At 41.2% G+C, this 56,040-nt stretch carries 62 protein-coding genes, 1 tRNA gene and 2 other annotated features (1 of these 65 only partly in view); of the genes, 11 read left to right on the forward strand and 52 right to left on the reverse strand.

Annotated features, from left to right (window positions below):
* Both mnmH and AC0VX7_RS14680 read right to left on the reverse strand, forming a co-directional pair.
* On the reverse strand, positions 1-461 hold the start of the coding sequence (mnmH, locus tag AC0VX7_RS14675; protein WP_475424843.1) for a tRNA 2-selenouridine(34) synthase MnmH. 598 nt of this gene lie to the left of the window's left edge; 461 of the gene's 1,059 nt are visible here — the first part of the coding sequence; the start codon lies at positions 459-461; its stop codon lies beyond the left edge, outside the window.
* Positions 462-603: 142 nt separating this feature from the next.
* Positions 604-1,182: a hypothetical protein gene (locus tag AC0VX7_RS14680; RefSeq protein ID WP_475424844.1), complete on the reverse strand. Its 579-nt coding sequence runs from the start codon at positions 1,180-1,182 to the stop codon at positions 604-606.
* 371 nt (positions 1,183-1,553) lie between these two features.
* Between AC0VX7_RS14680 and AC0VX7_RS14685 the strand changes: the two genes are divergently transcribed.
* On the forward strand, positions 1,554-2,153 hold the full coding sequence (locus tag AC0VX7_RS14685; RefSeq protein ID WP_475424845.1) for an SAM-dependent methyltransferase: 600 nt from the start codon (positions 1,554-1,556) through the stop codon (positions 2,151-2,153).
* Between the two features lie 93 nt (positions 2,154-2,246).
* Here the strand turns inward: AC0VX7_RS14685 and trpA are convergent, their stop codons facing one another.
* The 8 genes from trpA to AC0VX7_RS14725 all read right to left on the reverse strand — a co-directional run bounded on the left by trpA (position 2,247) and on the right by AC0VX7_RS14725 (position 9,941).
* Positions 2,247-3,020 (reverse strand): tryptophan synthase subunit alpha, encoded by a 774-nt coding sequence (gene trpA / locus AC0VX7_RS14690; protein WP_475428160.1) that lies wholly within the window; start codon positions 3,018-3,020, stop codon positions 2,247-2,249.
* Positions 3,020-4,225, reverse strand: coding sequence for a tryptophan synthase subunit beta (gene trpB / locus AC0VX7_RS14695; RefSeq protein ID WP_475424846.1), 1,206 nt, complete (start codon positions 4,223-4,225; stop codon positions 3,020-3,022). The genes trpA and trpB overlap by 1 nt, the downstream gene beginning before the upstream one ends.
* Positions 4,226-4,843, reverse strand: a complete 618-nt coding sequence (locus AC0VX7_RS14700) for a phosphoribosylanthranilate isomerase (protein WP_475424847.1) — start codon at positions 4,841-4,843, stop codon at positions 4,226-4,228.
* Positions 4,833-5,627, reverse strand: coding sequence for an indole-3-glycerol phosphate synthase TrpC (gene trpC / locus AC0VX7_RS14705; RefSeq protein ID WP_475424848.1), 795 nt, complete (start codon positions 5,625-5,627; stop codon positions 4,833-4,835). Before trpC ends, AC0VX7_RS14700 begins: the two co-directional genes overlap by 11 nt.
* A gap of 1 nt (position 5,628) precedes the next feature.
* Positions 5,629-6,654, reverse strand: coding sequence for an anthranilate phosphoribosyltransferase (gene trpD, locus AC0VX7_RS14710; RefSeq protein ID WP_475424849.1), 1,026 nt, complete (start codon positions 6,652-6,654; stop codon positions 5,629-5,631).
* The gene (locus tag AC0VX7_RS14715; RefSeq protein WP_475424850.1) at positions 6,638-7,240 is read right to left on the reverse strand and encodes an anthranilate synthase component II; all 603 of its coding nucleotides are present in this window, start codon (positions 7,238-7,240) and stop codon (positions 6,638-6,640) included. The genes trpD and AC0VX7_RS14715 overlap by 17 nt, the downstream gene beginning before the upstream one ends.
* Positions 7,221-8,618, reverse strand: coding sequence for an anthranilate synthase component I (trpE, locus tag AC0VX7_RS14720; protein WP_475424851.1), 1,398 nt, complete (start codon positions 8,616-8,618; stop codon positions 7,221-7,223). Before trpE ends, AC0VX7_RS14715 begins: the two co-directional genes overlap by 20 nt.
* Before the next feature lie 58 nt (positions 8,619-8,676).
* Positions 8,677-8,932 (reverse strand) — a binding site (T-box leader).
* A gap of 59 nt (positions 8,933-8,991) precedes the next feature.
* Positions 8,992-9,238 (reverse strand) — a binding site (T-box leader).
* 61 nt (positions 9,239-9,299) lie between these two features.
* Positions 9,300-9,941 carry an MOSC domain-containing protein gene (locus AC0VX7_RS14725; protein ID WP_475424852.1) on the reverse strand — a complete coding sequence of 214 codons (642 nt, stop codon included), beginning with the start codon at positions 9,939-9,941 and terminating at the stop codon, positions 9,300-9,302.
* A 163-nt stretch (positions 9,942-10,104) separates the two neighbouring features.
* On the opposite strand from AC0VX7_RS14725, the gene AC0VX7_RS14730 reads away from it, so the two are divergent.
* On the forward strand, positions 10,105-11,379 hold the full coding sequence (locus tag AC0VX7_RS14730) for an MFS transporter (RefSeq protein ID WP_215036253.1): 1,275 nt from the start codon (positions 10,105-10,107) through the stop codon (positions 11,377-11,379).
* Positions 11,380-11,411: 32 nt separating this feature from the next.
* On the opposite strand, the gene AC0VX7_RS14735 is transcribed toward AC0VX7_RS14730, so the two are convergent.
* The 7 genes from AC0VX7_RS14735 to AC0VX7_RS14765 form a co-directional block, all read right to left on the reverse strand.
* Complete coding sequence (locus AC0VX7_RS14735) at positions 11,412-12,182, reverse strand: alpha/beta fold hydrolase (RefSeq protein WP_475424853.1); 771 nt, start codon at positions 12,180-12,182, stop codon at positions 11,412-11,414.
* 246 nt (positions 12,183-12,428) lie between these two features.
* On the reverse strand, positions 12,429-12,518 hold the full coding sequence (locus AC0VX7_RS14740; RefSeq protein ID WP_369385620.1) for a putative holin-like toxin: 90 nt from the start codon (positions 12,516-12,518) through the stop codon (positions 12,429-12,431).
* A gap of 160 nt (positions 12,519-12,678) precedes the next feature.
* Complete coding sequence (locus AC0VX7_RS14745; protein WP_475424854.1) at positions 12,679-13,479, reverse strand: DUF2935 domain-containing protein; 801 nt, start codon at positions 13,477-13,479, stop codon at positions 12,679-12,681.
* 113 nt (positions 13,480-13,592) lie between these two features.
* Positions 13,593-15,449, reverse strand: coding sequence for a PTS fructose transporter subunit IIABC (locus AC0VX7_RS14750; protein ID WP_475424855.1), 1,857 nt, complete (start codon positions 15,447-15,449; stop codon positions 13,593-13,595).
* Positions 15,450-15,464: 15 nt separating this feature from the next.
* Complete coding sequence (pfkB, locus tag AC0VX7_RS14755; RefSeq protein ID WP_475424856.1) at positions 15,465-16,376, reverse strand: 1-phosphofructokinase; 912 nt, start codon at positions 16,374-16,376, stop codon at positions 15,465-15,467.
* Positions 16,373-17,125 carry a DeoR/GlpR family DNA-binding transcription regulator gene (locus tag AC0VX7_RS14760; protein WP_475424857.1) on the reverse strand — a complete coding sequence of 251 codons (753 nt, stop codon included), beginning with the start codon at positions 17,123-17,125 and terminating at the stop codon, positions 16,373-16,375. Before AC0VX7_RS14760 ends, pfkB begins: the two co-directional genes overlap by 4 nt.
* 337 nt (positions 17,126-17,462) lie before the next feature.
* Positions 17,463-18,095, reverse strand: coding sequence for a LysE family transporter (locus tag AC0VX7_RS14765; protein WP_041967497.1), 633 nt, complete (start codon positions 18,093-18,095; stop codon positions 17,463-17,465).
* A gap of 162 nt (positions 18,096-18,257) precedes the next feature.
* Here AC0VX7_RS14765 and AC0VX7_RS14770 point away from each other — a divergent pair.
* Positions 18,258-18,341: transfer RNA gene (locus tag AC0VX7_RS14770), tRNA-Leu, on the forward strand.
* A gap of 208 nt (positions 18,342-18,549) precedes the next feature.
* Here AC0VX7_RS14770 and AC0VX7_RS14775 read toward each other — a convergent pair.
* On the reverse strand, positions 18,550-18,756 hold the full coding sequence (locus AC0VX7_RS14775; protein WP_041967496.1) for a cold-shock protein: 207 nt from the start codon (positions 18,754-18,756) through the stop codon (positions 18,550-18,552).
* Between the two features lie 426 nt (positions 18,757-19,182).
* Between AC0VX7_RS14775 and AC0VX7_RS14780 the strand changes: the two genes are divergently transcribed.
* Both AC0VX7_RS14780 and AC0VX7_RS14785 read left to right on the forward strand, forming a co-directional pair.
* Entirely contained in the window at positions 19,183-19,803 is a 621-nt protein-coding gene (locus AC0VX7_RS14780; RefSeq protein ID WP_215036248.1) for a LysE family transporter, read from the forward strand.
* 879 nt (positions 19,804-20,682) lie between these two features.
* A complete protein-coding gene (locus AC0VX7_RS14785; RefSeq protein WP_475424858.1) occupies positions 20,683-20,994 on the forward strand; it encodes a DUF6509 family protein in 312 nt (103 codons plus the stop codon).
* A gap of 35 nt (positions 20,995-21,029) precedes the next feature.
* On the opposite strand, the gene AC0VX7_RS14790 is transcribed toward AC0VX7_RS14785, so the two are convergent.
* From AC0VX7_RS14790 to AC0VX7_RS14800, 3 genes are read right to left on the reverse strand one after another with little or no spacing between them, the layout of a single operon-like run.
* Positions 21,030-21,425 carry a cytosolic protein gene (locus AC0VX7_RS14790; protein WP_475424859.1) on the reverse strand — a complete coding sequence of 132 codons (396 nt, stop codon included), beginning with the start codon at positions 21,423-21,425 and terminating at the stop codon, positions 21,030-21,032.
* Positions 21,426-21,465: 40 nt separating this feature from the next.
* On the reverse strand, positions 21,466-21,975 hold the full coding sequence (locus AC0VX7_RS14795) for a metallophosphoesterase family protein (protein WP_475424860.1): 510 nt from the start codon (positions 21,973-21,975) through the stop codon (positions 21,466-21,468).
* 46 nt (positions 21,976-22,021) lie between these two features.
* Complete coding sequence (locus tag AC0VX7_RS14800; protein WP_475424861.1) at positions 22,022-22,555, reverse strand: hypothetical protein; 534 nt, start codon at positions 22,553-22,555, stop codon at positions 22,022-22,024.
* 161 nt (positions 22,556-22,716) lie between these two features.
* On the opposite strand from AC0VX7_RS14800, the gene AC0VX7_RS14805 reads away from it, so the two are divergent.
* Positions 22,717-23,769, forward strand: coding sequence for a sulfite oxidase (locus AC0VX7_RS14805; protein ID WP_475424862.1), 1,053 nt, complete (start codon positions 22,717-22,719; stop codon positions 23,767-23,769).
* Between the two features lie 50 nt (positions 23,770-23,819).
* Here the strand turns inward: AC0VX7_RS14805 and AC0VX7_RS14810 are convergent, their stop codons facing one another.
* Entirely contained in the window at positions 23,820-24,707 is an 888-nt protein-coding gene (locus tag AC0VX7_RS14810) for an NAD-dependent epimerase/dehydratase family protein (RefSeq protein WP_475424863.1), read from the reverse strand.
* A 125-nt stretch (positions 24,708-24,832) separates the two neighbouring features.
* Positions 24,833-25,690, reverse strand: coding sequence for a non-homologous end joining protein Ku (gene ku, locus AC0VX7_RS14815; protein WP_475424864.1), 858 nt, complete (start codon positions 25,688-25,690; stop codon positions 24,833-24,835).
* 137 nt (positions 25,691-25,827) lie between these two features.
* Here ku and AC0VX7_RS14820 point away from each other — a divergent pair, with 137 nt between their 5' ends.
* A complete protein-coding gene (locus AC0VX7_RS14820) occupies positions 25,828-27,660 on the forward strand; it encodes a DNA ligase D (protein WP_475428161.1) in 1,833 nt (610 codons plus the stop codon).
* Between the two features lie 25 nt (positions 27,661-27,685).
* Here AC0VX7_RS14820 and dapF read toward each other — a convergent pair whose 3' ends face one another.
* From dapF to AC0VX7_RS14860, 8 genes are all read right to left on the reverse strand, one after another.
* Positions 27,686-28,666, reverse strand: coding sequence for a diaminopimelate epimerase (gene dapF, locus AC0VX7_RS14825; RefSeq protein WP_475424865.1), 981 nt, complete (start codon positions 28,664-28,666; stop codon positions 27,686-27,688).
* 269 nt (positions 28,667-28,935) lie between these two features.
* Positions 28,936-29,265 carry a four-helix bundle copper-binding protein gene (locus AC0VX7_RS14830; protein ID WP_475424866.1) on the reverse strand — a complete coding sequence of 110 codons (330 nt, stop codon included), beginning with the start codon at positions 29,263-29,265 and terminating at the stop codon, positions 28,936-28,938.
* A gap of 86 nt (positions 29,266-29,351) precedes the next feature.
* Positions 29,352-30,143, reverse strand: coding sequence for a hypothetical protein (locus AC0VX7_RS14835; RefSeq protein WP_475424867.1), 792 nt, complete (start codon positions 30,141-30,143; stop codon positions 29,352-29,354).
* Positions 30,144-30,270: 127 nt separating this feature from the next.
* Positions 30,271-31,662 carry a S8 family peptidase gene (locus AC0VX7_RS14840; protein ID WP_475424868.1) on the reverse strand — a complete coding sequence of 464 codons (1,392 nt, stop codon included), beginning with the start codon at positions 31,660-31,662 and terminating at the stop codon, positions 30,271-30,273.
* Positions 31,663-31,927: 265 nt separating this feature from the next.
* Entirely contained in the window at positions 31,928-32,707 is a 780-nt protein-coding gene (locus AC0VX7_RS14845; RefSeq protein ID WP_475424869.1) for an ABC transporter permease, read from the reverse strand.
* Positions 32,704-33,612, reverse strand: a complete 909-nt coding sequence (locus AC0VX7_RS14850) for an ABC transporter ATP-binding protein (RefSeq protein ID WP_475424870.1) — start codon at positions 33,610-33,612, stop codon at positions 32,704-32,706. Before AC0VX7_RS14850 ends, AC0VX7_RS14845 begins: the two co-directional genes overlap by 4 nt.
* Positions 33,612-33,812: a PLD nuclease N-terminal domain-containing protein gene (locus AC0VX7_RS14855; protein ID WP_215033538.1), complete on the reverse strand. Its 201-nt coding sequence runs from the start codon at positions 33,810-33,812 to the stop codon at positions 33,612-33,614. The genes AC0VX7_RS14850 and AC0VX7_RS14855 overlap by 1 nt, the downstream gene beginning before the upstream one ends.
* A gap of 203 nt (positions 33,813-34,015) precedes the next feature.
* Positions 34,016-34,336, reverse strand: a complete 321-nt coding sequence (locus AC0VX7_RS14860; RefSeq protein ID WP_084135592.1) for a DUF4870 domain-containing protein — start codon at positions 34,334-34,336, stop codon at positions 34,016-34,018.
* A gap of 162 nt (positions 34,337-34,498) precedes the next feature.
* Between AC0VX7_RS14860 and AC0VX7_RS14865 the strand changes: the two genes are divergently transcribed.
* Complete coding sequence (locus AC0VX7_RS14865) at positions 34,499-35,623, forward strand: amidohydrolase (RefSeq protein WP_475424871.1); 1,125 nt, start codon at positions 34,499-34,501, stop codon at positions 35,621-35,623.
* Positions 35,624-35,895: 272 nt separating this feature from the next.
* On the forward strand, positions 35,896-36,456 hold the full coding sequence (locus AC0VX7_RS14870) for a GNAT family N-acetyltransferase (RefSeq protein WP_475424872.1): 561 nt from the start codon (positions 35,896-35,898) through the stop codon (positions 36,454-36,456).
* A gap of 42 nt (positions 36,457-36,498) precedes the next feature.
* Here the strand turns inward: AC0VX7_RS14870 and AC0VX7_RS14875 are convergent, their stop codons facing one another.
* Positions 36,499-36,663, reverse strand: coding sequence for a hypothetical protein (locus AC0VX7_RS14875; protein WP_215033585.1), 165 nt, complete (start codon positions 36,661-36,663; stop codon positions 36,499-36,501).
* Positions 36,664-37,013: 350 nt separating this feature from the next.
* Positions 37,014-37,793: an SDR family oxidoreductase gene (locus AC0VX7_RS14880; protein ID WP_475424873.1), complete on the reverse strand. Its 780-nt coding sequence runs from the start codon at positions 37,791-37,793 to the stop codon at positions 37,014-37,016.
* A gap of 171 nt (positions 37,794-37,964) precedes the next feature.
* Between AC0VX7_RS14880 and AC0VX7_RS14885 the strand changes: the two genes are divergently transcribed.
* A complete protein-coding gene (locus AC0VX7_RS14885) occupies positions 37,965-38,438 on the forward strand; it encodes an Hsp20/alpha crystallin family protein (RefSeq protein WP_475424874.1) in 474 nt (157 codons plus the stop codon).
* 258 nt (positions 38,439-38,696) lie between these two features.
* On the opposite strand, the gene AC0VX7_RS14890 is transcribed toward AC0VX7_RS14885, so the two are convergent.
* The 11 genes from AC0VX7_RS14890 to AC0VX7_RS14940 all read right to left on the reverse strand — a co-directional run bounded on the left by AC0VX7_RS14890 (position 38,697) and on the right by AC0VX7_RS14940 (position 46,423).
* Positions 38,697-39,425, reverse strand: a complete 729-nt coding sequence (locus AC0VX7_RS14890; RefSeq protein ID WP_475424875.1) for a CAP domain-containing protein — start codon at positions 39,423-39,425, stop codon at positions 38,697-38,699.
* A 418-nt stretch (positions 39,426-39,843) separates the two neighbouring features.
* Positions 39,844-40,314, reverse strand: coding sequence for a FixH family protein (locus tag AC0VX7_RS14895; protein WP_475424876.1), 471 nt, complete (start codon positions 40,312-40,314; stop codon positions 39,844-39,846).
* A 76-nt stretch (positions 40,315-40,390) separates the two neighbouring features.
* Entirely contained in the window at positions 40,391-41,794 is a 1,404-nt protein-coding gene (locus tag AC0VX7_RS14900; protein WP_475424877.1) for a sensor histidine kinase, read from the reverse strand.
* Complete coding sequence (locus tag AC0VX7_RS14905; RefSeq protein WP_475424878.1) at positions 41,791-42,471, reverse strand: response regulator transcription factor; 681 nt, start codon at positions 42,469-42,471, stop codon at positions 41,791-41,793. The genes AC0VX7_RS14900 and AC0VX7_RS14905 overlap by 4 nt, the downstream gene beginning before the upstream one ends.
* Positions 42,472-42,475: 4 nt before the next feature.
* Positions 42,476-43,441 carry a WD40 repeat domain-containing protein gene (locus AC0VX7_RS14910; protein WP_475424879.1) on the reverse strand — a complete coding sequence of 322 codons (966 nt, stop codon included), beginning with the start codon at positions 43,439-43,441 and terminating at the stop codon, positions 42,476-42,478.
* Between the two features lie 353 nt (positions 43,442-43,794).
* Entirely contained in the window at positions 43,795-44,079 is a 285-nt protein-coding gene (locus tag AC0VX7_RS14915; RefSeq protein ID WP_475424880.1) for a hypothetical protein, read from the reverse strand.
* 199 nt (positions 44,080-44,278) lie between these two features.
* On the reverse strand, positions 44,279-44,572 hold the full coding sequence (locus AC0VX7_RS14920) for a rhodanese-like domain-containing protein (protein WP_475424881.1): 294 nt from the start codon (positions 44,570-44,572) through the stop codon (positions 44,279-44,281).
* 21 nt (positions 44,573-44,593) lie between these two features.
* Positions 44,594-44,959 carry a rhodanese-like domain-containing protein gene (locus tag AC0VX7_RS14925; RefSeq protein WP_023627705.1) on the reverse strand — a complete coding sequence of 122 codons (366 nt, stop codon included), beginning with the start codon at positions 44,957-44,959 and terminating at the stop codon, positions 44,594-44,596.
* A 124-nt stretch (positions 44,960-45,083) separates the two neighbouring features.
* On the reverse strand, positions 45,084-45,347 hold the full coding sequence (locus AC0VX7_RS14930) for a metal-sensitive transcriptional regulator (protein ID WP_041968319.1): 264 nt from the start codon (positions 45,345-45,347) through the stop codon (positions 45,084-45,086).
* Positions 45,348-45,358: 11 nt separating this feature from the next.
* Positions 45,359-45,685 (reverse strand): rhodanese-like domain-containing protein, encoded by a 327-nt coding sequence (locus AC0VX7_RS14935; RefSeq protein ID WP_215033578.1) that lies wholly within the window; start codon positions 45,683-45,685, stop codon positions 45,359-45,361.
* Positions 45,686-46,138: 453 nt separating this feature from the next.
* Positions 46,139-46,423, reverse strand: a complete 285-nt coding sequence (locus AC0VX7_RS14940) for a hypothetical protein (protein ID WP_475424882.1) — start codon at positions 46,421-46,423, stop codon at positions 46,139-46,141.
* A gap of 110 nt (positions 46,424-46,533) precedes the next feature.
* Here AC0VX7_RS14940 and AC0VX7_RS14945 point away from each other — a divergent pair, with 110 nt between their 5' ends.
* A complete protein-coding gene (locus tag AC0VX7_RS14945) occupies positions 46,534-46,773 on the forward strand; it encodes a DNA alkylation repair protein (protein WP_475424883.1) in 240 nt (79 codons plus the stop codon).
* Positions 46,774-47,016: 243 nt separating this feature from the next.
* On the opposite strand, the gene AC0VX7_RS14950 is transcribed toward AC0VX7_RS14945, so the two are convergent.
* The 8 genes from AC0VX7_RS14950 to deoD form a co-directional block, all read right to left on the reverse strand.
* Positions 47,017-47,853, reverse strand: coding sequence for a hypothetical protein (locus tag AC0VX7_RS14950; RefSeq protein WP_475424884.1), 837 nt, complete (start codon positions 47,851-47,853; stop codon positions 47,017-47,019).
* Between the two features lie 157 nt (positions 47,854-48,010).
* Positions 48,011-48,208: a DUF2188 domain-containing protein gene (locus tag AC0VX7_RS14955; protein ID WP_475424885.1), complete on the reverse strand. Its 198-nt coding sequence runs from the start codon at positions 48,206-48,208 to the stop codon at positions 48,011-48,013.
* 46 nt (positions 48,209-48,254) lie between these two features.
* Positions 48,255-49,169 carry a CobW family GTP-binding protein gene (locus AC0VX7_RS14960; protein ID WP_475424886.1) on the reverse strand — a complete coding sequence of 305 codons (915 nt, stop codon included), beginning with the start codon at positions 49,167-49,169 and terminating at the stop codon, positions 48,255-48,257.
* A 62-nt stretch (positions 49,170-49,231) separates the two neighbouring features.
* Positions 49,232-50,719 (reverse strand): lmo1851 family serine protease, encoded by a 1,488-nt coding sequence (locus tag AC0VX7_RS14965; protein ID WP_475428162.1) that lies wholly within the window; start codon positions 50,717-50,719, stop codon positions 49,232-49,234.
* Between the two features lie 210 nt (positions 50,720-50,929).
* Positions 50,930-51,136 (reverse strand): copper chaperone CopZ, encoded by a 207-nt coding sequence (copZ, locus tag AC0VX7_RS14970; RefSeq protein WP_214910653.1) that lies wholly within the window; start codon positions 51,134-51,136, stop codon positions 50,930-50,932.
* Positions 51,137-51,164: 28 nt separating this feature from the next.
* Positions 51,165-53,561, reverse strand: a complete 2,397-nt coding sequence (locus tag AC0VX7_RS14975) for a heavy metal translocating P-type ATPase (RefSeq protein WP_475428163.1) — start codon at positions 53,559-53,561, stop codon at positions 51,165-51,167.
* A 232-nt stretch (positions 53,562-53,793) separates the two neighbouring features.
* Positions 53,794-54,648 (reverse strand): M15 family metallopeptidase, encoded by an 855-nt coding sequence (locus AC0VX7_RS14980; protein WP_475424887.1) that lies wholly within the window; start codon positions 54,646-54,648, stop codon positions 53,794-53,796.
* A gap of 531 nt (positions 54,649-55,179) precedes the next feature.
* On the reverse strand, positions 55,180-55,884 hold the full coding sequence (gene deoD / locus AC0VX7_RS14985; protein WP_214910647.1) for a purine-nucleoside phosphorylase: 705 nt from the start codon (positions 55,882-55,884) through the stop codon (positions 55,180-55,182).
* Positions 55,885-56,040 lie beyond the last annotated feature (156 nt).

Consider the following 56,040-nt stretch of genomic DNA (forward strand, 5'->3'; position numbering starts at 1 on the left):
ATGTCGGTTTTACCAGTCCCTGTCATCCCATGCAGAACAATGGCCTTTTCTGGCAAAAGTTGAGGAATTCTTTCCAATACATATTCCCTGTATGCCCGATAACCACCCTCCAGTCGCAATGCGGGTATTCCTGCGTATTCTAGGAAGGATGCCACAGACCTGCTCCTCATCCCACCTCTCCAACAATGAATCACAGGCTCAGCACCTGACTTCTTGAGGTCCTTTATTTCACCAAGCAAGTAAGGAAGCTTTGGAGAAACAATCTCCATGGCCCGCCATTTGGCAGCTTCTTCACCAGATTGCTTATAAAGCGTCCCTATCTCTTGTCTTTCCTCATCTGTGAATAATGGTATATTGACCGACCCGGGTATTGCAGAATCACGATGTTCGATTGGCGCCCTTACATCGACTGGTATAAATTCTTTTGAGCTGATTAATTCTTGTACTGATATGTCCTTCATTTCTCGATTGACCTCCATGGTCGCATGTTTGAAACTACATTTATTTATTGTACCTAAAACAAGCAGAGTTTTCACCATTATAACCTTAAAACAAACAATCCTTTCGTATTTTGAATAGAAAAAAACCGCAGAAGGTCTGCGGCTAACACGAAAACTTTTTGCCAACGAGTACGCTGACTGCCTTGCAGAATTCTTTCCACTGGTTTGGAAAGGAGTCAAGGCCTCTGCTTTCATAGGTTTTTCCTTTTGTTTTTAGTTTTACTGACCAACTAGTACCATCCACTACAATACCTTCTGTTTGATAATCTTCTTCCCACTCCCATAACTTTAAAGGATACAGTTTCTTTTTAAAATCCTCCACACTGCCAAATATTCCCACTTTAAGCGGACCTGAAGCTTTAGAGTCCAGATGCCATTCAAAGTAGGTAAAGGTATTCCTTTTAAAATCGATTCTCACCCTCATTTCCGGGCCGGGATATCCATGCAATACAACCGTCATCATAACCGGTTCTTTATCAGGCCTTATCGAAACAAGATCATCCTTTACCAGGAATAATTCGTTATTGCTGCTAACAAGTGTTTTTATATAGGAAGGTTCAACCATATCCTGCCTCTCACTCACAATGCTATGATCTTGTTCACTCATTTCCTGGCAAATCACTGGAATCGTTGCATTTCCCTTTTTTTCTAAAATATCGAGAATCGCTTCGTACATTTTCATCTCGTTCAACTTCCTTTATTAGTAACTAAATAGATCGTCATTTTTAATTTCAACCACCGAAAACTTTAAGTAAAGTATATACAACAAATATTCGATTGTACTGTAACAAATCGCACGCTTTTTTAAAAAAATATTGTTTTTGCATGTGACAAATTCAGTCATTTTTTTCATCAGCCAATGTATTCATGTAGTATATTGTCTTTTCCTGCGCTTTCCCGAGAAATAATTTTCAGAATAGACTGTCTTTATCGCTTAATCATCCCTCATAAATTATAGGTTAAAAAAGGTTGCGAAGTTTAAAAATAAAGGAAAACTGGTATAAAAGAGAAAACCAGTTCAAATATGGGCTAATCAAATCAGGAGTGACTAAAATGATAGATTCAATGGCGAAGCAGTTCGAGAAGCCAAAAGGCATACTTGGAAAGCTTGCAGGAACAATCATGTATTTTGAGAACAGGAAAATTAATAGGTGGAGCATAAAAAAGCTTCAAGTACGTAAAAATGACCGGATTTTAGAGATTGGCTTCGGTCCCGGATACGGCATTAAAACTTTAATGTCAAATTACCGCGGATTAGAAGTAGATGGAATAGACCTTTCTAAAAAAATGAAGAACGAAGCGTCAAAAAGAAATAAAGAGTGGATTGAACAAGGCAGAGTACACCTGACGATCGGCGATGTTGCCAACTTTCAACCCGAACATAATTATAATAAAATCATTTCTGTAAATAATTATCCACTCTGGGACAAACCACTGACTTCCTTAAGTCACCTACTCCGCTTGCTGAAGCCTGGAGGAAGGATCGTCCTTACTGTCCAGCCGCGCGAAGAAGGATCGACGGCTCAGACAGCAAAACAATTGGGAGAAAGAATGAAAAATGATTTGCTTAATACCGGATTCAAAAACCCGGAGGTATCCTATCTTGAGGTAAGACCAGTTTTGACAGGATGTATCACCGCTGAAAAGAAATAGCCGCTGCTTGATATGCAGCGGCTATTTCTTTTCCATTTTTTGTAATTAATGTGATTTTAGCATTCTGCTACTGGTTTCTGCTTTCCATCAACACTAAGTCAAACTAACCCCTTCAGCTGTGCTCACGAGCCGTTTTATTGCGGCCAAATCTCCTTGTTCAAATAAATCAATTATTCTACTACCAACGATCACACCATCACAATGCCCGCACACTTCTCTGACTTGTTCAGCGCTTGAGACCCCGAACCCTGCCAGCACCGGAACTTGGCTGACACTTTTAATTGAACCTAGGAAAGCAGCAAGGTCCTCGCTGAAATCGTTTCTTGCACCCGTGATACCTGTTACGGTAACTGCATAAATGAATCCTTTTGCCCTCGAGCCGATTTCTTTTATTCTCTCAACTGGAGTTGTGAGCGTCACTAACCTGATTAAAGAGATTTCATGCTCCTCAAGCGCTGGAAGAATGAAATCTTCCTCCTCAAGCGGTAGGTCAGGGATAATGCAGCCCGATATACCAGCTTCCGCAGCATCCACGGCAAACTTTTCGAGCCCATATGCCACGAGGGGATTCAAATAGGTCATTAGAATAAGAGGGATTGAGATTTCAGTTTTGAAGGTTTGAACAGTCTCAAGCACCTTTCTCAACGTAGTCCCTCTGCTAAGCGCCCGGATACCAGCTTTCTGGATTGTAGGCCCATCCGCAACAGGATCAGAAAAGGGGATACCAATTTCTACTGCATCAGCACCACATTCTTGTAAAAATAGCAGCTTTTCTTTTAGGGTTTCGAGCCCTCCATCTCCAGCCATTATATATGGAACAAAAGCCTTTTTCCCTTTTTTAGTCAGAGCTTTTTGAATTCTATCCATCATTCCATTCCTCCTATCCTGTCCTTAATTGTCTGTACATCTTTATCACCACGGCCAGATAAACAGACAACCATACTCTCATCTTTGCTCATCCCAGCAGCTAGCTTGACTGCGTACGCAATGGCATGTGCACTTTCCAAAGCAGGAATGATTCCCTCTAATTTTGAAAGCAGTTGAAAGGCTTCAAGTGCTTCGTCATCTGTTACCGATTCATATGTGATTCGATTGATATCGTGCAGATAACTGTGTTCAGGGCCAATTCCAGGATAGTCCAGGCCAGCTGATATCGAGTGCGCTTCCTGAATTTGACCATCTTCATCCTGCAGAAGATACATCATCGCGCCATGAAGCACCCCTGGTTTACCTTTAGTTAGTGAAGCAGCATGCTTGTCAGTTGCCAGACCGAGGCCAGCAGCTTCAACACCATAAATTGACACGCTATTGTCCTCAATGAACGGATAGAATAAACCAATCGAATTGCTGCCTCCTCCAATGCAAGCCACAAGGGCATCAGGAAGCTTCCCTTCTTTTTCGAAAAATTGCTGTTTCGTTTCTTTACCGATGACACTTTGAAAGTCGCGAACCATTTTCGGGAAAGGATGCGGCCCCATTACAGATCCAAGAATATAATGAGTATCCCGGACATTTGTAACCCAGTACCGAAGAGCTTCATTAACCGCATCCTTCAATGTCCCGCTGCCTGCATCTACACTGATGACTTTCGCGCCAAGAAGTTCCATCCTGAAAACATTTAATTGCTGGCGTCTGATATCTTCTTTGCCCATGAAGATGACACATTCCAAATTGAGCAGGGCACAGACTGTTGCAGTCGCCACTCCATGCTGTCCAGCCCCTGTTTCAGCAACAATCTTTCGCTTGCCCATCCTTACTGCAAGCAAGGCCTGACCGACAGTATTGTTGATTTTATGTGCTCCTGTATGGTTGAGGTCCTCCCGCTTTAGGTATATTTTTGCTCCACCAGCATGCTCTGTGAGATTTCCAGCCAGATATAATGGCGTTTCCCTCCCAACATAATCCTTCATTAATTTTTGCAAGTCGGCATGGAACTCTTCGTCTCCCAAAGCTCTGTTATATTCCTTCTCCAATTCAAGAACAGCATGCATCAGCGTTTCGGGCACGAACCTTCCTCCATAATTCCCAAAGTGCCCCTTTTCGTTCGGTAAATTATAAGTTTTAATAGTCATTCAAACTTCCTCCCTTTCATTCTTTGCATTATTAATAAAAGCCTTTATTTTCGCAAAATCTTTTTCTCTGTTAGATTCGACACCGCTGCTGACATCAACCATCAATGGGTTGACTTTTGCGATCGCTTTGCTGATATTCTGTGGATCCAACCCACCCGCCAAAATGATATTTGTCTTTGACTTGCCGATTGCCTTTGCCAAATCCCACTCAAAACTTGAGCCGTTTCCTCCCCGATATTCTGCTGGCGGACTGTCAAGAAGGATATAGTCAGCTTTTATTGTGTCAATTTTTTCAAGGTCATCCGGTGACTTAACGGAAACAGCCTTAATTAGCGGCAGCCCAATTGAACGATAGTCATCAGGGACCTCATTACCATGAAGTTGAATATGTGTCAGGCCGACAATTTCGGCGATTCGCATTATTTCTGAAGCACCCTTGTTCACAAAAACCCCTACCTTCCAGACATGTTCCGGTAAAGCTTCAATGATTTCCTTTGCCTCTAAAGCTGTTATTTTTCTTTTGCTGTCTGCAAAAACGAAACCAAGAGCGTCAGCCCCACTTTGAACCGCATGCTGTGCTGCTTCAACTGTTCTTATTCCGCAAATCTTAACCTTCATGATGATCCCTCACTACCGGAACGAAGAATGTCTGGAAAGTTTCTATAAGATCAGCGGATGTCATGAATGTCTCTCCAACCAGGACTCCACTCGCACCAGCAGCTGCTGCACGGACGATGTCGTCCCTTGTTTTCATGCCGCTTTCACTGATCAGAAACGCTCCTGCTTTTTTTACAAGCGGTCCGAGCTTCTCAGTGTTCACGAGATTGACCTCGAATGATTTTAAATCTCGATTATTGATTCCGATCATTTGAGCTTTTAAATAGAGAGCTTTTTCCAGATCTGTTTCATCATGGATTTCAACGAGGCACTCTAGTCCTTTTTCATAGGCATACTCGTATAGCTCTGAAAGTTTTCGAAGGGGCAATGCTGATGCGATGAGCAAAATGACATCTGCTCCTGCTGAACGGGCCATGTCTATTTGAATTTGATCAACGATAAAATCCTTGCAAAGAATCGGAAGGTCCACTGCTTCTCTGACTTTTTTCAAATCAGTGAAAGATCCTTTAAAACCTTTTTCATCCGTTAACACCGATATAGCCGATGCACCTGCCTGGGCATAAAGTTTTGCCTGCTGAGCAGGTTCCAATGAAAGATTAATGTCTCCTTTAGAAGGTGAAGCTCTTTTAAATTCTGAAATGATGGCGACATTGTTTGCCTCTCTTAAGGCTTTTAGCAGAGAGCGGGGCTTCGATGTAATTTCAGGTATTTCCCTGGCTGACTTCCTCAGCTCTTCCACCTCAACTTTTTTTCTTTCAATGATCGAATCAAGTATTGTACCCATTTCATCCTACCGCCTTTTTGTTTCGATTGCTGATGCTGATTAAATTCTCCAGTTTGGCTATTGCCCTGCCTGAATCGATGCTTTCCTCTGCAAGGTCCACTCCCTGAAGAATCGATTCTGCCTTCCCGGCGGTATAAATTCCAATACCTGCGTTCAGCAGCACTGTATCCCGGTGTGCGCCTTTTTTCCCTTTAAGGACCTGGAGCAAAATGTCTGCATTATCACGTGCATCCCCACCCCTGATCCTACTGTTATCGTACACTGGCAAGTTCACTTCTTCCGGGTTAAGCTTGATTCGCTTGATTTCCCCTTCAGAAACGAGGACCATTTCGTTCTCACCTGCCAGAGAGGCCTCATCCATTCCACCCGCTCCATTCACGACAATCGCCCGCTTCCTATTCAGATTCGCAAGTACACGGGCAAACTTTTCGAGCAAATCCCTGCGATAGATTCCAAGCAGCTGGTAATCAAGCTGTACTGGATTTGTCAGTGGTCCGATTAGATTAAAGATAGTAGGGATTTTCAAGTCCCTTCTTACCTTCATGATTTGTTTCAATTTCGGGTGGACATGAGGAGCAAAAAGAAACGCAATCCCATTCTGTTCAAGGATTTCTTCTGTTGCTTCGGGAGAGAAGTCAAGACTGACACCGAGCGCCTCCAGTACATCCGCGCTCCCGGTCTTGCTCGATACGCTTCTGTTTCCATGCTTCGCTACTGTAATCCCGGCTCCGGCAATAACAAATGCGGAAGTAGTGCTTATGTTGAAGCTTTTTGATCCATCTCCTCCTGTTCCGCAATTATCCAAAACATTCGGTATATTTTTTGTAAAAGTAAGTGCATGCTTTCTGATGGCTTTTACCAACCCTGATACTTCATCAGGGGTTTCTCCTTTTGACTTGAGACCTGTCAAAAATGATGCGATTTCGGCATCTGTTGTATCCTGGGTGAACATTTCCTGGACAGCATCTTCCATTTCAATTTCCTGCAATGATTTCCCTTCAACCAACTTTTCAAGATAATATTTCATAAGCTTTTGTCTCCTTTCTGATTTCAGCGAGAAAATTCGATAGAATTTGCTTTCCGCTCTTCGTTCCAATTGATTCTGGATGAAACTGGAGGCCGTATAGAGGGTAATTTTTATGCTTGATCGCCATTATTTCCTGGTCATCAGCCGCTTCTGCCAGCACCTGAAAATCCTCATTAAGCGTGATTCGGTCGATCACCAAAGAGTGATATCTCATTACTTCAGGATGTACCTCGAGATCATTCATTAGCGAAGTGCCTGTATGCAGGAGTTTGGACTCCTTGCCATGCCTGATTTTTTTAGCCTTAATGATCGAACTGCCAAATGCATGGGCTATTGCCTGGTGGCCAAGACATATACCAAGAATTGGGATTGATGACGCCAACTGTTTAATAGTCTCGACACAGATTCCGGCTTGTTCCGGCCTGCCTGGGCCAGGAGAAAGGACAATTGCCTCAGGTTCCATTCGCGAGATTTCCTGAACCGAAATTTTATCGTTCCTGACTGTTTTTACTTCAGCACCCAGTTCGCTTAGATACTGGTAAAGGTTATAGGTAAATGAATCGTAATTATCGATCAGTAGGATCATGGGCTGCCTCCATCAATGCTTTTAATTTATGGTTTGTTTCATCAAACTCTTTTGCGGGGTCAGAGTCATATACAATGCCTGCACCTGCCTGGAGATATCCTTTGCCATCCTTGACAACCAATGTTCTGATCGCTAGGGCAAAATCCATGCTTCCACAAGCAGAGAAATAACCGACCGCTCCTGAATAAACACCTCTTTTTTCAGCTTCAAGCTCGTTGATAATTTGCATCGCCCGAATTTTTGGAGCTCCTGACACTGTTCCTGCGGGAAGGCATGCCGCCAGCCCATCCATTGGGTGGGCATCTGGCAACAGCCTCCCACTTACTTCAGATACGAGATGCATGACAAACTGATACCTTTCTACAGCCAGGAATTTATCAATTTTGACACTGCCGACTTCACATATCCTGCCTAAATCATTCCTTGAGAGATCGACGAGCATCTTATGTTCAGCCAGTTCCTTTTCGTCCTCTTTCAATTCCAATTCCAGTTCTAAATCCTCATCTGCGGATATTCCCCTCGGCCTGGTACCTGCAATCGGGTTGGCAATCATTGTACCATCCCGGTACTTCACGAGGCTTTCAGGGGACGTGCCGGCAACAACATAATCTTCAAAGTCAATGAAGTACATATAAGGGGAGGGATTATCCACTCGCAGCTTTCGATAGAACGAAAATGGATCTCCTTTTGCATCCGCTGCTAGCCTTCTTGACAGCACAACCTGAAAGATTTCTCCCTCTTCGATCAGGTTCTTTGCGGTCCTGACTGATTTTTCAAATTCCTCCCTGTTCTGCGATGCTTTAAAATCTGAAAGTGAAAATCGAATGACTGGCTGCTTTTTGACTGGCGAATCAAGTTCTTTTTTCCGTTTCTTAATTTTCTTAATAAGATCGTCATTGCTGTATCCTGGAAACGGAATGCCGATCAGGTTGATTTTTTGTTTAAGATGGTCAAATACGATGACTTCATTGAAGAACATCAAATGCGCTTCTGGCATTTCAAGAGGATCTTCTTTAAGCGGCCCAATTTCTTCAAAATCGCGAATGAAATCATAGCTTACAAAACCGACACCGCCTCCTATGAAAGGAATATCAAATTCAGGGAATACTTTAGGAAGCATTTCTTTCAGAGCCTCGGAAAATGGAGTCTGTACCTTCTCTTTAACGCCTTTCCTTGCCAGATAAGTCTCTCCCTTTTCACTTAAAAGCTCATAAACGGGATCGCAGCCAATAAAAGAGAATCGCCCTGAGTCGTTATGCTTATGGGAACTTTCCAACAGGAATTTTTTCTTTCCGGATACCATCTGGTACACAGATATCGGGGTTAATGTATCTCCTTCAATCTCTTCAATAAAGATATTTGGTGATTCAACCTTCATATATATCCTCCTTTAGAAAATAAAAAAGTCCCCTATACATGCACAAAGATTGTACTGTATAGAGGACGATTACGATTGGACCGCGGTGCCACCTCATATTGGAGCCTTGAGACTCCCTCTCTTCAGGTACAGGAAACCAAAAAACGTTTCGTTATACCCTATCCTTTTAACGGCGGAATCCCGGGCAAGCCCTACTATTATTTCAGGCTGCCTCTCGCAAGGCCATTCGGCAAGTATTTCTGTACCGGTTCACACCATTCCCGGCTCTCTGTAACAGAAAAATCCTGCTTACTCTTCTTGCTCATCGAGTTTACATAATAAAATTATTGGATTTTGAGGATAAACAAAAAGGGCCCCCATCCTTATTGATTACAATAAGGACGAGAGACCCGTGGTGCCACCTTAATTAGCTGTAAAACAGCTCACTTAACAGCATCGAGCATTGAATGCTTAATGCCTGCCTTTTATAACGATAAGGCCATTTCGCCAAAGCCTACTGCCGTAAGGGTTCGGTCTGGAAGCTCGGAAGTCCATTCGCTGGTACAGTTACACTGATTTCCACCAACCATCAGCTCTCTTAAGTATCTGATCCAGTTACTACTCTTCGTCATCGCTTATTATTTTATTATTCACTATATTAAAGCGGTGATTCGAAAATGTCAACCGAATAAATGAAATATTTTAATTCTTCTGCATTAAAAGTTTCTCAAGGTTTTTCTTCCAGTCTTCTGCCAGTTCCTCAATTCCTAACAGTTCTTCAATCGCTTGATAGTCCTTCCTCTGGTGAAAATATATTTCATTAGCCCTTAAAATCGAAAAGTTATTTTGTATCCTCTCCAAAAAAATAATATCAGAGTCTTCATAGACCATTCCCTCTTGAAGAACACGGAAAAAATAGCCCGTATAGCCAGTCTCGACAACCCTTTTCAGCAGCGTGTCAATTTGGTTATTCTTCGATATTTTTGAACACGGAATCCTTCCCTGTGTCACCTGGATCACAGCTTCTCCAAGCTTGTATGTATCACCTATATAGATATCGGCTTCCAACATTCCAGGGGCTGAAATATTCTCGCCAAAGGTTGGAGGTGCTAATTCCTTTCCGAATTCAACTGACCATTTTGAATAATGCTCTGCTGGATAAAAACAAACAGCTCTGTCAGGTCCTCCATGAAATTCTGTTGCTGCCACGCCATCTCCGTGAAAGGATTCTTTTGATAGTAACGACTGTGTCACTCTTTTTTTACCAATTGCTGATCGTTCTTGTTTGCCGTCCCAGGTCTTAAGCTCCGGCTTCCCGACATTCAGGTACAATATTTGTGCCATGATTCCACCAACCTTCAAGTCTTTTCCAATTATTTTATCCTTTTCACTCTAAAAACTCCATAAGGTTTTTTCACAGAAAAAATCTTTCCCATAAAAAGACATCTGTTATTTCTGTTGTTTAAGTCCACACTAAAAATAGTATGAAAAAAGGCAGGTTACGATCATGAATTATATTGAAAACTTGTTTCCTAAAGCCGGAGGAGTTTCGAATAAAAAAGAGAAGGATTCGAAAAAGGGTAGTGCCAATAATCAAAAATGGGCAATTGTCTCAATCGCATCCATTCCTCTCGTGATGACACTTGGAAATTCGATGCTGATTCCAGTTTTGCCAGTCATGGAAAAGAAGATGGGCATTTCCGCCTTTCAATCGAGCCTGATCATAACCGTTTATTCTATAGTAGCCATATTTTTAATCCCGTTAGCCGGGTACTTATCTGATCATATTGGTCGAAAGAAAGTCATTATTCCAAGCCTGATCATCACTGGAATTGGCGGAACTATTTCAGGGTGGGCCTCATGGCAAATGAACGATGGATACTGGGTTGTCTTAATCGGAAGAGCCTTGCAGGGCGTGGGAGCAGCCGGTGCTTTTCCAATTGTTTTGCCATTGGTTGGAGATATGTTCAAAAACGATGATGAAGTAAGCGGAGCGCTCGGAGAAATCGAAACTGCAAACACTCTTGGAAAGGTTCTCAGCCCAGTATTAGGGTCATTCCTGGCAGGAATCATCTGGTTTATCCCGTTCTTTTCAATACCCGTTTTCTGTGCCCTGTCAATAATCATGATGATTTTCCTGGTAAAAAGTCCGAAAAAGAAACAAGAACCATTGCCATTCAAGGATTTCCTAAAAAAAATAAAACTGATTTTCACTGAAAATGGGCGCTGGCTGTATGCCATCTTTTTTATTGGTGCTATTGTCATGTTCGTGTTGTTTGGAGTCTTATTTTACCTGTCCGATATTCTGGAGAACAAATATGGAATAAAGGACTTGAAAAAAGGACTGGTTCTTGCCTTGCCATTAGGGGCACTATGCCTTTCATCATTTATCACCGGTAAAGTAATAAAAAAGAATATGGTCCTTATGAAGTGGATTACGTTCTCTAGCTTAGTGTTGCTTGGTATAGCAGTGGCCCTCCTGAGTTTTTCGAGGGAGTTATGGTTTATTATTTCCATGTTCCTTGTTGCCGGCATCGGTATAGGTGCAAGCCTGCCGCCAATGGATGCCTTAATCACTGAGAGTATTGAAAAAGAAGAACGAGGTACCATTACATCCATATATAGCTCAATGAGGTTCATAGGAGTGGCCGCAGGTCCTCCCGTCATTGCTCTGATGATGAAAAATTCAAATAAGCTAATGTTCATTATCCTAACCGCTTTAAGCATCGCTGCCGCTCTAGCAACATTTCTTGCCATAAAACCAGATAAAAAAGAGGCGTAAAAACGCATTGTATAATCTAACAATGCGTTTTTTCAACGCCAGTCAGATTGTTCTTCCAAAAACTTCTCTATTTCAGTGTTGAACTGCTGCCATTTCTTAACAGGAACCTGATGTGAGACTTTTGGAATAATGGCTTTTTGAAAATGTCCCAACTCTCTTTCATAGGCCCTTATGTGCTGGTTGATGAAATCTCTCGAACCATAAATAAGCAGCAAAGGTACATTTAAATTTTTCAGTCTTCCGCTGCAAGAATAGTTCAATGATTCGTGGTAAAAGTCGAACCATGTATTCAAATCTGTTTTCAACATATGTTCAATGAGTTCCATCCTGTAATTCTTATCAAAGGTATGTGCAGTTGCAATCACCTTCGCCAGGGTTTTAGGGGAATTTTTCACGAAATACATTCCCATCAAATGCTCATATTTCAATGCGGGTGACTGTACCTCTGTAAAGCCGCCAGAAAGGATAAGCGTCTTCGTTCTTTCCGGGTAAGTCAGGGCAAATTCCTGTGCTATGCTGCCTCCGGAGGAATAGCCGCACAACGCAACTTTTTCCAGTCCTATAGAATCGACCAATCTTAAGACTTCTTCGGCATACTTTTGGATTGTAACGCTTTCTAGTACAGCTGTTGAATCACCATGACCGCTTAAGTCAGGAAGGATTAGTCTATATCGTTGGCTCAGTGGCCTTTGGTATCGAAACACCTTCCTTCCCATTCCCGGTGGGTGCAAAAAGATAATTGGACTTCCTTGTCCAATCTCTTCGTAAAAGAGATCACCATACTCTAAATTGCATAAAGTCAATCGCCATTCACTCCCTATGCATGGTTTAACATAACTTCCTCAGTATAACCAAATGGCAAAACATCTCATGCATGAAAGTGCTTATAATCGTGACTTTGACAGCCCTGTATGGTATTCTTGTATTGTATATTTGTACAGAATGACTGCCGGTGTTGGCCCACCGACAGTCTCCGCAATAGCCGTTCCCTTAGAAGATCGGCAAAAAGCAGCTGGACCTCTCACCGTTTTTTTACGGTTATGAGAGGTCTATTTTTTTTGGCTTAACGTCAGGATTGCGAGGATTAGACTGGCAAAAGAAAACATTGCCATAAAGGTCTCGAATACTGTCATAGGCATCACCCCCTTCCTTCGGGGCTAGCCGACCCACCTTGAGATTTGACTATTGCTTCTCAAGTATAACATAACCTTGTCCAAAACAAGAACATATGTTCTTTTTCGAAGTTAAATTAGGGCTAAGATACTAGATGAATCAGCAGTCATCCAGTATCCGCCAGGTTCAGTCTGTCATTAATCTAGGCTTGCCAGGATCACAGTCCGGCTGATTCAGTGAGGCGGCTTCTGCAACTTTAGATAAATAATAACACTCTTCCCTGAACATATGATCAGCCATCAGCGGTGCAAAGCTTCCCAATGCCTGTTCAGTTAACTCCAGCTCCTTTAACTCATCAAGAAATTTCATGAACAGTTGAATTTCCAATGATACCTCTTGATTCATTCTTTGCAAAGCTGGAAAGGAAGTTAAATTCGTTCGCAGGTAACCAGTCATCTCGACTGCTTTTATATAGAAATCCTCAAAATGCTTCATGTATTTCTCACTTTTTGCCTTCAGGCGCTTTTCAACCTGATCGAGGTTACTTTGAATAGCACCAGCATGGCCTGCCGCATCAAGCAGCCAGACAGTATGATGGTGTAATTCGTGGAACACCGGCGGCACCTCACCCCTTTTAAGATACTCAAGAACTCTGATATATTCCTCAACCTCATTGACCATATGGTTGATAAAAGTAGGGCCAAAATGAATTTTCACATTGCCAGTCAGCATTTTTTCTATTAGGTCCAGCTTAAATTGCCTGATTTTCTTCGCTTCTTCGTCCGCTCTCATGCTCAAATGAATGAGATCAGTTGTTTCCACCCTTTGCAGCAGCCTGTCAAAAGTATTAATAAAGTACTTTGCCGTTTCTATTTCCTCCTGCTCTACAGGTACCAGCGCCTCATGCAGGAATCTCCCGTGGTCACCAAGAACCTGTAGCCAAAAACGGTGCTCATACAAGGCAGCACTATTGAAGTCTCTCGCCATCCCCATTCCCCCTTCACAAATCACTTCATATAAGCTTATAGGCAAAGTGATGGAAATATTCATATGCATACAAAAAGGCCTGCAGACTATTAGCCTGCAGGCCTTGGGTATTATCATGCAACTGGTTTCTTCAATATCCCAAGCAGGATTGCTGTCACAACTGAACCGATGAGAATTGCAGCTAGGTATAACAGCCATCCTCCTTCAACGAGCGGCACTACGAACAATCCGCCGTGTGGAGCTCTCAGTCCAATGTTAAACATCATCGTCAATCCGCCGGCAACAGCTGATCCAGCCATTACTGAAGGAATAACGCGCAGTGGATCTGCTGCTGCGAATGGAATAGCACCTTCTGTGATGAAGGAAAGTCCCATAATATAGTTAGCCTTTCCTGCATCCTGGTCTTCCTTGGTAAACTTCTTTTTAAAGAAAGTTGTCGCAAGTGCGATACCAAGCGGAGGCACCATACCTGCCGCCATGATTGCGGCCATTGGCTCATATACACCACTTGCAAGCAAGCCAGTTCCAAAAACGTAAGCTGCTTTATTAACCGGTCCGCCCATGTCAAATGCCATCATTAATCCCAAAACAATACCAAGCACTACAGCATTCCCAGTTCCTAATCCAGAAAGCCAGTCTGTGATTGCCTGATTCAGGGCACCGACTGGTTTGTTTACCAAGAACAACATGATAAACCCTGTTAAAGCAATACCGAACAATGGATACAAGAGAATTGTCTTGATCCCCTCTAGTGAAGCAGGCAATCCAGCGAATAATTTCTTGAGTCCCAACACTAGATAACCAGCAAGGAAACCAGCTACCAATCCACCAAGGAATCCACCACCGCCAGTTGCAGCAAGCAATCCACCGACCATACCCGGAGCAAAACCTGGTCTGTCAGCAATACTTAGTGCGATGAAACCTGCAAGAATTGGCACTAGTAATCCAAATGCACCGCTTCCTCCACCTATGTCCATCAACGCTTTGGCAATTGGGTGATAAGATGGATCATCTGGATTAAACGCGTTATAGCCGAACATGAAGGAAATAGCGATTAAGATACCGCCCCCGACAACGAAAGGAAGCATATTCGATACGCCATTCATCAGATGCTTATAAACTCCGCCCCGGCTTTCTTTCTTTTCTGCCGCTGCATTGCCTGATGCCTTGTATAGTGGCGCATCCCTTTTGACAGCCCTTTCAATCAGGTCCTTTGGTTTGCGGATTCCGTCCGCAACAGGCACATCAATTAATGGCTTTCCGGCAAATCTGTCCATATCAACCTTTGTATCAGCGGCAATGATGACTGCTTCAGCGTTTTCAATGTCTTCTTGTGTCAAGACATTCTTTGCCCCGCCTGAGCCATTCGTTTCCACCTTGATATCAATGCCCATTTCAGCCGCTTTCGCTTTTAATGAATCAGCAGCCATATAAGTGTGAGCTATTCCAGTAGGGCATGCCGTTACTGCTACAATGAATTTTTTATTGTTCCTTTCAACCTTCTCTTCGGTTTCTTCCTGATCGTAGCTGTTAATGATTCCAATGACATCATTAGCAGTTTTTGCCCCAATAAGTTGTTCACGTGCATCGGCATTCATCAAAATGGAGGAAAGTCGCGCAAGTGCTTCAAGATGAGTATTGTTTGCGCCTTCAGGTGCTGCAATCATGAAGAACAGGTGTGCAGGCTGTCCGTCCAATGATTCATAATCGATTCCAGCCTCTGACCGTCCAAAAACAATTGCCGCATCCTTCACAACTGAAGTTTTCGCGTGTGGAATAGCTATCCCGTCCCCTACGCCTGTGGTGCTTTGTTGTTCACGTTTTAGGATTGCTTCTTCAAAAGCATTGCGGTCTGTAATTTTCCCCGCCCGCTCTAGCACTCCTACGAGCTCAGTCACTGCATCTTGTTTTGATGCAGCATTCATGGATAACAGAATCGTTTCTCTAGTTAGTAGTTCTGTAATTCTCATGGTTTCTCCCCCTTACTAGTTTTTCTGTATTTTTACTTCTTGAAGAAGTTGTTCAACTTTATCAGGTGTACATAATCCGATTGAAAACGCAGTTGCGCTTCCAGATGCAACACTATAGCGGAATGCTTCTTTTCGATCACCAGTTTTTAGATACTGGGCCAGGAAACCAGCAACCATTGAATCCCCGGCACCTACTGAGCTTTTGACTTCACCTTGAGGAACAGCGGCTTTATAGGCATCGATTTCATTGATATAGACAGCACCTTTCTCAGCCAATGAGACAATGACATTTTTAGCACCAGCTTCAACTAGTTTTTTTCCATAAAAAATGGCTTCGTCAGCATTAGCGATTTGTTTATTGAACAACTGTCCCAATTCATGATGATTCGGCTTGATCAGGAATGGCCTGTAGTCAAGAATGCTTTTTAGCAAGTCGCCTTCAGCGTCTACGATTACTTCTGCCCCAGTCTTCTTGCAGATTTGGACAATTTCTTCATATATGGATTCAGGCATGCTGGAGGGAATGCTTCCTGCAAGAATAAGAAAATCGCCATTTCCGAGCAGCATGACCTGCTCCTTCAATGACTCTATTGCCAGTGTTGAGATTTCAGGGCCGCGAGCATTTATTTCTGTTTCTGTTCCGGCCTTAAGCTTAATGTTAATCCTTGTATCACCTTCGACATTGATAAATCTTGTTTGCACGCCTTCCCGGTTAAGAAACTCCTCGACATACTTGCCGGTGAAGCCTCCAATAAAACCTGTTGCCTTGCTTTCAACTCCAAGAGAACGAAGGACCCTTGAAACATTAATCCCTTTACCGCCGGGAAGCTTTGTTTCGTTTGAACTTCTATTCAAACTGCCTAGTTGGATTTCATCAGCTTCAACGATGTAATCAACGGATGGGTTAAGAGTAAGAGTGTATATCATGTTGTCACAACCTTTATTGAAGTTTTGCTCGTATATTGTCCTTTATGATCTTCATCAATTGTATTGGTGATGATCGTTGCTTCATGCAAGTCTGCTATTTTTGCGAACGTAATCTCAGAAAACTTACTGTCATCAGTTAGCACAAATGATTCTCGAGATAATGACATCGCTTTTTGCTTGATCATTGCTTCTTCCTGGTCTGGTGTCGTATACCCTGAATGAGGATGGATACCATTCACTCCGAGGAAGCATTTATCAAAGCGGTACTGTTCAAGGCTTGCCAGAGCTCCTCTTCCGATGATTGCATTCGTTTTTGGTTTGGCATATCCGCCTATCACATATGTTTCAATATTTCTTTCAAGCAGCTGCGGTAAATGCATGAGACCATTGGTGACCACTACAATATCTTTAACCTGAAGAGAACTGATCATCTCGAAAACAGTTGATCCGGCATCAAGGTAAATACTGTCACCTTCTTCCACAAAACTTGCAGCATATTGGGCGATTTGCTTTTTTTCCTGAAGGAATTTGGTGGATTTTTCAACCATGCTTGGCTCCTGGAGTTTGCCCCTTAATCTGGCTGCTCCGCCATGCACTCTTTTAAGAAACTTCCCCTCCTCAAGAATTGTCAGGTCGCGGCGAATGGTTGATTCCGAAGCTTCAGTGAGATCAACTATTTCCTGTATTTTTACTATTGGTTTTTCTTTAATCATTTGAATGATGAGCTGGTGGCGCTCAGGTGTTAACATGAGCCATTCCTCCTATTTGCTTCGTATTTTCATCATAATGTAATCGATTTCAGAAATCAATCATTTTCTTTCAAAAACAATCATTATTAATCAAATTTTACATTACAGTGAACGTTTTTGACAGTTATCAGAAAATAAAAAAAGCGCAAGCGCCTTGGTCAGCCCCGACAAGCGTTGGAGGGCCGACCGGTGAAGTCGCTCTTTGACTTCATTGGGCGGACCGAAACGTCTCGAGGGGCTAGGCGCTGGAGCTAGACACTAACCTAAGTGAATAAATTTATACATTCTTATCCAGTAAAAAAAACCTCCATAACGGAGGTTCTTCTCAATAGTGTCCCTATAATATTAACGCCTTGATACCCTGGTATCCAAAGTAAACTCCAAAACCAAGCAAAGAGAGACCGGACAATATTGAAATGGCCCTCAAACTGCTATAATTCAAAAATCTCCTGAAGCCGGTCGTTATCGCTGCTACAAAAATATCCCACAATGCCAGACCAAGAAAAATCATGCTGCTATAAATCAGCAGGTCTGTCCGTCCATAGTTGCTGGCAGTTTTTGCAAGTACCGAACCATAGATTCCTAGCCAGAAAAGGATTGATAAAGGACTGCTGATCGACATGATAAATCCGGTAAGGAAACATTTTAGCATCGATTCTTTACCACGGCTGAAAGCTAGATCAATGTTATTCGCCTTTACAATGCATTCAATTCCAGAGTAGATGAGGACGAATCCTCCAAATAACCAAAGGAATATTTGAATGATAGGCATGTCCAAAAAATTCACAAGACCTAAATAGATTAACAGCATAAAAATAGCATCGGCAATCATTGAACCTGTCCCTACAATCCAGGCATGCCAGAAACCATTTTTGATCCCCTTATCCAACCTGGCTGAGTTTACCGGGCCAATCGGTGCTGCCAATGTTAATCCAAGGAAAATATAACTGACTAGTAAACTGACACTCAAGACCTCGTCCCCCAACACACAAAAACTTTGTACATTGTATGTTTGAGAATCCAATTCTAATACTGCCTGTCCAATTTTTTGCTCATATATTCATAAGTAGCTAGAGTGAAATTTTATAATTGAATCGTTAGTTTTTTGTGCTATAATTCTTATATAAAATACGCGGGTGTGGCGGAATCGGCAGACGCGCTAGATTCAGGTTCTAGTGGTGGCAACACCGTGGAGGTTCAAGTCCTCTCATCCGCATACAGAAAAGGTGCCTATACAATGGGCACTTTTTTTGTTTAGAATGACTCTTTTTGTAATCTTTGTTACTTTCTCCACCTAGAGAAAACACAAATAATTACGCCTAATCACTTATCAGCGTATAGAACAGAGCCTCAAAGCCCGAGGGAACAACCATTGGAAAAAGCAAAAAAACAGCCTGGATAACCAGACTGTTTTTTGCTTAAAATTATCCGATTAGATTCTGACTATGGTTGTTAACCACTTCAAGAACCTTAGTTGTCTGCTCCATATCACTTTGACAAATTGGGCAAGCGGGGACATTGCTGCTTTTAAAGTTGTCGCGAACCCAGCAATTGCAATCATCAGAAGTACATACCCATACTTTCGTTTCAGCGGTTACGATCTCTTCAGGCGGTTTTCTTCCAAATGCCATTTCCTCACGCTCCTATAGGTTTAATTATGGTCCTTTTCGATTTAGTAACCTCTACATATAGTCAAGTTGATTTTCAGGATCACTTGAAAAAATGCAAGCAATAAATACTCGAAAAGACCTTATCATCGTTCGATTGATAAAAAAATTCATTTATTATAAAAAGCTGGCAAATGAAACTTTTTATAATAAATGAATGATCCGAAAGTTGATATCTATTCCATTTTACCACACTTTCTTATTTTTACCAAAAGTGACACTCCGGTAGTGCCTGCGCAACAGTTACTAGTATATTCTTTTCATCCTCGATTTATTAAAACTGTCTCAAAAAAATATTCAATTTATACAAAAACAGGTTGTACGCCTGCAGAAGTTTGAATAGAAATAGTACAAGCAAATTACGCTTTGACTATTGGAGGTATTTTAAAAGTGAATGTCTTCTTAGGCTATATTTTTCTTGGATTATCATTGGCCGCTCCGATCGGTCCTGTAAATGCAGCGCAGATGGACAAAGGAATCAAGAGCGGTTTTTTTCAGGCATGGCTGCTCGGCCTAGGCGCCCTGACGGCAGATATCATATATATGCTGACTGTCTATCTTGGGGTTGTTAAATTTCTCGAGACTCCGTTCATGCAATCTTTTCTCTGGCTGTTTGGATTCTTTGTCCTGATGTATACAGGCATAGAGACAATCATGAGCTCCGGAAAAATTGTGATGGATAATCGAAGTGAGGATTCCGGTTTCAAGTCATTTTTATCAGGGTTTATCATGTCCATTTCCAACCCGCTGACAATCTTATTTTGGCTGGGAATTTACGGATCTGTCCTTGCAAAGACCGCTTCCTCCTATGGAACCGGCGAACTTGTTTTATACAGTTTTGGCATCATACTAGGCCTTATACTTTGGGACATTGTTATGGCGGCTATTTCCAGCAGCTTCCGTAAACTGCTTACCACAAGATTACTGACATTTATTTCTCTTGTATCCGGATTTTCATTAATTGGCTTTGCCCTATTTTTCGGATATCAGGCATTGAAGCTTTTTCTGTAAAAAAGAGTGCTCAAGTGTTGGGGCGTCACATATCCTGAAAATCGTTTCCGTAAAACCTGTCACAATAATCACGTTTTCTTGACAGCTTTGAGCTCTACACCCTGAAACCTGTCATAATATTCACGTTTTCTTGACAGCTTTGAGCTCTACACCGTGAAACTTGTCATAATAATCACGTTTTCTTGACAGCTTTGAGCTCTACACCCTGAAACCTGTCATAATAATCACGTTTTCTTGACAGCTTTGTGCTCTACAACCTGAAACCTGTCATAATAATCACGTTTTCTTGACAGCTTTGTGCTCCACACCCTGAAACCTGTCATAATAATGCCGTTTTCTTGACAGCTTTGTGCTTTACCCTCTGAAACCTGTCATAATAATCACGTTGTCTTGACAGCTCTGGGTTCTACAACCTGAAACCTGTCACAATAATGCCGGTTTCTTGACAGCTTTGACTTCAAATCCTGAAAAGCTGTCACAATAACGAGCTTTTCTTGACAGCTTTGCCCGCATATCAGATTAAGCTGTCACAATAACAACCGATTCTTGACAGCTTTAACCTCGCATCCTGAAAAGCCGTCTAAACAACACTGGATTTTCTTTGTTTATAATCGCAGATGTGGTATTGGTCTCTATTCCAGCGCATGCAACGGGGCTTATAAAGACCGGTTATCTTCTCAGTTTCTGCCCGAGTTCATTAAACGGAGGACAGAAAAAGCCGATATGTTCCCGGTTTCAATTTCCACATACTGCCCGTTTTCGTTATGTCCTGAAAGCTGCTCTCTATCCTGCATTCTTTCGCTTGGCGGCGAATTTCTTGATTGTTTTTGATGTTTTCGATATATAATAGAGGTGACAAAATTAAAAGGATGAGCATTCATGAATATTACCGGACATACTGTCGAACTCCTTGAAGATCCATTCGGACTTTTAACAGGAAACAGATATGAATTCTTTTTAAATATCGAGGTAGACGAGGAGGACGAGCTCTATACTGAAAAAGGCCTACTTTTGAAGGTTCTTTTCCTGGTAAGTGGAGATGAAAGACGGATCCTGCAAAGCTACTTCATTGAACAGGAAACGGAAAAGGTTCTCGATTTTGAACTTGAGGATGATGAAGTGGTACAAGTAAAGAACTATTGTGAGGAAAACTTGCCTGCCGAGGATGAAACGGATGAGGATACAAATTAAAAAAGAGCAGAATTTCTGCTCTTTTTAATTTGCTTTTAAACTTCTACTGTCTTACCTTCTTCAATGATGTGATAAAGAAGATGGGCAAGGTGCTGAACAGGGCCAAGTTCCCCCTCTTCTTCGTTAAGTTCTTCAGTAAATTCCAGATCATTCAAGTATAATGCTGAAAACTCATAGAAATCCTTCAGTTCAAAACCGTAGCAATTCGATGGCTCTTCGCTCTGGTCCTCATATTGAAGCATCAAATAATATTCTTTGCCGTCCTTATCTTCTGCATCAAAAAAGACAAAAAAACCTATATTCGTATCTAAATCAAACAAATGACGTGTGCCGCCTTCAGTAACTTGGTCATAATCCTCACTGCTTAATTTCTGGACCTTCATTGTTTCCACCTGGTCTTCTGCGTGAAATTTCACTTCAAAGGTTTTCATAATTGTATAACACTCCTGTCTTTAATTTGCATAAGTTGATTTAATTCTTATCTTTGAAAAAGATATGCTCTGCCCTGATTTCTTCTCCGACTGTCAGGATACCATAAGAGAATTCCGGCTGTCTTCTTTTATCAGTCGTCGAGCCGGGATTAAAAACTATTACGCCATTGATTTTCTTTAGGACAGGAATATGCGAATGACCATATACAATGCAATCGACCTCGTCATCCTCGAATGTTTCTATTGCCCTTTTTTCGGTCGTTTTCCCGGTGCCGTGTCCATGGACAATCCCTATATGAAAATCACCTACTCTAAATATTTCTTTCGTTTTGAGCAGACTTTTGAGTTCAGGACCATCTACATTTCCGGTAACTCCAATAACGGGTCCATACTGTTTAAGCTGATTATATAGCTCCTCGCTCTGCCAATCACCAGCATGAATTATGTAATCACAATCTTCCAAATCAAGGAGCAGCCTCTCAGGCAACTGCTTTGCCTTTTTCGGCATATGAGTGTCAGAAATGACCACGATTTTCACGGCTGACCCCACTCCCTTCGCCCGCTGTTCTCTGTTATGTTACCCTGGTGGGAATCGATTAACCATTCTCAGGGTCTTTATATTTTGTCACATTAAAATAATCACTCGTCCTGTTATAACTGTTGAACTCAATATCAAGGTCATGAAAATATCGGTGAAGCTGAAGTAATATCTTCTTATCTTTTTTTCCACCTTCAATGGTCTTGGAGTAATTTAAAATGGTTTCAAAATCAGTTTGGAGCGCAGTATTGTCTGTTTCAACAGTTACCAGAACAGATAGGATTTCAGAAGCGATCTCCCTCTGCTCCTCCCAATCAACAGATTCTATTCCGCCCCAACCGAGAGTATCATTATATTTAGTATGGAATTCACGAATGAAGCTGCCAACTGTTGAGTAGTTTTCTTGTTCAGACTTTTCCTGGAATACAGCCACAGTCTGACCTCCGTTTTTAAGATTGCTTGAACCACTTTTACCCCTGGCTTCTTGAAGATTACCTGTCTCCCACATTGAATAGCCAGCATATAAACCAAAAGCCAACAAAAACAGACTTGCAGGTAAAATCATAAGTTTCCATTTGCTTTTCTTTTCCATCTGCCTGCCCCCCGTTAAAAACTTATCGTTCTTACACCGCAAATAAATCTAGTCTTAATATTATTTGACAGCCATCACAAAAAACCTTTTATTATTTCCCTTCCACAGCCGGTTCTTCCATAAATGTCCCATAAATAAATTTACGATGAGGAGGAATGAATATGAATCTCAATTTCAGAAAGGTGCGACCGCACTTAACCACCAGAAGTCTTAACCCTGAAAACCAGGAAACCCCTATACACTTTATTTCATTTATTGAACCGGTTGCTGATTCCCTATTTTACCGCCGGAATCATTTTCCTTACCCGATTTTAACACCAGAGTCATTCACACTGAAAATTTCCGGCTCAGTACATCACGCTTTACTGTTCAATTACTCTGATCTCTTAAAATTGCCTTCCAAATCCAAAAGAGTGTTAATTGAGTGTTCAGGTAATAAAAGAGCATATTTCGAGGAAAAAGTCTTTGGAGAGCAGTGGGAAAACGGAGCGATGAGTGAGGGTGTTTGGAAGGGAGTACCTCTGAAGACCTTGCTTGAGTTAGCCGGAATCAAAACCGGAGTAGCCGAGGTCGTTTTTAGAGGACGGGACTCTGGAGTTAAAAACCGCCAATATATTCACTACGAAAGAAGTTTACCAATAGCCATGGCACTTCATCCTGATGTACTGATTGCTTATGAGTATAATGGGAAACCACTCTCCCATAAACACGGCTTCCCTTTCCGGCTGATAGTTCCAGGATGGTACGCGATGGCGTCTGTCAAATGGCTTAATGAAATCATTCTTATTAAAGAAAAATTTACAGGTCCTTTCCAGACTAATGACTATGTTTATTATTATAAAAACGGCACATCTGAGCCAGTGACTACAAACCATGTAAACTCAACAATCCAGCAGCCACAAGATAAACAGCTTGTTAAAAGCGGTACTCACGAAATTAAGGGAATCGCATGGACAGGGTCTTGCGCCATCTCGAAGGTAGAAATAAGCTTTGATAAAGGCGATAGCTGGGCGCAAGCCAAACTGGAGAAAACTCCTAAAGAACATCAGACTGTGTCATGGAGTTATCCTATAGAATTTAAACCTGATAATGAATATCACATTTCCGTTAGAGCAACAGACAGCGAAGGTAAAACGCAGCCTGAAGAGGCGATCTGGAACAAGAAAGGCTATGGCTATAATGCGGTTATGCATATTACTGTAAAAGCAGAATGAAGAAAAACCAGGTGCACGAGATATCAGCACCTGGTTTTACCCTCACTTAGTCATTTTTTTTGAATATAATACTTAATCAATTGATCCAGCAAATGATTTAAATCGGTGAATGTATAGCCAAGCCCTTCTGCAAGGGAAGTGTCGATCGACCAGGAACCGGGCAATGCATAAGGTGAGACCGTACCGCTTGTATTGCTGTTCTCCACAACAGCTTCTTTATTGGCCAGCAAAGCGATTTTACCAACCAATTCTTGCAAGCTTATATCTCCTGCAGATCCTGGATTGATTGGCCCTTCAAAGTCAGAATTCCCGATTTCCAACAGAAAACTTGCTGCTTCATCAGCATGTATGAAGCTGTAGCGCAATTCAGGATCCTGTATGCCTATTGGTTGGCCGGCAAGTATTTTATCAACATGAAATTTCAAGCGCTCTGTGTAATCATCTTCAGAGACGACAATCGGGAATCGGACGGAAACAACCTCAAAATAACCAAGCTGGTGGAATACTGCTTCAGAGGCTCTTTTAGCCTCTTTGTATCCTTCATACCCTGGGTACTCTTTACGGGTTTTGTATTTTATTTCATATGTATAAGGATCAAAATTTCCTTCTGCATGAAGTGTGCCAAACTCATACACAGCCTGTGTAGAAGTGAAAATATAGCGACCCACTTTCCCATTCAACGCCTCTGCAGTATCCCTCGCCTCAATTGGCGAAAAGCAGGATTGGTCATACACCAGGTCCCAGTCTTGATCTCCAAATGCTGCTGCCATCGTCTCTTTTTTTTCACGATCAATCACCAGCCGCTTTACCTTATCACCAAAGTGATCACTTTTACTTCCTCTTGTGGCTATCGTTACTTCATCGCCATTTTCTATCAGCTTTTGGACCAGCTTTTTTCCAAAGTACTGGGTTCCTCCAAGCACTAGAACTCTCCTCATTAAAAAATCCCCCTTTTCTATAATGACTAATTCTTCTTTGATTTGTGAATTTCCTTTAATGTCTAATGCAGAAATTGAAAACCGGCCACAATATTGGGGCCGGCTGGGTCATATAGGTGCTTTCTTTATGCTTGTTTCTTTTCCTTTGCCTTTGGTTTCGCGGCAGTTTTTTTCTTCTTTGCTGCTGGAGCTGTCTCCTTCTTCTTTTCTGGTTTGGTACGGTCAATGGAGGCCTGAAGTGCGGCCATAAGATCTGTAACATTGGAAACAGGCTCTTTTTCTGTAGGAGTGACAAGCTCCTTACCGGTACGCTTCGCTTCAATCAGCTCTAATAATGCTGTCCGATAATCATCCTTGTATTTTTCTGGTTCAAACTCAGTTGTCAACTGATCGATGAGCATGACGGCAGTGTCCAGTTCCTTTTCCGTTACTTTATCTTCTTCCGGTACATTCGGCACATCTACAGCATTTCTTACCTCATCAGGGAAATGAATGGTCTCCATTACGAGTGTATTATTATAGACTCTCACTACTGCGAGTTGCTCTTTTGCCCTTATGATTATTTTGGCAATACCAACCTTCTGCGATTCCTCCAGAGCCTTCCTGAGAAGAGAATATGCTTTGCCGCCACCCTCGTTCGGGGACATAAAATAGCTCCGCTGAAAGTAAATTGGATCGATTTCAGTAATTTTTACAAAATCGATAATTTCCACGGCTTTATCTTCGTTTTCCTTCCTCAATGCTTCAAGGTCTTCATCTTCAAGGACGACAAACTTTCCTTTCGTATACTCATAAGCCTTCACGATGTCTTCGCTTTTCACTTCAACATCACACACAGGGCATGTTTTCTCATATTTAATTGGTGAGTGGCACTCTTTATGAAGGGTACGCAGTTTAATGTCTCTATCCTCAGTCGCGGCATGAAGTTTTATTGGGATATTGACGAGCCCAAAGCTGATGCTCCCTTTCCAAATTGTATGCATTACGTTCTCCACCTTATCGTTTTATTACTAATGTGCTTAAGAATGGATTTATCATGCATTAAAACATTTGCCAGCGTACTAGTTTGAGCTTAAACAGGAACAATATAAATACGACTGGTGAAAGGATGGGGAAAATGCTGAAACCAATGCTCCCTACACTTGCGTTCGAAACGCCACAAGGGGATGAATGGCGTTATGAGATTAAATTTGATGGCTTCCGAGCCCTGTTGACTTGGGATCAGGAAATTGAACTGACAAGCCGGAATGGGAAACCGCTGCTTCCGCTGTTTCCAGAATTATCGAAGTTCCTGGCTGCCAAAAAGGAAAAGTTCCAGCCATATCTTCCTCTTACTTTTGACGCAGAGCTCGTTTACCTGGAGAATCCATATAAGGCGAATTTTGGCGCGATCCAAATCAGGGGAAGAATGAGGTCTCAGGGAAAAATAAAAGCAGAAGCAGATAGGAATCCATGCAGGCTGATGGTGTTCGATCTTTTGAGGATAGAAGGAAAAAGTATAGCATCTGAAAGTTACAAAGACAGGCGTACAAAACTTCAATCCCTGTTTTCCGAGATTAGTCTGCCACTCTCTCCCAACCACCAAAACCCGGACTTAGTACAACTTGTCCCAAGTGAAACGGATTTGAAAGGCTTATGGGAAAACGTCGTCATCTACGATGGTGAGGGTATAATCGCCAAACAATACAATAGCAAATGGGAAGCAGGCAAACGGACGGAAACATGGATTAAGACAAAAAACTGGAAGTATGTCTCCTGTTTTGTGACGGCATATGAGAAATCCAATGGATACTTTTATATCTCTGTTTATAAAAACTCAAGTATTCACCAAATCGGCCTTGTGATCTTCGGCTTTAAGCCAGAAGAAAAAAATGCTCTCCATCAGATTATCAAGCAAAATAAAAGTGGCGAAAACGATCAATTCATTTATGTGGAACCAGGGATATGCCTTGATGTGAAATACTTGGAAATCTATGAGGACCAGCTTCGTGAGCCTCATTTCCATCAATTCCGGTTCGATTTAAGTCCAGATTCATGTACGTATGAAAAATTCGTTTTCCAACAAAAGAACCTGCCACCGGATATTGAAATCACCCATCCAGACAAGCCAATTTGGGAAGAACCGCCGATTCAAAAGGTTGATTACATTCATTATTTAAGGGAGATTTCTCCCTATATGCTTCCTTTCCTGGAAGACCGCCTATTAACAGTGATCCGCTATCCTCACGGCATGTTTGGCGAAGCCTTTTACCAAAAAAACGTTCCTGATTATGCACCAGACTTCGTCGAAACTTCGAAATCTGAAGGCATTGAGTATATTGTCTGCAATAATATGAAAACCTTGCTTTGGCTCGGAAATCAAATTGCCATTGAGTTTCATATCCCCTTCCAAAGAATCAACAGCAAAGGGCCTGATGAAATCGTCTTTGACCTGGATCCACCCTCAAGGGATCATTTCCATTTGGCGATTAAAGCTGCTCTTTATATTAAAGAGGTATTGGATGAATTGAAGCTGATCAGCTTTATAAAAACCTCTGGGAACAAAGGGCTGCAGGTGTACATCCCGCTCCCGGATAATACTTATAGCTATGATGATACTAAATTGTTCACATCCTTCATCGCGAACTATCTTGTTTCAAAAGACCCGGAATCGTTCACGATTGAGCGGTTGAAGAAAAACAGGGGCGACCGATTATATGTAGATTACATCCAGCATGCTGAAGGCAAGACGATTGTCAGTCCATATTCTGCTCGGGGTAAATCACATGCAGGTGTAGCCACTCCGCTATTCTGGGAGGAAGTGAACGAGAATTTGAGTATTGAGGATTTCCACTTAGGGACGATCATCCAGCGCGTGCAAAAGTCAGGCTGTCCGTTCAGGACATACTTTGCAGCTAAAGCAGAACAGAATTTCGAACCGGTCCTGAATGTCCTGAAGGCAAAAAAATCCTGAGGAATTTCCTCAGGATTTTCTTCGTTTAAAATTGGTTTAGATACTTTTTAGCATGCTCCTGCAGCTTGCTGTAGAGGATATCTTCGTTGAAATCTTCCTGTTCAAGTATTTCCGCAAGTATTCCCTCTTTTATAAAATCAACCTCAATTTGTGCTGAATAGACAAAAGTAGCATTGCCGATCAAATCGATTGTATAAGTGTCATCTTCTTTATGGACAGCGCATTGAACCATCCCGCCATTATTGTACACATTTATTGGCTGGTCAAGTTCATTCTCCCCCATCAGGCATGTGACGAGTGTGGATGCTGACATCGCTGTTCCACAAGCATTCGTATAGCCTACTCCTCGCTCATAGGTTCTCACATAGATACTCCCTTTTCCAAGGAGCCTGATAAAGCTGACATTGACTCCGTCAGGAAATAAATCATTAGGATTATTTACCTTTTCACTCAATCTGGTCTGCAAATCGGATTCCAATTGCTCTTTGCTGACTATAGCAGTCAAATGAGGATTAGGTACCGCGAGTGCTGTAAACGTCAATTCCTCAGACAACTGCGGAATCTTCTCCTGAATCAGTGTCACCTGGTCAAGATTTAACGGCAAATCCTTTAAATCAAATGTTACTGGCGAAATTTCCACCTGGTAAGTTGGGATATCAGTGAAAATCTCCTCATGCTTCTTCACCTTGAGGTTGGCTTTCATCGTTTCAATCACTGCTTCATCGACACCAAGCTTCTCACATACATAACGGCCTGCACAGCGAAGTCCATTGCCGCACATGGATGCTTCTGTACCATCAGAGTTAAAAATCCGATATTGGGCATCTGCAACCTTGCTTGGACGGATGAACAAGATTCCATCTGCACCCAGTGTTGATTCCCTGTCACAAAGCGCCAATGCAAGATCACGCCTTTTAAAATCATCAAATTTATAATTCCGGTCAGTTTCATCTATCAATAGAAAGTCATTATTCGAACCATGACATTTAATTAAATCAATTATCATTATAACGCCCCCAAAACACTTCGTTATATTACAAGATGCCATAAATAATGGAATTGTTCAATATAGAAGGTGATAAGGGGTAAAATTCGTGTTATTTTTTTTGCCTTCTGCTTTTACCCTTTTTCTTTGTTCAGACGAGTTTCGGGCAATGCAAGCCTTCTGCTTTTACCCTTTTTCTTTGTTCAGACGAGTTTGAGGCAATGCACCGCTTCTGCTTTTACCTTTGTACGAAAAAAGAACCAGCTTTTGGTTTGCTGGTTCTCCAGGTATTAAGATGCCATTTTTCTGCATTCTTCTGCACATTTAAAGCAAGCATCAGCACATTGTTGGCAATGTTCATGGTCATGCTTTTGGCATTCATTACCGCAAGCTTCACAAATTTCCGCGCACAAGCCGCAAATCTGGTTCACAAAGTGGCTGTTTGTCTGCATTGCCGTTACTGCCATGCCGCATATTTCAGCACATTCCCTGTCCATTCTAATGCATTCTGCCATCATTTTTACATTTTCTTCTTTTAAACAGGAATCAAAACAAACATTACAAGCTTCAATACATTCTATGCACGCCTGGATACAATCCTGATATTGTTGGTTTACCATGTCCCAACCTCCTTCTAGTTTCTTTATTTGTTAACCTCTTCGAATCGAAGATAAACGAAACTTTCGAAAATGGAACAATTTTCAAATTAATGATCGTAATACATATAGAGGCTGGCAAGAGCAGCAAATACAGCCATCCGTTCTGCCTTTCCCATTGTATAGTCGAATGTTAGTACAGGAGTATTGGCTTCTTTGAAAAACCTTGTCCACTCCAATGGCATCCAGCCTTTTCGCAGCGTAGCGGTCGTATTGCCGTCTTCTCGGACAAGTTTAAAATCGCGAATGGAGCCTGGGGTCTTATCTATTTTCATCTTTCTTCCACCACCTAAGACAACTGAGCCAATTGTCTCTTTGTCTTTCTTTTTCTCTAAAAATATACCAATTATATCATTTTGCTCATTCAGTATTTTAAATCTATATCGCTCCTGTTTTAGCCTTCCTTGCAGATTTCCTTTTGAGTCATATATTCCAATTTGTTTTTTTATTCTTTTATCTACAAAATAAGGGATGAACCAGCGGTAGCTTCTAGTAGTGAGTTCTCTTAATTCTCCAGCCAGCATTCCGTCTGGAGTAAAAAAGAGTAGTCGTACTGCTGGCGCAGGAGCAAAAGCAATAAGCAGGTGGTTTTGCTTTAAGATTTGTTTATCATCATATCGATGAAATGATTCCGCGCTCTCTTCTGATTTGTTTTTATATAAAATAAAGCGATTGTAATGTAGAAAAACTAAAAACAAGAATGGCACTGCCACCAGGAACAGAGGTATATTCCAGGAAAACAGCAGGCTTGCCGCCAAAATCATCGTAAGAAGACCCGCTGATATAATAGAACCGTTTAAACTAATATAAGCTGTCTGCTGGTAATATTGCTGAATACTCATATCTATTATCTCCTTGAGGAAAATCTACTTCGTCATTCTAAGTCTATTAATCAAAGAGCCCAATCATTCTACCTTTTTTCAACATAAAAACCGGACAGGAGTTTTTCCCGTCCGGTTTTGCATTTGATTATTTCAATTTCAATGCATTTACTGCATTGATCAAGCCGTGGCCAGTTTGCTCGTCATAACCCGGTTTGAATAAATCTTCAGCAGAGTTCTGGATGATTGCCTTGACTTGAGCTGGAGTAAGCTTATCCTTGCCGTGCTTAGCGATTACAACACCTGCAAGTGCAGCAGTTTTTGGCGCTGCCATTGAAGTTCCGCCTTTACCGCCGTATCCATGACCAATCACTTCCTTGGTCGCAGGATCTAAAACAGGTACTGTGCTCCAGGCAAGATAGCTATTATCTCTTCCAGCACCAGTAGAAGGGTCATAGTTTGGTCCCAGGTCGCCGCCCGGTGCCATTACATCAATTTTACCTACACCATAGTTGGAGTAGAATGCAAGATTCTTCAAAGCTCCGCCAGCAGATACTCTGATCATTGTCTGGCTGCTAGGACTTCTGTGTGTTGCACCTGTGTCATCACCAGACAATTTCCCTGGGCTGCTAAGATCCACAGCATTATTCCCTGCAGAACCGACAACGGTTACACCTTTCTTAATTGCGTACTGGATAGCACGATTGAATAATTGAACATCCGCAACGATGTCCTTCGTTGCATAGGCAGGGTCCTGGAACCAGTCATAACCCCCAAGAGACATGTTTACTACATCAACATTATCATCTGCGGCTGTCATTAGAGCCTCAGCAATATGAGAAGTCGCAGCACCGCCAGTGGGTCCGAATACTCTGTATGATGCTACTTTAAGATCAGGTCCAACCCCAAGAGCTTCGCCTTTTGCAGCAATAGAACCGGCCACGTGTGTACCATGGCTATTTTGGTCGATTGGGTCACTATAGCCAGGAACAAAAGATTTTCCACCTGCGTAATTATCCTTTAAATCAGGGTGATTATAGTCGATTCCGGTATCAATGACACCAACAACGATATCCTCACCATCTACAGACAAGCCCGTCCCCCCTGGAAGTTTCCAGGATTCGCCGTCATTAGTTACCTGCTTAATATCCCACATGTACTGATTATAGAAGTCTGCACCCTCAGTCAGGTCTTCCGCTTCTACTGTCTCTCCATCAATCGTCTGTTCAGGATAAACAGTATTTTCGACACCAGCTTCTAAGACAATAGATGACTGCTTCACTTCCTTCAAGAAGTTAGCATTTTTAGAAGTAACCTCTACAGCTCCAAGCTTGTCCAATTTATCTTCCACCTGGCCGCCGGCTTTTTTGATCGCATCAGCATACCCTTCTGGAAGTCCCTGCTGGTCTTTAAAAATGACCAAATATGTATTTTCTGAATTTGTTTCAGCTTCCCCTTTTGTTACGCCTGCATTAAAAATGGTAGCCGCTCCCAAAAGGACAGCGAGTGTTCCTGCATAAAGCTTTTTTCTTGTCGACATATTACCCCTCCTTTTATCTTAATTTTCATTATATTCAAAAACTAAGTTTTAGCAATATAATGAATTCGACAGCCAAATCCAGTCATTATCCAGAAAAATAGGTATAAATTATTATTCACGCGAATATCATTAAGATAAAATTCCGTAGAAATATGTTAAAAGAATCATTTTTCCATTTGCGTTATCGAAACATTTCGACAAAATATCAGTTTAAAACAGTTCTTCTTTCCTAGCAAAAAAATAAGACCCGGTCATTGACCAGATCTTAATCTGCAAGCTCTTTTCTTTTAAAGATATATATTGCCAATAATACAAACAAAACAGTCATTGTTAAAGTTATACCTGTCGCTGGCCAAACATGCTCTGGCCACTTTTCGGTAATCAACCTTTCAGAAACATAGGGAAGGAGCTGTGTCGGACTCCATTCGAGGAGGTGCTGGAAGGAACCTCCTATTATTGTAGAAATAAAGACGGTAACAAGCGCTACCATACCGGCCGCGACTGGCTGCATGAACATTGCACTGCAAAGGATTACGAAGGACAATACCAATGTGAGCCATAATGAATATAGACCGAACGATTCCATGAAAGTGCCAAATGGAATAAACTCAAACAGAACGCCAGTATAATACCAGCTTGCCAACATTCCAAGGAACAATGAAACGACGATTAGTATAAGTGCAGCTGCCCATTTGGAAGTGATATAAGAGAAATAGGAAACTGGTTTGACGAGGATCAGCTGTGCGACACCGCTCTTTCTCTCCCCGGCAACTGTTCCCATCATGGAGAGGGCGATGATCAATATTCCAATCATCTGGTATTGTCCCAAACTCATGATAAAAACTTCTTGAGCAGAAGGTTCGGGTATTTCAAATACTGCCCCTTCTGGGAGGCCGCCAACAGAATTAAGGATTTCCGGCAAATAGTAGGTGGTCAGAGGATCCATCACTCCAAGCAAAATAAAGGTAATCGGCATCCAAATCCATTTATAGTCCCTTGCAATCTCCAGGAATTCTTTGTTTAGTAGCGTAAACCATTGCTTCATTTTTGCACCACCTTCATGAATACATCTTCGAGACTGATTGAACCGATTTCATATTTAGTGAGCGGCCAGTTCTCCCTGGCTGCCTGGATCAGTATAACCTCTTTAACTGCTTCAAGGTCTTCAGTGTAAATACTCGCTTTATTGCCTTCAATTTCCATAGAAACGATTTGGGGGTGTTTTGAAAGGGATTTTAAAAAACTGGAGGCTTCTTGGCTAAAAACAAGATCGATTTTTGACTGGTGATATTTCTCCCTGAATTCATCCATTGTTCCAGACTCAATGATTTCTCCATTGTGCAGAAACAAAATACTTTCACAAACTTCCTCGGCATCATTTAGGATATGAGTAGAGAATAATACAGTCGCTTCCTTCTTTAGCTTTTCCAGCAGTTCAAGAACTTCACGTCTGCCGAAAGGGTCCAAAGCAGAAACTGGCTCATCCAGCATGATCAGTTTAGGTCTATGGATAATCGCCTGGGCAATCCCGAGGCGCTGCTTCATTCCGCCGGAAAACTTGCTGATTCTCCTGTTTTTTGCATCCGCAATCCCCACAAGTTCTAACAGCTCAGCTGACCGTTCCTTCGCTTTCTTTGTAGTCAATCCTGATAGTTTTCCAACATACTCGAGAAATTCCCTTGCCGTCATCCAATCATGAAATACAGGATGCTGCGGGAGATAACCAATCAACCGACGATGATCACCCCCCTGCTTTTCCCCAGCGAAAGATATTTTTCCTTTTGTTGGTTCAAGCAGCCCAGAGAGCATTTTCAGTGTAGTCGTTTTACCTGCACCATTGGCTCCAATCAAAGCTACACATTTACCATTTTCCAACTGGAAATTTACTCCTTTAATCACTCGCAAGTCCTTAAAACTCTTTTCCAAATTTTCTACTTCGACTAGGGGCATTATTGATTTCTCCTTCCAATCACGAAATACAGGATAGGCCCAATAATGTTAACCACCAATATAACGATTGCCCAAACCCATTTCGGACCGTTTGTTTTTTCGATCTTTATTAAATCAATCACCGCAACAACTAATAAAATAACTTGTATGAACAATATAGGTGCAATTAAAGCCCAATTAATGTCAGCGAATAATTCCATTTTGATGACCTCCTCATTTGTCTTACATTCATAAGACGGCTGAAGTAAAAATTCGTTCAAAGAATTTTAATTTTAGGAGCGGATTTTTATAAAACATTGCGACAAAGTCAATTCTAATGACAAGCAAGAAACAACCGAGTGAAAAAAGCATAAAAAATATCCGACATACAATATGCCGGATAATGTATTTAAAATCTTATTTGTTACAGGAGCCTGAAAATGAATGGTATTCGATATTCCTGACCTTCATATGCTTTTATCGCACCTACAATGGTGAATATCATGGCCAATATCCCGATGACCCACAACATAAAGATCCCAATTAACAAGATGACAAGAATACCGCTGACAATTCCATATACAGTATAAGAAATAAAAAAGTTCATATATTCCCTTCCATGATAATCGATATAGCTGGAATCGTCCTTTTTAACGAGCCAGATAATCAGCGGTCCAAGAAAAGCAGTAAAAAAGCTAATAATATAAATGCCTGCTGCAATAAGTCTTTCATCATTTTTTGGCATTGTTTCCCCTCCAATACTCTTATAATTAACTTTACGGAAAAACAGTAAAAAAGTTTCATTAAAGATGAACTTTTTCATTATAATGAAAATTAAGGGTTTTCCTTTTAGAAGGAACAAAGTGTAGCTAATGTGCAGCAAAATAAAGACAGGATAGGATGGAAAATGAATAGGATACTACTTAAGAATGCAAAAGTAATGCCAATCATCTCTGAGCCAAAGGCAAATTGTGATGTTCTCATAAAAGAAGGAAAAATAATAAAAATAGAATCTGAAATTACGATTGAACCTGGGTACGAGGTTATTGATTGTAAAAACAACTTTTTGCTTCCAGGCTTCATTGATGTCCATACTCACCTCGGCCTTTATGATGAAGGTACAGGATGGGCCGGAAATGATGCCAACGAAACAATTGAGCCGATGAGTCCTCACGTTCGGGCGATTGACGGCGTCTACCCGCTCGACCCTGCATTCGGCGATGCACTTAAATATGGAATTACCACGGCACATGTTATGCCTGGAAGTGCGAATGTAATCGGCGGAACGACTTCTGTCATTAAAACGGCTGGAAAAAACGTTAAGAACATGATTATCCAAGAAACAGCAGGACTTAAAATTGCACTGGGTGAAAACCCGAAACGAATTCACAGTATGGGGAATAAAGATTCCATCACTCGTATGGGGATAATGGGAATGCTAAGGGAAGCTTTTTACGAGGCGATGAATGCTGAAAATCCGGAATCCCTGAGAGTTAAGCCGATCATTAAAGCTTTGCATAGGGAAATTCCTGTAAGGATCCATGCCCATAGAGCAGATGATATCATGTCTGCGATCAGATTTGCTGAGGAATTCAATCTAGATTTACGGATCGAGCATTGTACTGAAGGCCATTTAATTGCAGAAGAGCTGGCCGGCCTGAATTTAAAAGTTTCAGTAGGCCCAACACTCACCCGCCGTTCGAAAGTGGAACTTAAGAATAAGAGCTGGAAAACTTATCAGGAACTGACTGACCATGGTGTTGAAGTATCTGTCACGACTGATCACCCATACACCCCAATCCAGTACTTAAACCTTTGTGCGGCCATCGCCGTGAGGGAAGGATTATCTGAACAAAAAGCACTCGAAGGAATCACGATTTTGCCAGCAAGGAACCTGCGGGTTGATGACCGTGTCGGCAGTATCGAGCCTGGGAAAGATGCTGATTTGGTCCTTTGGAATCAACATCCATTCCACTTCAGCGCAAAGCCAATGTGGACAATGATCAATGGCAAAGTTGTTTATCAGATTTAGTCGAAAATCGCTGCAGATTCTTGGCAAAAAAACACAGAAAAAAAGGGTAAAAAACCTATTTTCTTTTTTGAAAATATCCTGTATTATACTCTTTGGAAATAAAATTTCATAAAGCAAAGTGATTAGGGAAGGCAAATGGTGCGCCACCAGTATCCTGGTTCTAGTGGGTTCGATTCCCACCCCGAAATTTTTTAGCAATACAAAAAATTTCGAGGGTGGCCGTGTAGTTACATTCGCACGAGATAGGACTGCCCTGCGTGGAGGGATACAAAATGCTCAAGAAACGCGATCTACATGATTGCCACGAATTATTTGAGCTGATGGCGCATCCGGAGGTCTTCCCTTTTGTGCGCCAAAAGGCACATTCATATGAAGAATTCGTATTTATTACAAAGCACACGATTGAAGCAGAAGAACAAGGAGAATTAATCTCCCGTACCATACTTGACGAGTGGGGAGCTCCAATCGGCACGATCAATCTATTTGATATTCAGGAAGGAGCCGGTTTTTTAGGCACCTGGCTGGGGAAACCTTTCCATGGCAAAGGATACAACACCTTGGCTAAAGACGCTTTCTTCCAGGAATTATTTTATGATATTGGGATTGAGACCATTTTCATGCGTATCAGGAAAGTTAATATCCGCTCTATCAAAGCAGCAGAAAAGCTGCCTTATGTTGTGAAGGCAAACGAAACCCGCAAGCACATTTATGAGCAGTTAAATGCTAATGGAGAGATTTACGATCTGTATGAAATTCCTAAGGATCAATATACACTGTACCTAAAAAGGTCTGGTGTCCAGGAAGAAGAAGCAGCCCATTTGTTGGAGGCATAATTCACCAATATACAAAACGCCCTGAAAAATACAGGGCGTTTTCTAATTGAACAGATCCTGCCCAGTTGTTTCTTCTCGCTCCGATAAGGAAGCCTCTGACAGGAATGCTTCGAGTTCGGCATCTGTCAATGTTTCATACCGTCCATCCTCAAAGAAAACCTGCGTCTGATTTGGATTGATCCTATTCATGTTAAACCCTATTCCCATTTTCAACACCCCGCAGAATTAAACTAAATACTATTAATTATTAGATAATTCAATTCGATTTGACTGCTAATTGTTATTAGTTTTCCCAACCTGCTTCTGGTTATTCAATTAGGTTTTTTTCAAAAACGGTCATCTATAACTCCTCAATGTACCATAAGAAAGGCGCAAGCGCCTCGTTCAGCCCCGACAAGCGCTGGAGGGCCGACCAGTGAAGTCGTTCTTTGACTTCATTGGGCGGATCGAAGCGACTCGAGGGGCTAGGCGCTGAAGCTGGACAATTCTCGAAGTGGAAATTTATACTTTCATTTCTGGAAATAAAACGCCATGATTGGCGTTTTTAATGGCTCCTCCTAAAGGTTTTCACGGAGAGCTTTCCCCAGCACATCTTTGCCGCCTGTAATAGGGATGATACTTCCCGTTATAAAGCTGGATTCATCATTCGCAAGAAAGCTGATAACCCTTGAGATATCTTCGCCTGTTCCAGGTCTGCCAACTGGTACGGAAGAGTCCCTGGCATTCAGGGATTCGATGATTGATCTTTCTTTCCATTCGCCAGTGATGTCACCAGGGCAGACCATATTGGCTGTGATCCCGTTTTCCGCCTCTTCCAACGCAAGAGTCTTTGTTAATGAAGCCAGTCCTGACTTAGCTGCGGCAAAAGCAGACCTGTAAATCCACCCAGGAGCCGACTCCACCCTGTCGAAACCAACTGTAATGATCCTCCCCCACTTCCGTTTCCTCATAGAAGGTATCAGCAAATTTGATAAATAGAAAACGGCGTTTAAATTGCCATTAATTAAGTAAGTCCATTCATGTATTTGATAATCGGCCATTTTCTTTCTTTCCGAAATATATGGTCCTGCATTATGAACGACTATATCAATCGCAGTGAATTCCTTCAAAGCCTGCGAAACAATTTTTTCACAATCTTCATAATTTGTTATATCTCCCTGAACACAAATATTCTTTGTGTTGAACACTTCCGATAGTTCCGCCGCTAGCTGTTCAGCCTCTATTTTGCTGTTCCGATAATTTATAATTACGTTTATACCTTCGGCAGCAAGCTGCAGTGCTGTTCGTCTTCCTAAACCGGTGGCACCTCCGGTAATCAAAGCCGTTTTATTTTCCACAACCTGTACCCCTCATCCTCATTAGATTACTTATCACTATACTAAAAAGAAGCAAGCTGTTTTGCAACTTTTAGCCTTCATATATTGGGAACAATTTGACTTTAACCGCTGGGCCGATGCCTGCATATAATATCCATATCGAAGATGGTCTGCTTGAAAGGCGGGATATAATTGTTTCCATGGAATCTATTGCCGTTCGACCGAAATACACAGAAGAAATTTTTAGAAATGAAACCAGATGAAATCGAAAATTATGTCCAGCAAATGATGGGCAAAATGCTCCAGCCGGATATGAAAGGGATGTTAAAGCCTGAAGAATGGCTGAAAGGTATGCAGCAGCAAAATTCATCTGATCCAGTCAAAGGGACTGCGAGATTAAATGCGGAAATGTTCGAAACTCATGATTTTGTTTTTGTAAGGGTTCCGCTTAAAGATGAGGCTTTGCTTAAACAAATGAAGCTTCTCTATACTTCAAATCAGGTAATCATTGAACACATTCCTGATATGTCAGATAAACACACATTAGTATTGCCAGCAACCGTTAAGCGGAAGGGTGCGGCAGCAAACTACAGGGATGGAGTACTGGAATTAAGGCTTCATAAAATCGTGGATATGCAATACGCAGAAATTGACATATCTAATTAATTGAAACGAATTTTAAGAAAGTCTGTTTTCGTATAGATTGTTGTTAAAATCCTAAAGCCGATTTTAACGTAATATAAAACCATTTTGCAGGTCTGTATTAAGTTTGCATGCTCTTTTCTCACAAAAGGGTCAACTTTACGAAGGAATAAAAGTAATTAAATCCTATTTTGTAGTCAAATAGCAACAAAGTTTGAGAAAAGAGCCTTATGAAAAGAATCTAAAAAAAGAACAGCCTGGCGGCTGCTCTTTTTGAGTTTATTATTTACCAATGAACATTTGTGTCCAATAGTTGCCTGTTGCTACATGGCCTACACCAATGTGTGTATAGCTTGAGTTTAAGATATTTGCACGGTGGCCAGAACTATTCATCCATGCTTTCACTACTTCCTCCGGTGTACGCTGTCCCATAGCAATGTTTTCACCTGCTGAACTGTATGAGATTCCAAACTTTTTCATCATATCAAAAGGAGAACCATAAGTTGGGCTAGTGTGGCTGAAATAGCCTTTGCTTTGCATATCGCGGGATTTTTCCCTCGCTACTTTGCTTAGTTCAGTATCAAGTGCAAGTGGTTTCAAACCATTCTTTGCTCTCTCCTGATTTGTCAACTCTACTACTTTTTGTTCATAGGCACTAACTGCTGAAGAAACTGGTGCTGCAGCAGGTTCTTGAGCAGGTGCTTTAGCTGGCTCCTGAACTGGAGCTGGTGCTGGAGCTGGTGCTGGAGCAGGTTCTTTTACAGGTGCTGGTGCTGTTTTTTCAACAGGCTCCTGTACATTATTGTTAGTAGGCTGAGCTTGTTTCCATGAAAATTGGTAGTTCTTAAAATACTTTTGTAAGATAGAATTGATTTGTTCATTGCTTACATTTCCACTTTGATAGTAGTAAACCTTTGATTGTATAGTAGATGCATCTGCTTTATCCATAGCTGGATTTGCTGCGAATAAGGCAGCTGCAGCAAAAGCTGTAAGAATCATTTTCTTGTTCATTCCCGAATTCCTCCCGAAAATTTAGTTTGTCTCTCTCTTGCAAACTAATCATATCATGGGATTTTTGTAATAAACCTGGATTAAAAAGGAAATACTATTATTCAATAGATAATAATTCTGTTAAATATTTCATATTGAGCCTGAATGTCATAGATTAAAAGGCTTTCAAAGTAATTTTTAATATTAAGATTTAATTCTAGCTTTTTCCTATTTATATTTTCCACACCAGTTTAACCAAAAAGAGGAATAATAAAGATATTGACAGCCTTTAAGATTTACATCATAGATGACATTTTTTTCGTTAATATGACAATCATTAATGTATGTTACACGATAAAGTGGAATCACTCAGTTCTGACCTCCATTAGCATGAGACAGTGGTAAAATGAAAAAAAAGCGGCAATCGCCGCTTTCCCTTTTAATGTCCTTGCTCTTCATCAGACTCTGTATCATGGTCCTCCATATCCATTTCAGTGGATTTTTCATTTTCCTCCGGCTCACTTGGATTGCCGACTACAAATTCAATCTTTGGCATGTTATGCATGCTGCGTGCTGTAACGTGAGCAATGATATAGTAGGTTCCTTCCTCTTCAAATGACTTATTCCAGCGATAAATCCCGTTTTCGTCATGTTCGACCACTATCTTGTCATGTTCTTCTGCTTGAGAGCGCCAGATTTCGAATTTCACTTCGTCGGCATCCTTTACTTCTTCAGTACCATAAGTAACCTTAGCCTCGAAAGTAACGTCTTCATTTAATTGAGCTTTTTCAGGATTTGCTGTAAGCTCAACTTCCAAAAATTGTGGTTCTTCTTCTACTTCCTGCTGTGCACAAGCTGTCGCTAACAAACCTAGCAATACTGCCATTAAAGTAACCAACAATCGTTTCATTCAATTTACCCCTTAAATAATTTTGTGTTATCTTGGTTCCAAAATTCGGAAAGATGATTAACTTTATTAACAATCTCTATAATTCGACGGCCGGAAAATAGAGACTGATGGTCGTTCCTTTTCCTAGCTCGCTTGCTATTTCCATTTTACCATCATGTAGCTTAATTAATTTATCAACAATCGCCAGACCAAGTCCAGTACCACCATCTGCCCTTGATCTCGCCTTATTCACTCTATAAAAACGTTCAGTCAGTTTGTTGATATCCTCCTCTGGTATTCCCGTTCCAGTGTCTGCAATTTCAACTTTACAGCCATAGACGTGCTTGGAAAGCATGATTGAGATGCTTCCGCCACTTTCTGTATAGCGTATGGAATTGTCGATTATGTTCTGAAAGATCTGTTCGAGTCTCCCCTCATCTCCGTAAATGATGATATCTGGATCAAGATCAAGTGTTAAGCTGATGTTTTTTTCTTTCAAGGCTGGACCATACTTGGTTATAAAATCCTCCATGAGCTGTGCTAATGAAAAAGGATTTTTTATTAACCGGTATTCATCCGCGTCCAGTCTCGATAAATCGAGTAAATCCTCAACGAGCTTAACCATCCTGCCAGATTCCCTGTTGATAAGCTTTAAATATTTATTCTTTTCATCCGTTTCTTTTATCATTCCAGTTTCCAGTGCTTCGCTATAACCTTTAATATAGCTGATCGGAGTCCTAAGTTCATGAGAAACATCAGCGAGGAATTCCCTCTTTTTCTCATCCTCTTTCTGAACAGACTCTGACATATGGTTGAAGGCTTTTGCAAGCTCGCCAATTTCGTCGTCTGATTTAATATTGACCCGTGCTGAATAATCTCCTCCAGATACTCTTTCGGCTGCCTCCTTCATGGCAGCAAGTGGCCTCGTTAGCCTGCGAAGCATTTTAAAACCCAGGAAGGCAGCAATAACGATGAATAATACACCGCCAATCAGCCATAAAAAAGAAAAATCAACGGTTAACTCAGAGATTTTAGCGAGGGGAACATATAAATAAATAATTCCTTCAAGTCGGTTATTATCAAGGAGTGGAATTGCCACAGCAAGAATCTTCCTGCCAAACCTTTCCTCAAAACCTGATTTCATGACCGGTTCACCTTTTAAAAGCAGTTCACGCTCTTCCTTCCCTATTAATGTTTCATAATCAATTGAATATGGGAGGCAGGCGCTTAATTCTTTGGGGTTACTGACAAGAAATACCTCGGATTCCGACTTTTCATTATACCATTCAACCCGCTGCTTCATTTCATCGGTCAATGGGCCGCCTGTATAATCGCTGGCGAGGCGGTTTCCTTCTTCTAACAAAGATTCTTCAACTATATCGACATATAACTTTTCATAAAAAAGATAAGATAAAAAGAAGGAATACAATACGGTCACCAAAATTGTTGCAGTAACCGTCAGCCAAAGTTTTTTAAACAGGCTGTCAGAGAAAGAAATCATGTTGCTGGCACCTCAAATTTATACCCTACACCCCAGATTGTTTGAATATAGTCTCCAGTCCCCAGCTTCATCCTCAGCGTCTTAATGTGGGTGTCAACTGTCCTCAGGCTGCCATGGTAGTCCATGCCCCACACAAATTCAAGAAGCTGCTCCCTGCTTAGAGCCTGACCCTGGTGCTGAACGAGAAATACGAGCAACTCAAACTCTTTTAGGGTAAGAGGGACAATCTCTCCTTCCACACTGACTCTTCTGCCCTTCTTATCAATATTGATCTTTCCTAGAGTCACTGTATCTTCATCATTTTTGACAAAAGATGTCCTTCTTAACAAAGCATTGATTCTGGCTACAAGTTCACCCGGACTGAAAGGCTTGACTATATAATCGTCTCCTCCAAGCTGGAGTGCTCTTACCTTATCCCATTCTTCCCCTTTAGCTGATAAGAAGATGATCGGCACTTGTGAAAAGGTCCGTATCTTTCCGCAAACAGCAAAGCCATCTTCAAAAGGCATCATAATATCAAGGATTACAAGATCAAATACTTGTTCATGGAGTTTTCTCAACCCTTCAACCCCGTCAGCAGCATGTGCACATTTAAAGCCGGAATTCTCCAAATACATTTGAACAAGATTACGCATATCCTCTTCGTCATCTATGATTAAAACATTTATGGGATTCATACTATTATCTCTCCCTCGTTACTATTTGAAATGGTCCGTTGCCTACTTCCAGCGTTTTTTCGATGGTTAGGCTTTCCGGGTCAATTATATATACTTCGTTGCTGTCGTACCCAGCAACAATAAGCTTATCTGCAAAGAAATCAATTTCGAACGGATTTGCACCCACCTTTAAAGAACCCTTCTTTGTTCCGTCCTCTGCCAATTTATACAGCATATTCGATCCATGGCTCAGAACGAATATATCATCTTCATCCTTTGTGAAATCCACAGGCATTACAGGCGCTGAAATCTCTTTTATTAAACGTCCACTATTAAGGTCATATATGTGAATCAGCTCTTCAACTTCAGTTCCTTTGCCGTGCCCGCCAATCCATAGCTCATCCTTCTCCCTGCACATTAGTGCTCCGGCTGCTGCAGGATGGATTTCAAACCCTGGAAGCCGCTGTTTATTTTTCAGGTCGACTATGCTCAGAATTTCTTGATTATAACTGATCGCATAGAGTTTGTTCTCAGCCTCAAGAAGTGTCAACGGCTCTTTTTCTACCCTAACCTCATCAACTTCTGTTCCACCGATGTCGAAAAATCGGACACTGTCCCTTTCCTGATCTGCGAACGCAATATGAGTTCCATCCTCAACTAGTAATGCGTTTACGATTCCCTCTCCGGTTTTCCAGGACTCAATCTTCTTTCCTTTGCTTAATGAGTATAAGTCAGCAGTATTCAAAGCCTTTCCATAAAGCAATATCGTATCCTTATCAGGAAGGATCAGTCCTCCGATGTAAGGGCGGTCTACATTCCAGTCAGGTAATTTCTCACCCTTTTCCATGTCATAGAATGAAATTGTCATTTCCTTGATATTTATCGTAGATATAATAGAAGAATCTTTTCGTATAGGCTCAAAAGATTCAAAAGAACAGGCAGATAACAAAACAGTGAAAGTCGTTGCGGCAATTATATAAATCCACTTCATAATTTACTCCTTTTCTCTCACAAGTATCTCATAATATTATATCTCTAATTTGTGATAATTCTATGAAATCGAACTAGCGGGGGTATTTTTTATCAACAGATTTAGATAAAGGCTATTTTCGTAAAGATTGTTGTTAAAATCCTAAAGCCGATTTTAACGTAATATAAGGCAATTTTGCAGTTCGGAATAAAGTTTGCATGCTCTTTTCTCACAAAAGAGTCAACTTTATCAAGAAAAATGGTCATAAAATTCTTTTTTGTAGTCAAATAGCAACAAAGTTTTAGAAAAGAGCCTAGATAAAAAAGAAAAAACTTGCCCCCGTTACTGGTGACAAGTTCTAAAGTTTGTAAATGTTATTTTAATATTATTGCCTTTTTAACGGCTATTTCTTTCAGTTCTTCAGCAAGTACTTCTAGTTCCCATGGACTGTCTGATTCAATAATAAGTTCGTTAGGTTTCAGGTTGATCTTAAAATAAGAATCATGGAACCCCCCACTGAACTCAATTTGCCCCTGAGATACTATACAACGATGGTCTTGATCTTCAACCCAGCATCCCTTAACTAACAATTCATGGATACCTTCGACATGAACACTTTCTCTAACAAGTTCCAACTCCACGCGGCTTAAACCAGACATCAGAATTCCTCCTTGTTAATAATTGTCGAAATATTCTTTTCAATATTAGTGTACGAATTTTGTTAAAAACAAGCAAGTCTATTTCGACATTTCCTGGAAAAATGCTTCAGGATATGACAATGCCCAGTATAATACACCCAATATGAATTTACTATTTTGCAAAGAAAAAGAGACGGCGAACGCCATCTCTTTTTGGGTTTTATTCAGTTGGACCTTGCCAAGCCATCATGCCGCCTTGCATGTTGATTACATTATAGCCATAGTACTCAAGAAATTGAGTGGCTCTAGAACTGCGACCGCCTGAGCGGCAGACCATTACGTAAGTTTTGTTCTTGTCTAATTCATTCATCCTGAACTCTAGAAGTCCTAATGGAATATGGATTGCTCCCGGAATTTTCCCTTGTGCTACTTCACTTACTTCACGAACATCAACAACTTCAAATTCATTAGAGCCCAATCCGTTTTGCACTTCTGTTGGTGTCATCTGTTGCATTTTCAATTTCCCCCTTTATAATTACCAGGCGCTCATGCCGCCCTTAACATTAGTAACATTATTAAATCCTGCTTTTTTCAATAACTTGCTTGCCTGGCTGCTGCGCATACCGCTCTGGCAAATGACGACTACGTCTTTATCCTGTGAAAGTTCTCCTGTACGGTTAGCAAGCTGTTGAAGCGGGATATTCTTGAATCCTTTGATGTGATTTCCTTTATATTCTCCTGGAGTCCTTACATCAACGTATTGCACTCCAGCTTTCTTTGTTTTCATCATTTCACCTAGTTGTGCTGTCGTGATTTGATTAACTCCCTTAGTTGGAGCGAAACGGCTCCATAAGAAAGCCACAGCAAGAACGACAATTAATACATTAATTACTACATCCATCCGTATGCACCTCTTTATCATTTTAGTTATTCATGATCTTGCAGGGATGGAATCATGGTCATCCCGTATACCTATAAGGGTATTTTAAGTGACAAAAAACACCTTGTCAAGAATAGAAATCATATTATTTTCTGCTCTTGACAAGTAATTCTACAGCATCATTTACAGCCTGTGACGTTTCTCTGCCTTCTTGTATATCGTTAATCAGGCATTGTTCAAGATTTTTGCTGACAACCAAAGCAATCGTACGGTCAACTGCAGAACGGATTGCAGATAATTGGGTCACCACCGACTTGCATTCTTCCTGTTCTTCAAGCAGCCGGATGCTGCCCCTAACCTGTCCTTCGATTCTTTTCAAACGATTGACAATTTCCTTATTGTACTCCACCTTGCCACCTCCTATTGTGATGGACCAGTAATGGTATATCCTTTAACATTGTAACCATATTTTTTTAGCAATCTTGCACCAAAGTTCTTTTCCAATTCATTGGAGGCAATGATGACAATATGCCTGTTCGGAATTTCTTTAATATATCGTTTCAAATATCCGCAAGGAATATTTATTGCTCCATTTACTGGATTTTTTGCAGAATCCTGATAATCTCTAAGATCGACAAATACTGCATCCTTTTCATAATCCTTTACCGCTGGTAGATTTCTTACTGGGACATAACGGTTGAAAACTAAAGTGACCAAAAGGAGACTGATGATTAAACTTGTGAGCAACTACTCTTCACCTCTTGTTATATCTTGTTCATTACTGAACTTACAATATAAATAATATACCATTAGGGGTATAAAATCAATAGTTAAAGTTGATATTTTTGACACTTTTATTAAGACAGAACAAAAAGCGCAAGCGCCTCGTTCAGCCCCGACAAGCGCTGCCCGCCTTAAAACGCCACGTCCTGTGGCTGGCGGGTCTAGCACATCGTGTGCCACGGAGGGCCGACCAGTGAAGTCGTTCTTTGACTTCATTGGGCGGACCGAAGCGACTCGTGGGGCTAGGCGCTGGAGCTGGATTAAGAAAACCCGTATAGTTATCCACATTGAAATTTTTTTATAATTTCCTGATAAACAAAAAAAGAAGCAAGGATCGCTTCCTACTTTAATAATTTTATATCATTTTATCATCTCACACACCAATATATAAATGCCAATTAAGCGGTGGTCAGATATTTACTTCCCTGTTTCATCCTGGATTGCTTCAACCAGTTCCATATGCAACTGTAACAATATGATTTTACTCTCACTTGTCAAAGATGCTTCTAAAATTCTTTTTGTGGCAAGATAATATTTTTCCATTAATGTCCTTCTTGCTCTTGGATGGGAATTTTCATCCTTCAAATTTCTTTGTATAGCTTCTTTAAGAATGTCCTCTGGTGACTGGTCAGATTGAAGTCTTCGATTGTTCCATATAGTCCTGTACTCATTTAGTATCTTTTCATAATCCATTGCTAGCATCCTTATGCCTCCTGCAGATAATTAACTAGGTCAAACCCTCACTAGTATATTTACATATTTTCAACAGACAATGCAAAAAATAAGTTAAATTACTTTAAAGGAGAATAACTATGAGCAAACCATATCGATGCCCTAACTGTAAGACTAACAGGACAAGATTCAATATGATCTCCCAAATACCTCAGCCTGTGAAATTAAATCCTCAATCAGGTGAAATAGTGGAGCAGTATACAAACGACCAGCTTGAGCCTTTTCATCTTCCATACAAGGGTCCTGAACTGAAAATCCAGTGCGCAGCCTGCGGATTGGTTGAGGATGAAAAAACCTTTGCGAAGTTTGGTGAAAGCTAAAATAGGAGCGGTATTCACAACATACAAAAAGCTTGAGGTTTCTCAAGCTTTTTTATTTAGGCTCTTTTCTCAAACTTTATTGCTATTGAATACAAAATTAGATTGAATTACCTATATTCCTTCTTAAACTTGACGGTTCATATGAGAAAAGAGCATGCAAACTTAATATCGACCTGCAAAATTAGTATATATTACGTTAAAATCGGCTTTAGGATTTTAACAACATTATTTACGAAAACACCTTTATTTGCTTAACTGAATCCCATTTTCCTCAAAGAAATTTATTGCATCCACTCTCCATTGTTCATTAGGCATGAATCTCACCAGGATGACTTCACCGTTAAAAGTCTTGCTGCCGACTCCTTTTAGCTGCAAATTAAGCTCAACAGGTACGGTGAGGCTCAGCTGATCTCCCACATCCTCGGCTGGCAAAACCTCCATCCGGGAAATCCTGATATTCTCAATTTTGGGCAGCAGCTTTTCCCACTCAAGGTCTTGCAGTGAGATCAAGTAAACAATGTTACGGTCCTGCTGTTTTAACCCTGCGATATATGCGTTGACCAAATCGTATGGGTCCGTTTGTTCCAGGTATTTTTCGAGCTTTCCTGCTGACTTCAGAATCATCAGTTTATGTGATAGATCCATGAAGTTCGTCCTGTGGGTCGTGCTCCCATAAAAATGTATGCAAAAATGACCTGGAAAGTTATTTTTCAAGGCTCCGCCACCATGCGGCATTCCATGCATTGAGGCTGCAATTTTCCCATCTTCTGAGATGACGATAATCGCTCTGCGTTTCCAGCTCCACTTCCCACTATAAACCTTCTTCATGATTGCGGTATCTTTTGGGGTTAACGGCTGGACATCCGCATGGTTGCTTCCCGCTCTCCTTTGAACCCGGAATTTCAAGCCTGTTTCCAAATCGACCACTGTGAACTTGCTGTACCTGGGCAGAATTTCATTAACCTCTTCCCACTGTGTCATTTTAATCTGGTCCATTTTTGGAGTCTTACCGGCTTCTATGTTATTTCCAGTTATGGCAAGAAGAAAAATTGTCATTAAAATAATTTTTATTGTTTGCATTTAGATCATCTCTTTTTCACTCGGCTTTAATCTTGCTTTTCATTTTAATTTCAACTGAGCAGAATTATACTTCATGAAAGTTTTTGCTTTTTTGCTTTTTACTATTCAGATGGTCCCACTTTAAAGCAAACAAAAACCCAGCAGCGCTGGGCATAGTTTAATCATCTTCATGGTTTTCTACATATTCCCTTGCTTTGTCAATCGCAATCGGGATTGCTTTTCCATCATCATAATGTTCTTCCTCAACAAGCGCGTTTGCTATCTCAATAGCTTTCTCGCGGACATCAGGATCAAGGTTCTTCATTGAGGATGGATAATCATTCTTTGTCCAAGGCATTTTAATCATCCTTTCCATCGAAGATATACCTCTTTTACCCCATGTCCAGCAATCGAAAACAGACTTACTTTTCCAGCTCCTTCAGCTGCTCTTCAATCAGTCTCCAATCCGTTACCTGGCCGATGAAAACGAGATTGAGCGGCATTTTCATATATTCCTTCATATATAATGGCATCCCATACGAATATTGGAATAGGTCGGGATATTGAGAATGGTCAAATAATACATATCCTTTTATCCGGTATATGGAATCCGGCAGCGACCTTAAAAAATCTTCAAAATCTTTCTGGCTGATAGAACTCTGGAATTGATGCACAAACGTGCTTAGTCTAAGATCTGCCTGAACATGCGCACCCGCACTTTTAGCTTTTTCGGTATACGCCAATCCCTCTAGCAGTTTAATGGGCACTTTCGAATAGGTGCTCAAAATACATTTAGCTTGAGGATTTAGGCCTTGAATGTCCATGCTGATTTTTGCTTGCTCTGACTCATTGAGCAAATCTGATTTATTGACGATGTTAAGGTCAGCATGCTTTACTTGCTCAAGCAAAAGCTGATGGACTTGGGGGTCTAATGACTGCCTATTGAGCCACTGTTTGCCATCTACAGTCGTAATGATTCCTTTTATCGCAAGCTTGTCTGCAAACAATGGAGAAAGGACAGCATCCAAAACTTCTACTGGATGAGCTGCACCAGTGGTCTCTATGTAAATGGCATCTAAATCGTGATCAAATAACAATCCTTGAAGCTGGGATTCGAGCTTGTCCTGGATTGTACAGCAAATACACCCTCCCAACAGCTCCTTTAAAGGAACATCTGTGTCAACGGCATCTGAATCGATCGAAACACTGCCTAGCTCGTTCATCATAACTGCAATGTTCCGTCCGCTATTTTTTTCATGCTGTAAAATTTGCTTAAGTAACGTCGTTTTGCCTGTACCCAGGAAACCGGACAAAATATAAACCTCTGCTTTTTTCATGTTCTCATCACCTTTTTTCCTATGTAATATGGAAAATCTCCAGCAAAAGCTGGAGATTCTTTTTATTTATTCATTTCCTGCTTTAACACTTCTATTGCTTTCTGAACTTGTGGATCGTCATCCTTAATCTGTTCGCGCAGAGCATTCATTAATTCGATAGTTGAGCTTCCTTTAAGAATACCTGTTTCTTCAAGCTCTTTTGATTTTTGGAATTCAATGACAGCTTCCTTTGTCTTTTCATCATAGAAACCATCCTCACGGCCTGGTTCAAAACCTAGAGCTTTCAGCATCTTTTGTGCAGCCCTGACTTGTTCAGAAGCTGTTGATACCTTTAATTCAGTTTCCGGATCGATGAAAGGTAATGAGGCATATTCAGGCATTGGGACTTCATGATCCGGCTTAATGCCTTTCTTATGAATCCAATTGCCTTTAGGAGTCAGCCATTTTTCTGTCGTGAACTTCATATTCGATCCGTCTGAAAAATCCTCCGCTCTCTGGACTGTGCCTTTTCCGAATGACTTTTCGCCAATAAGAGGAACTCCGGCTGATTCACTGACAGCCCCTGCAAGGATTTCGGATGCACTCGCACTCCCCTTATCAATGATGACAACTAAAGGAAGGTTATTATTATTTTCGTTCTCTGATGCATATTTCTCTACATTGCCTTCACGGTCTTCAACCTGGAAGAGTATTTCCCCCTCAGGCACAAAGAGACTGGATATTTTGATTGCCTGATCCAGGAGCCCACCTGGATTTTGACGAAGATCCAGTACGAGTCCTTTCATTCCTTGTTTCTGGAGGTCATTCAAAATATTGACTAGCTCATTTGCAGTGTTTTGCGAGAAATTGGTGATCTGGACTTTTGCAATTCCTCCGTCCATCATCTCACCATATACCGTTTCAATCGGTATCGTGTCTCGGGTTATTGTGACATCAACCGGTTTTTCTCCGCCCTGACGAAGAATTGACAGCTTTACGTCCGTACCCTTTTCTCCTCTAATAAGAGCAACTGCTTCAGTCGTACTCATGCCTTGAAGACTTTTTCCATCCACTGACATGATTTTATCCTCTGGTTGAAGACCTGCTTTTTCCGCAGGAGAACCCTTCAGTGGAGTAACAATAAAAATGTAACCATCCCTCTCCTGAATTTCTGCTCCAATTCCCTCAAATGAAGATGACAGGCTCTGATGGAAATTCTTTGCATCTTCCTGGCTCATATAATCCGAATATGGATCGTCCAATGATTCAAGCATTCCATCAATCGCACCATTTATTAGCTTTTCCTGATCAACTTCCTGGAAATAGTCATTTTTCAAAGTATCATATGCGTCGTATAGCTTTGCAAATTCTTCTCTTTCTCTAATTACCTGCACTGCTGGCTTGTCTTCGCCGAAAGCAAGCGCAAAGGTAGTGATTCCCGCTGTTAAAAAGACTAGAAAAAACAACAGCATTGCAAAGTGGAACTTCTTTATCCGAAGAAAACTATTTTTAGCCTCAGCTTCTGCTGTTTTTTCTTGACCCTTTAGCTCTTCTTTGTTTTCTTCATTCATATTTTGCTGATCCAACCCTTTTCACCACTTTCCAATCAAGCTTAAAATCCTTAATGATTAGGATAACATTTTTAATCTGAAATTAACAGAAAAATAGGTAATGCACCAGAATAGCGATAGCGGCTTGGTCAGCTCCACAATTCCACGGTGGACGATTTATAATTACAGGCCCAAAAAAAAGCAGCGGTTCATCACCGCTGCTTTGAGATCCTATTCTACATCATATCCTTGATCTTCTACTGCTGTCTTCATTTTGCTTACTTCTGCTTTTGAAGCATCATATTCTACTTCAGCTTTTCCTTCCGAAAGGGAAACGACGACGCTAGCCACTCCGTCTACTCCCATCAAAGCGTTCTTAACTGCCTTTTCGCAGTGTCCGCAAGTCATTCCTGATACATTTAATGTTGTTTTTTCCATTTAAAATCTTCCTCTCTTATTTTAAAATTTATAACTTAATCCGCTTCAAACGAAGGGAATTAGTCACTACAGAAACTGAACTGAATGCCATTGCTGCCCCTGCCAACCAAGGCGCCAGGAGACCTATGGCAGCAATCGGGATACCTGCAGAGTTATATGCAAGAGCCCAGAACAAGTTTTGGCGGATGTTTTGCATCGTCTTTTTACTTAATGAGATTGCTTTTGGAATCAGCGTCAATTCCCCGCCGAGAATAGTGACGTCGGCAGCCTCGATGGCAACATCCGTTCCTGTTCCGATGGCAATACCAATATCAGCAAGCGCAAGTGCAGGTGCGTCATTGATGCCGTCCCCGACCATCGCGACTTTCTTTCCTTTTAACTGAAGTTCTTTGACATGGTTCGCCTTTTCTTCAGGAAGAACTTCTGCTATTACATTGTCAACTCCAACCTGGGCCGCAATTGCTTTAGCAGTTCGCGTATTGTCACCAGTAAGCATATACACTTCAATACCCATGGATTTGAGTTCTTCAATCGCAGTTTTCGCTGTTTCCTTTACTGTATCGGCAACCGCGACTATTCCATTCACCTTATCGTTAATCGCAATCATCATCGCAGTCTTGCCTTCAGTCTCCAGTCTCTCAAGGCGGTCTTCATATAGAGCGAATTCTATACCTTCTTTGCCCATCAGTTTCCTGGTTCCTACAAAGACTTTCTCCCCATTGATGGTTGCTACAATTCCGTGCCCCGGTATCGCTGAGAACTCATCCATTTGCAATACCTCTATACTTCTTGCGTTACCATATTCCACAATTGCTTCCGCAAGTGGATGCTCGGAAGCTTTTTCGGCAGATACCAAATATTTAAGGACCTTTTCCTCTTCACTGAAAATCTCAAGGTCGGTTACGCTTGGCTTCCCTTTAGTAATTGTTCCCGTTTTATCAAGAACAATAGCATTGATTTTGTGAGTAGCCTCTAAGTGCTCTCCACCCTTAAAAAGAATCCCAGTTTCTGCGCCTTTTCCTGTTCCGACCATGATGGAGGTTGGAGTTGCGAGACCTAGTGCACAAGGGCAGGCAATCACGAGCACGGCAATGGCTGTTTCAAGGGCTGAAGCAAAGTCGCCAGGCGTGATGACAAAGTACCAGACAAGGAATGTAACGATCGCGATTGCGACAACAATCGGAACGAAAATTCCAGAAATCTGATCTGCCACACGCTGGATCGGTGCCTTGCTTCCCTGCGCGTCCTCGACTACCTTAATAATTCCTGCCAGGGCCGTGTCTTTACCGACCTTGGTTGCAGTCATCGTTAAAGTACCATTTTTATTGATGGTAGCACCAATCAAAGAATCGCCAGCTGCTTTTTCAACCGGAATTGATTCCCCGGTGATCATCGCTTCATCAACAGCGGACTGGCCGGATACAACCTTGCCATCGACTGGAATCTTCTCGCCTGGTTTAACGATGATCGTATCATTTACACTTACTTCTTCAATCGGGATTTTAATCTCCTCGCCATCCCTGATGACAGTAGCTTCTTTAGCCTGAAGGCTTAAAAGCTTGGAGATTGCTTCAGTTGTACGTCCTTTTGCAAGAGCCTCAAATAATTTACCTACCAGGATCAAAGTAATCAGGACAGCACTGGTTTCGAAGTATAAATGCGGCATATAATCCGGATTGCCAATTGTTTTTATTGCTTCTGCAAGACTATAGAAATATGCAGCCGATGTACCAAGAGCCACCAGAACATCCATATTCGCACTCTTGTTCTTGAGCGACTTATAAGCACCTACATAAAATTGTCCGCCGATCCAGAATTGAACCGGTGTTGCCAATAATAGCTGGAACCACGGATTCATTAACAAATGAGGCATCGGCAGTCCCGTATCCCAGGGAGCGTGGCCAATCATTGTATAAAGAAGCGGAAGTGATAAAATGATCGAAATGAATAACTTTCGTTTCTTAGCATTGATTTCCTCTTCTTTTTGCTGAGCCTTCGCTTCCCGCTGGACTTTCTCCTTTGCATCATAGCCCAGATCCTGGATCTTCGCGATGATTTTATCAACTGACAGGACCGCACCATTAAACTCAACTGAAGCGGATTCTGTTGCAAGGTTGACGGTTGCTGAAACCATACCGTCCATCTTATTTAGGACCTTTTCAATCCTTGTTGAACAAGCTGCACACGTCATGCCGAAAACATCCAAATCCATTTTTTCGTTTCGGACACCGTACCCCAGATCGTTGATTTTATTGAATATATCGTCAGGATTAATTCTTTCAGATTCATATGTGACTGAGGCATTTTCCATTGCCAGGTTTACAGTTGCCTCTACGCCATCCATTTTATTAAGGACTTTCTCAATCCTAGTGGAACAGGAAGCACAAGTCATACCCGTTATGTCGACAGTCATTTGCTCTTTCATCATTTACACCCCGTTTCAATCGAAAAATTCCATTCCCTCTACACCAATTACTATACCCCTGTATAGTATATTTGGCAACCATAAAGTTTGTGTTTATTTTTTATTTTACCCCTAATTGTGAATATAACAGTTAAAAATGTCACATTTAATGCTTACTGAAATTTGTGCAGTAAGATTGATTGATGATCTACATATTTTTAAAAAAAGCCTGGCATTGGCAGCCAGGCTTCTCCTATATTTTCTTCACATTTTCAAAATACTCTTCCAGGGTCCAATCGTTTTCATAAATTTCAGTTGCTGCCCTGATTCCCACATACCTGAAATGCCATGGTTCATACATATAGCCGGTTATACCTTCTTTACCCCTGGGATATCTGAGGATAAACCCGTATTTATGGGCATTGTGGGCAAGCCACACCCCTTCTTTCGTTGAGCCGAACTGTTCATTGAGATTAAAATTGTTTGTCTTGCTTGAGATGTCCATTGTCAATCCTGTTTGATGTTCACTGCTTCCAGGTCTGGCAACTGCCTGAAGAGCTTTTTCTTCACCAACTTTGTTCACTTCAGCATCGAAAAGGGTTTCCTGGCGTCCATATGATCGGTAACCGGAAACAGCAGCGAGTTCAATTCCATCGTTCCTGGCACCGACAAACATTTTTTCCAGAGCTTCTGCAGCTTCTACCCTCATCAAGCTCTTTTCAAGCTTCGCATCTCCAAAAGAGAATGGAACATTGGGACGAACTAGATCTGCAGGAATATAGTTATCCGGCAGCCCGAAAATTTTGTTAACGAGTGACATCGTGTTTTGCGGATTCTGGATGACATTCTTCCCGTCTGAATCCTGGATGACATTGAAATAGGCGGCTTCTAGTGTCAGTTCATCTTCCGCTGGCTTGTCCTCTTCGGAAACATCATTAACCTCTTTATCCTCGGGGCCTTCATCTACCCCTTCAACTGGTTGATCAGCCTGTTCATCTTGTCCAACCAGCTTTTCTCCCAGGTACGGAATCTTTTCCAAGTAAGGCTCTATACGGCCACAACCTGTCAACAAAATAGGCACTGCAAGCAATAATAATATTTTTTTCATTACGTCCACCAATCTTCAAACATTTTAAGGCAATAACACCATTCTAACATTTTTCCACAAACTTTCGAATGGCCTTTTTTCCCATTATTACCTTTATACATTATGCCTGCTTCAAGGAAGGTGCAAACTTCTTCATGTGGCGAAAACGTATAGATTCCCTTATTATATGGATTTTGGCTTCAAGCGACATTAGTTATATATTCAAACAGAGGTTAATAGACATTTTGTAGTCAACTGATATTGGAAATGTCCATTAAACAAGGTTTTTTAGACATTTTGTGATCAACTGGCATCCGAAATGTCCATTAAACAAGGTTTTTTAGACATTTTGGCTTCAACTGGCATCCGAAATGTCCATTAAACAAGGTTTTTTAGACATTTTGGCTTCAACTGGCATCCGAAATGTCCATTAAACAAGGTTTTTTAGACATTTTGGCTTCAACAGATCCCAGCAATGTCTAATTAAGTCAGTTATTAAGAAAATTGCCCATAAGAAGACCCTTTCATGAAAGAAAGGGTCTTCTTGAGTAGTTATTCTTTTATAGCAGCTTCCAATGCAACTTCAATCATGTCGTTGAATGTAGTTTGGCGCTCTTCTGAAGTAGTTTCTTCTCCAGTAAGGATATGGTCGCTGACTGTAAGGATTGAAAGGGCTTTGCGATCGTATTTTGCAGCCAGAGTATAGAGAGCAGTTGTTTCCATTTCGACCGCCAGAATCTGGTACTTTGCCCATTTTTCCAATTCTGCATTATCATTGTAGAACTGGTCTGCAGTGAATACGTTACCAACTTTAAGGTTCAAACCTTTTTCAAGACCTGAATTATACGCCTTGTACAATAAGTCAAAGTTCGCTGTTGGAGCAAAGTCCACTCCACCGAATGTAAGTCGGTTCATTTGGGAGTCAGTTGAAGAAGTCATTGCCAGGATGACGTCACGGACTTTAACATCCTTCTGGATTGCTCCGCAAGTACCAACACGAATCAAGTTTTGGACATTATAGCTATTCATCAATTCATTGATATAAATTGAAATGGACGGAACTCCCATTCCTGTTCCCTGAACAGAAATTCTTTTACCTTTATATGTTCCTGTGTAACCAAACATATTTCGGACTTCATTATATAACTTTGCATCCTCAAGGAATGTTTCTGCAATGTATTTTGCTCTTAATGGATCCCCAGGAAGCAATACCGTTTCTGCGATTTCATTTTCTTTAGCACCAATATGTACACTCATTCAATAATCCTCCATCCTATAGGTTGCTACCTCAAAACTATACCACAATATAGTTAAGCAGGAAAATCTTCAGTTTCATGACAATTTTATAAACGGGCAAGCTAAAAATAGCTTTACCAAAGCTGAAAGAAAAAATCCTCTTCACCAGTTATATAA

It is taken from the genome of Mesobacillus sp. QJM3NY_10, assembly GCF_056173465.1.

Excerpts from the sequence above, each read along its gene's own strand:
- dapF (WP_475424865.1), bottom strand. The coding sequence starts at position 28,666 with ATGATAATTGATTTAATTAAATGTCATGGTTCGAATAATGACTTTCTA.
- AC0VX7_RS14915 (WP_475424880.1), bottom strand. The coding sequence starts at position 44,079 with ATGTCTGGTTTAAGCCGCGTGGAGTTGGAACTTGTTAGAGAAAGTGTT.
- AC0VX7_RS14775 (WP_041967496.1), bottom strand. The coding sequence starts at position 18,756 with ATGGCATTTGGAAGAAAACCGCCTGAAGAGATCGTAACCGCTGAAACG.
- AC0VX7_RS14865 (WP_475424871.1), top strand. The coding sequence starts at position 34,499 with ATGAATAGGATACTACTTAAGAATGCAAAAGTAATGCCAATCATCTCT.
- AC0VX7_RS14940 (WP_475424882.1), bottom strand. The coding sequence starts at position 46,423 with ATGCTAGCAATGGATTATGAAAAGATACTAAATGAGTACAGGACTATA.
- trpD (WP_475424849.1), bottom strand. The coding sequence starts at position 6,654 with ATGAAATATTATCTTGAAAAGTTGGTTGAAGGGAAATCATTGCAGGAA.
- AC0VX7_RS14680 (WP_475424844.1), bottom strand. The coding sequence starts at position 1,182 with ATGAAAATGTACGAAGCGATTCTCGATATTTTAGAAAAAAAGGGAAAT.
- AC0VX7_RS14890 (WP_475424875.1), bottom strand. The coding sequence starts at position 39,425 with ATGAACAAGAAAATGATTCTTACAGCTTTTGCTGCAGCTGCCTTATTC.
- AC0VX7_RS14715 (WP_475424850.1), bottom strand. The coding sequence starts at position 7,240 with ATGATCCTACTGATCGATAATTACGATTCATTTACCTATAACCTTTAC.
- AC0VX7_RS14860 (WP_084135592.1), bottom strand. The coding sequence starts at position 34,336 with ATGCCAAAAAATGATGAAAGACTTATTGCAGCAGGCATTTATATTATT.
- AC0VX7_RS14805 (WP_475424862.1), top strand. The coding sequence starts at position 22,717 with ATGAATCTCAATTTCAGAAAGGTGCGACCGCACTTAACCACCAGAAGT.
- AC0VX7_RS14725 (WP_475424852.1), bottom strand. The coding sequence starts at position 9,941 with ATGGCACAAATATTGTACCTGAATGTCGGGAAGCCGGAGCTTAAGACC.
- AC0VX7_RS14840 (WP_475424868.1), bottom strand. The coding sequence starts at position 31,662 with ATGTCGACAAGAAAAAAGCTTTATGCAGGAACACTCGCTGTCCTTTTG.
- AC0VX7_RS14895 (WP_475424876.1), bottom strand. The coding sequence starts at position 40,314 with ATGAAACGATTGTTGGTTACTTTAATGGCAGTATTGCTAGGTTTGTTA.
- ku (WP_475424864.1), bottom strand. The coding sequence starts at position 25,690 with ATGCATACAATTTGGAAAGGGAGCATCAGCTTTGGGCTCGTCAATATC.
- AC0VX7_RS14870 (WP_475424872.1), top strand. The coding sequence starts at position 35,896 with ATGCTCAAGAAACGCGATCTACATGATTGCCACGAATTATTTGAGCTG.
- copZ (WP_214910653.1), bottom strand. The coding sequence starts at position 51,136 with ATGGAAAAAACAACATTAAATGTATCAGGAATGACTTGCGGACACTGC.
- trpA (WP_475428160.1), bottom strand. The coding sequence starts at position 3,020 with ATGGATAGAATTCAAAAAGCTCTGACTAAAAAAGGGAAAAAGGCTTTT.
- AC0VX7_RS14975 (WP_475428163.1), bottom strand. The coding sequence starts at position 53,561 with ATGAAAGAGCAAATGACTGTCGACATAACGGGTATGACTTGTGCTTCC.
- AC0VX7_RS14965 (WP_475428162.1), bottom strand. The coding sequence starts at position 50,719 with ATGAATGAAGAAAACAAAGAAGAGCTAAAGGGTCAAGAAAAAACAGCA.
- AC0VX7_RS14785 (WP_475424858.1), top strand. The coding sequence starts at position 20,683 with ATGAATATTACCGGACATACTGTCGAACTCCTTGAAGATCCATTCGGA.
- AC0VX7_RS14900 (WP_475424877.1), bottom strand. The coding sequence starts at position 41,794 with ATGATTTCTTTCTCTGACAGCCTGTTTAAAAAACTTTGGCTGACGGTT.
- AC0VX7_RS14700 (WP_475424847.1), bottom strand. The coding sequence starts at position 4,843 with ATGAAGGTTAAGATTTGCGGAATAAGAACAGTTGAAGCAGCACAGCAT.
- AC0VX7_RS14950 (WP_475424884.1), bottom strand. The coding sequence starts at position 47,853 with ATGCAAACAATAAAAATTATTTTAATGACAATTTTTCTTCTTGCCATA.
- AC0VX7_RS14830 (WP_475424866.1), bottom strand. The coding sequence starts at position 29,265 with ATGGTAAACCAACAATATCAGGATTGTATCCAGGCGTGCATAGAATGT.
- AC0VX7_RS14745 (WP_475424854.1), bottom strand. The coding sequence starts at position 13,479 with ATGGCGAGAGACTTCAATAGTGCTGCCTTGTATGAGCACCGTTTTTGG.
- AC0VX7_RS14800 (WP_475424861.1), bottom strand. The coding sequence starts at position 22,555 with ATGGAAAAGAAAAGCAAATGGAAACTTATGATTTTACCTGCAAGTCTG.
- AC0VX7_RS14875 (WP_215033585.1), bottom strand. The coding sequence starts at position 36,663 with ATGGGAATAGGGTTTAACATGAATAGGATCAATCCAAATCAGACGCAG.
- AC0VX7_RS14945 (WP_475424883.1), top strand. The coding sequence starts at position 46,534 with ATGAGCAAACCATATCGATGCCCTAACTGTAAGACTAACAGGACAAGA.
- trpB (WP_475424846.1), bottom strand. The coding sequence starts at position 4,225 with ATGACTATTAAAACTTATAATTTACCGAACGAAAAGGGGCACTTTGGG.
- AC0VX7_RS14980 (WP_475424887.1), bottom strand. The coding sequence starts at position 54,648 with ATGAAAAAAATATTATTATTGCTTGCAGTGCCTATTTTGTTGACAGGT.
- AC0VX7_RS14750 (WP_475424855.1), bottom strand. The coding sequence starts at position 15,449 with ATGAGAATTACAGAACTACTAACTAGAGAAACGATTCTGTTATCCATG.
- AC0VX7_RS14910 (WP_475424879.1), bottom strand. The coding sequence starts at position 43,441 with ATGAAGTGGATTTATATAATTGCCGCAACGACTTTCACTGTTTTGTTA.
- AC0VX7_RS14810 (WP_475424863.1), bottom strand. The coding sequence starts at position 24,707 with ATGAGGAGAGTTCTAGTGCTTGGAGGAACCCAGTACTTTGGAAAAAAG.
- AC0VX7_RS14850 (WP_475424870.1), bottom strand. The coding sequence starts at position 33,612 with ATGCCCCTAGTCGAAGTAGAAAATTTGGAAAAGAGTTTTAAGGACTTG.
- trpC (WP_475424848.1), bottom strand. The coding sequence starts at position 5,627 with ATGGGTACAATACTTGATTCGATCATTGAAAGAAAAAAAGTTGAGGTG.
- trpE (WP_475424851.1), bottom strand. The coding sequence starts at position 8,618 with ATGAAGGTTGAATCACCAAATATCTTTATTGAAGAGATTGAAGGAGAT.
- AC0VX7_RS14790 (WP_475424859.1), bottom strand. The coding sequence starts at position 21,425 with ATGAAAACCTTTGAAGTGAAATTTCACGCAGAAGACCAGGTGGAAACA.
- AC0VX7_RS14960 (WP_475424886.1), bottom strand. The coding sequence starts at position 49,169 with ATGAAAAAAGCAGAGGTTTATATTTTGTCCGGTTTCCTGGGTACAGGC.
- AC0VX7_RS14955 (WP_475424885.1), bottom strand. The coding sequence starts at position 48,208 with ATGGAAAGGATGATTAAAATGCCTTGGACAAAGAATGATTATCCATCC.
- AC0VX7_RS14845 (WP_475424869.1), bottom strand. The coding sequence starts at position 32,707 with ATGAAGCAATGGTTTACGCTACTAAACAAAGAATTCCTGGAGATTGCA.
- deoD (WP_214910647.1), bottom strand. The coding sequence starts at position 55,884 with ATGAGTGTACATATTGGTGCTAAAGAAAATGAAATCGCAGAAACGGTA.
- AC0VX7_RS14685 (WP_475424845.1), top strand. The coding sequence starts at position 1,554 with ATGATAGATTCAATGGCGAAGCAGTTCGAGAAGCCAAAAGGCATACTT.
- AC0VX7_RS14855 (WP_215033538.1), bottom strand. The coding sequence starts at position 33,812 with ATGGAATTATTCGCTGACATTAATTGGGCTTTAATTGCACCTATATTG.
- AC0VX7_RS14730 (WP_215036253.1), top strand. The coding sequence starts at position 10,105 with ATGAATTATATTGAAAACTTGTTTCCTAAAGCCGGAGGAGTTTCGAAT.
- AC0VX7_RS14905 (WP_475424878.1), bottom strand. The coding sequence starts at position 42,471 with ATGAATCCCATAAATGTTTTAATCATAGATGACGAAGAGGATATGCGT.
- pfkB (WP_475424856.1), bottom strand. The coding sequence starts at position 16,376 with ATGATATACACTCTTACTCTTAACCCATCCGTTGATTACATCGTTGAA.
- AC0VX7_RS14760 (WP_475424857.1), bottom strand. The coding sequence starts at position 17,125 with ATGTTAACACCTGAGCGCCACCAGCTCATCATTCAAATGATTAAAGAA.
- AC0VX7_RS14920 (WP_475424881.1), bottom strand. The coding sequence starts at position 44,572 with ATGCAACAGATGACACCAACAGAAGTGCAAAACGGATTGGGCTCTAAT.
- AC0VX7_RS14925 (WP_023627705.1), bottom strand. The coding sequence starts at position 44,959 with ATGGATGTAGTAATTAATGTATTAATTGTCGTTCTTGCTGTGGCTTTC.
- AC0VX7_RS14835 (WP_475424867.1), bottom strand. The coding sequence starts at position 30,143 with ATGAGTATTCAGCAATATTACCAGCAGACAGCTTATATTAGTTTAAAC.
- AC0VX7_RS14740 (WP_369385620.1), bottom strand. The coding sequence starts at position 12,518 with ATGCCTATGACAGTATTCGAGACCTTTATGGCAATGTTTTCTTTTGCC.